We start from the raw sequence: 57,155 nt of genomic DNA, 5'->3' as shown, positions 1-57,155 counted from the left end.
GGTGTCAATGGGTGATTTAAGGATGTCATCAAATGGCGTATGCGACGGCATATGCGATGACATGAATTGACGAACCGGCTTTGGGCGCGCACATCCCCGCGCGGCGCACATGAAGTTCCGCCGGAATGGCAGACAATCAGTCAGAGAATTGAACATGAACGGAGTGACATCGAAGAGCGGCAGCCCCCGTCCGGGGCATGCGCAAAAGATGGCAAATTATTTGCCGCACTATTTGAGCCGTCTGATGAATGTCATGAACCTGCAGCTCATGGAGAGCCTCCGGCCGCGCGGCGTGACGATCCGGCAGTTCCGTATCCTGCAGATGCTCGACGCTCGCGGTGAAGCAACGATCTCCGAAATCTCCGCCGATACTGTGATTGAGCAACCGGTGGTCAGCCGGATCATTGATCAACTCGAGCGCAGCGGCCTCGCGATGAGAAGAAAGCGCGCCAATAATGGCAGGCTTGTCGATGTATCGCTGACAGAGCTCGGCACCGAGACCTATCGCGACCTTTTCAGCCATGCGCAACGGATCGATGCAGATGCAATGAGTGCTCTTTCAGGTCAGGAATATGAGCATCTCGAGGTACTGCTGCAGAGAATCTTCGAGCATGTGACCCGACCGCACGAACCATGGAAGCAGCCAAGCGGTGCGGTCGATCAACCAAGCTGATTAATGGTCGTCAGGGGAACACGAAAGGCCGCGTTCGCCGCCGGCACCACGCGCTATCCATGGTGCGCCGAGCAAATCTATCGCCGTGCATAAAGGGCAACCTGAGGCGGCCACTTCTCTTAGATATTTGCTTTGGCATGGTCGTCGCCAAAAGCTGCCTGCGGGGATTGTCCTAACCCGGTCATCAAGGCGATGCCGCTGCGTCGCCCGAACGAACGGCAGGTTTCGGGCAGGGGAACGCTGGCCGCGAACGATTGAAATTAAGACGGAAGCAGCCTTATCGTTCGGGATCGGACCGAATGACAACTCTCGACCAGTTGCAGACACCCCCAGTCGCCGTTGGCGTAGCTCAGCACCTGTCAACCCGTCTTAGAAAAGCAGGCGGAGGTGTCACCGCCAGTAATTCCCGCTTCAGGTGGAGGCCCATGTATATGAGGCCCATGTATATGATGCCCGGCAGGGCGCACTACTACCGGCGTCACTTGACGACCGATAGGGGCGTCTGCCGCCTTTCTCGACGCTAGCTTGAAGCCATGATCCGATCTAGCCTGTGCTTATGCCATCGATCACCGGTGCCCAGGATCACACGCCGTTCGGCAGCCTAATGGCTGAACTCGTCTACGGACGTCGACCTGACGGCAGCATAGTGTCGATCGCCGATGTACCATCGGGCCGCAAATGCGATTGCGTCTGCCCGGCCTGCGGCGTTCCATTGATCGCGCAGAAAGGGGATGTGAACGTCCACCATTTCCGCCACGACGGCGCGGAGGCGGGCTGCGGCAAAGGTGGCGAGACGAGCGCCCATATTTGGGCGAAGCTCATGTTGGAAAAACATCTGAAGCTGTTGCTTCCCGAGGCCAGCTTCCGGCTCGATGGCGAGACGATCTCGGTGCGGCCAGCACGGCTGATGACCTTTGTGAATGCCGAGCTTGAACAACGCGACGGCGACATCGTGCCCGACGTCGTCGTGACCACCAAGGGCGGCCATAAGCTGATCGTCGAGATCCATGTCACCCACAAATGCGGAGCCGCTAAGAAGGCGATCCTCGCCCGCCAGGGCACCGCCGCGATCGAGGTCAATTTGAGCCCGCTGCGTACCTGCCAGGACCAGGAGGTGGTCGCCGCTTTTCTGATCGGCACCGGTCAGCGCGCCGCTGCCCGCACTTGGCTCTACAGTCCTGCAATCGAGAAAGCCCACGAGGCCGCGATCATCGCTAGGGACAAAGCCGACCGGGAGAAGGCCGCCGCCGATGCGCTCGCCGCCGAAGAGCGCCGGAACGCGACGCGCGTCTTCGTTCGCGATCTCGCCGAGTTGCCGGCCGGCGAGGGGAGCGACCATGATCTGGCCGCGGTCCGCCGGCATGATGCGCTTGATCTGGTCGAGCCCGGCGATGAGGTCCTGCCGGGCTTCACAGTCGCCACCCGGCACTGGCGCGCGGCAATCTTCAACCAGCCTGTGTTGAGGCAGATGGACGTTCAATGGGGCGGTCAGCATGCCTTCACCTTCTACGAGGCGCTGAGGGCTGTCGCGCGCTATATCCACCCCGACCTTCTCAACGTCAGCGAAGCGCGCAAGCGCGAGATTCTTGAGGTAGCGCCGGGCTTCGTCTTTCCCCGCGGCCATGTTTCCAACTTCATCGACCGCTTGCTCGCAATGGACATCCTCGAGCGCACCTACTGGGGCGACAGTTTCCAGCTTTCACCGAGCGGCGTCACAAGGCTCGCCCGGGGCAAGGGACGGATCGATCGGATGGAGCGCGCCGCGCAACTGGTTCGCCGGATCGTCGCCGCGATCCCCGCGGCCGAATGCCGGGACTTCGACGTTGAGACCTGGCTGGCGGCGCCGGTCGCCGGACATGAGGACCGTCTGATGGTCCTTGCCGAGGCCGGCAACCGGGCATGGCTCGATATCGAAGCCACACTGACGGCGATCGAGGCGATGCAGCGTGGCGGCGCGGCTGTGGAGATCGATCTTGGCCTGCCGCTGGCACCGATGATCCAGCGGATACGCGAGCGCGAGACGGCGGAGGCCGCCGAAGCCGCCGCCGCGCAACGTCGCGCAGACAAGGCCGCGGCCGAGCGACGGCATCTGGCGATCTACCGGCTCGCCGATCAGCTTTTGGGTCCCGGTCTATCGCGCGCATGGCTCGAAACTAAGGCCGAGCCCGGCAAGGTGACTCACCTGGTCTGGGCCGGGCAGTCCGACGCGGGCTATCAGGCGGTCGACAGCCGGCTGCGTGCTCACGCCGCCGAGATCGAGGCCCAGCGCCAGCGCGACCGGGAAGCGGCCGACGTTCGCAGGCAACTTGAGACCAGGGCGATGGATGCTTGGGAGCCGGCACAGGCGCGTTGGTGGCTGGATCATATCGAACATCGCCTCGGCGCGATCCCGATGGTTTATTGCGTCGACAAGGCGACGCTGCGGCAGTGTCTCGCCTATGTCCCGGCGGTGAAGACCGCTCGCCGCCGCCGCGGATAGGTGCTGGCGGCAGGGATTGTCACCCGCCAGGCACGCTCGGGCAGGCGGCAAGCGGCCCGAAATGCGACAGGCCGAAGCGAAAAATTACCCTTCGGTTACCCGACCATACGTTCTGATCGCATCGAGGGCAGCAAGACCGGATTAATCTGGCCAGCGGCCTGAGCCTAGAAGAGGGTGGGCGCTGGTTTTGTCAGGCGCTTCGCGCGCGCGTACAACGCTGCGAAGTTCGATGAGGGCCAAGTCGCGCGCGCGCGAAGCGTCTAACAAAACAGGTGCATGTCGTAGTAGCGAGACGAAAATGCACGATGCCTTGGCTAATGGAGTGACCGAGGCGACGAGAGCGGGATCGGCAATAACCCATTCTTGCTTCGTATCACCGACCCAGCCGACCTAGCCGACCCAATTTGGGTCACCGGAAAATTAGGGAACGCCGCGCCTCTCTCGCTCTTCTCGGGACGAGACTTCATATTTTGGGCGGTTAGGTCGGCTAGGTCGGAAAGGTGTAGGAAAACCAGCGAAATTATGGGCGATCGTGTTGACGCACAGTTCAAAAGGGCGGCCCGTCGTCGTCCAGTTCCTGCGACCGCCACTCCCACCTCTCACTGTCGTCCCATTCGCCGGGCCATCGACGTTCTTCCCAGCGCTGCCGCGCCTCAAGAAGAGGCGGCACCAGCCAGCCGCGCCCGCCCTCCTTTCGGACCTTTTCAAAGCCCATGCCGCGGACCCGGATTAGCTGATCGCGGTCTTTACGACCTTCACCCAGAACTGCTTGTATTTCGTTCAGGTTGACCGTGCGTTCTTTCGCAACGTCGTGGCAGTAAGTCCGCAGATTCGCCGAGCCGAACAAGAACATGTCGTCGCCGATCTCTTTCGGTAGGCCCGGTAATATTCCGGTGCGTAGATGATCGTACCACACAGCTTCGAAGCCACGGAGTGTCTCGGCTTTTTGTGCGATCAAGCCTCCACTTTGTGGTACGTTATAGCGAGGATGCCAATCGGCGAGGTCAAGGGCGAGCAAGTCATGCAGGAATGCCTCAAGCCCGCCGCCCTCGATTTCGGCGTTCAGGTCGCGCCAGAACATCATTCGTTCGTCATCGGCACCACTTCCTGGCGGCGCCATGAGATTGGGTGATACGTGGAATACCGCGAAGCGCCGTTCGTCGGCGCTCGCTTCCACTACCCAGGGGTCGTTCGATGCGATGATGACTTTCAGATGATTTTTCGCCGGGAAAGCATCCAACCCCTTGGGTTCAATCATTATGGTCGGCTCTGTTATATAGGATTTTATCAACCCGGCTGCGTTCCGATCGCCAGGCGCGACCGCTTCGTCGGCAAATAACAAACAACAATCATGGAGATGTTTATTGAAATTGTTAGTAATGCTCTTCGATCCAGCGATGGCCAGTCCATGTTGGCCGAATATTCGGCGCATGATGTTGCCATATGTGCTTTTGCCGCTCCCTTTTCCGCCGAGAAGGGTTAGCGCCACCTCGGATGGAATTTCCGGATGCTGAACGGCATGAGCAGACCAGCGGATGATATAGTCAGCTGCTGTATGATTGCCCCCGGCGAGCCCCTCTATGATCAGGTGGCGGATGAGCGGCCAACCTCCCGGTTGGGGCTCTACCGCAAGGCCGCGCCAGATGTTCAGATCTTCTTTATCGTCGTCCTCGACGCCTGGGCGGAACACTACGCTGCGATATTGACGGCGATGGGGATGTGCGAGCCACCACTTGCCTACTGGCATTGTAATCGGTTTACCATCCTTATCCCTACCCACCTCGACCTTCTGGTGCATGTAGCGATTACGGAAGTCTTCGAAGCTCTGATGTACAAGGTCCTGGCGCGTAGGCATTATACTGCTAGGTTGCCACGAGACGATGCGGCATTTTCCACCGTATATCTCGATTACGGCGTGCTTATTGTTCAATTCAAGAAGCCAGGGATCTACGATCTCTTTCCGCGCGCGCTCGATCTGTCGAGCTGCATATTCGCGAGGGCGTGGTTGACTGAGAACATGGGCGGATATCGCATAATCCTTATCGAGAAGAATTGCTGCAACGGTATTATCGTCACAGCCTCCCCGAAGAAGTCCGCAGACCGCCGCCCACACAGCTTCAGATCGTGAACGGTACCGCGTTGGTTCGTCGGGATCGCTACCCTGAACGATGAGCGCTTTGATACGAAGTGAAACCGTTTCCGGTAGGTCGTCGATGAGAACAGTCGGAAGCATGTTATCAATAATGATGCGTGGGGCCGGCTTCGGTGATGGACCAGGCGACTGATCCAGTCGAGGGGCGGGCGTGAATAAGTCGAGCGGATAGCTGACGTCCCGCAACCCGCTGACAATCTGCGCAATGACGGGAACGCGTCCTGCATCACGTTTCTTCTTGTCGGGAAGATTGACCGTTCCCGGAAGCCGCATCACGCGATCGACGTTCCAGCAGTGATCGCCTTTGAGTGCGATCGCCAGCTGACGATTATAGGCTTCCATCTCTTCGGCGCGTTCAACATTGCCGCCGATAAATAGCGTCTCCTTTAGGCGCCAGAAGGCCTGATACCCGCCGCCCGAGTCGATTATACAGCTCGGCGGTGGAGAGAAGTTCTCCAGTCGATTGAGAATGTCGGCCTTTGCTTTCGCTAGGCGTGTAGTGGCGTCGACGATTCCCGGTTCCTTGGGCGCATCCACGTCGACATGAAGGAATTCGAGCGCTTCTATGTCCTTCTTGCTGGCCTTCTTGGCGAGAGGACCCTGCGCCGGGTTAACCATGAAATAGCAGTTGGCGCTGCCGTAATTGGTTTCCAGCCACCTTTCTAGTTCACCGAGCCGGCCCGCATCGAAGGTGCGGGTGTCAATCGTCCCCCGGTCGGGCGTGATCGCGGTGAGTACCCAAGGACCATGCGGACGAAGCCAGCATAAGAAATCGACTGCGGCCTGGTTTTTCTGAATGTGGGTCACAGCCTTGTCCCGAGTTATAGCCAAACACTGCTATGCCGTCACCGAGAGCAGGAGGCGTTCGATAGCGCGCACGCGTCGCTCTCCATCGAGAATATCTTCTCGAATGGTCTCCGGCAGCCAATTGGCTGATTAGTGATGAAATAGGGCTTCTTGGCCTGATCTAAGATTCAGGCAGCGTATCGAGCATCCGCCCGATTGCTGATCCAGATCAGGACTTCCGATTGAAACCATGCAACTTTATTAGGGCCAAGCTGAACCTGTTGAGGAAATCGACCCTCGCGGACCATTTTGTATATCGTCACTTTGCAATAGCCGACGATTTGCTCGACCTCTTTCATAGTGAGGAGCTTGTCATTCGTATCCATTTGACCCTCCCACGGTTTAATCGGGATAATCGGGGTTTAGTCCGACAAGCCAGCTGGAAGGAAATCCAAAAGAAAACGCTATTTGGAAGATTTCTTTCGCGTCGATATCTCGCCATTCTCGGCGAGATTCCGAAGATAGCTATCCGCACGGCGATGGGCCATCGCAACGTCATCGCCAAATTCTTCCGGAAACAGCCGTAGGAGGTGCTCGGCGACAAATTGGCAGGCGGGATGGGAAGGTTTGTTCTCCATGGCGCGGTAAGCCCGATTGCCCACCTCCTGCCTGCCTCCTGCTTCAACATAAGCAGAAAAGAGTTCGCGTACGGCCGCCTTGATTGGCAATATGTGTATCCGCTCTCCTTGCTTGCCCGAAATGGCTTCCCGCGTCGCTCGGGCTACAAGGCCGAGATCGAGATCCGATGGATCAGCATCTTCTGCGCGGTCCGCCAACTTACATTGGATTGCCCACTGTGCCTCCGCAGGGAGCGCATTCCACGCGGCAATCAGCTTGTCGATGCCCTTCACCCAATCCCGAGCAAGATCAATGTACCCAACGTTCGCCTCGGCAATACGAATTGCTTCCAGAACTCGGGCCTCGGCCGTTGAGTCTAGTTCCACAGCTTCCCCCACATCTCCAACGCGGCGCGCTTCTCGTCGAGATATGAATATCGATTGTAGGTGCCGGCGACACCCTGCACGACGTGACCCAGGACGCGCTCGATATGTTCCTGATGCACGCCGAGCCGCGCCATATGGGTAGCAACGGATCTTCGGATATCGTGGACCGTCCACTCACCGATAGCAGGCAGTGTCCGCCGTCAGCGCCAATGGCACAGATTTGAGGTTGTGATGTAAGGAGGATTTGGGCTTCGTCGTAGTGACGAAGGAACGAAGATGAAGCCCAAATCCTCAAGCGTAAAATCGGCCCGCAAACCCAAGGCGTCGGCCGAACAGGTGGTGAAGGATATCCGGCGCGCGACACGCCGGCATTTCTCGGCGGAGGACAAGATCCGCGTGGTTCTGGAGGGCTTGCGCGGCGATGACAGCATCGCGGAGCTGTGCCGCAAGGAGGGCATTGCCCAGGGCTTGTATTATACTTGGTCAAAGGAGTTCATGGAGGCCGGGAAGCGTCGGCTGGCGGGCGACACCGCCCGTGCCGCGACGAGCGGCGAGGTACAGGATCTGCGCCGTGAGGCGCGTGCCCTGAAGGAGGCCGTCGCCGACCTCACGCTCGAAAACCGGCTGCTGAAAAAAAGCATGATCGCGGATGGGGGAGACCCCGAATGAGGTATCCGGGATCCGAGAAGCTGGAGATCATCCGCATCGTCGAGCAGTCGCACCTGCCGGCGAAGCGGACCCTCGACCAGTTGGGCGTCGCGCGGCGGACCTTCTACCGATGGTATGATCGCTATCTCGAAGGCGGCCCCGAGGCGCTGGAGGATCGTCCTTCCGCGCCGAGCCGGGTCTGGAACCGCCTCCCCGGCGCCATTCAGGACCAGATCGTCGAGATGGCACTGGAGCAGTCCGATCTGTCGCCCCGCGAACTGGCGGTGCGCTTCACCGATGAGAAGGACTATTTCGTCTCGGAATCAACGGTCTACCGCCTGCTCAAGGCGCATGACCTGATCACCAGCCCGGCCTTCGTCGTGGTCAAGGCGGCCGACGAGTTCCATCGCAAGACCAGCCGCCCGAACGAGATGTGGCAGACCGATTTCACCTACTTCAAGATCATCGGCTGGGGATGGATGTACCTCTCCACCGTGCTCGACGATTTCTCGCGCTACATCATCGCCTGGAAGCTGTGCACCACGATGCGGGCCGAGGACGTGACCGACACGCTGCAACTCGCGCTCGAAGCCTCAGGCTGCGACCACGCCACCGTCAGGCACAAACCAAAGCTGCTCAGCGACAACGGACCGAGCTACATCGCCGGCGAACTCGCCGACTGGATCAAAGCCCATGACATGAGCCATGTTCGCGGCGCTCCGCTACATCCCCAGACCCAGGGCAAGATCGAGCGCTGGCACCAGACCCTGAAAAACCGCATCCTGCTGGAGCACTACTTCCTGCCTGGCGATCTCGAACGGCAGGTCGAGGCCTTCGTCGAGCATTATAACCATCGCCGCTATCACGAGAGCCTCGACAACGTGACACCGGCCGACGCCTATTTCGGCAGGGCCGCCGCCATTATCGAACGGAGGAAACGCATCAAGCGAAAGACCATCGAACAGCGACGCTTGCTTCACCGCAAGCTCGCCGCCTAAACATCAACCCCAGACGAGGCCCGATCTCCTCTTCTCTGCGCAACCATCTGCGCCAAATGTCCCGACGACGGACAGTCTGTTCTACGGCAATTCCAACGCCGCGCAGCATTCCGACCGCAACTATTCGATGTTCATGAACGTGCCGGGGCTGAAGATCATGGTCCCGTCCAACGCCCATGACATGAAGGGCATGCTCAAGGCGGCGGTCCGCGACGACGATCCGGTGCTCTGCTTCGAGGATTCGACCTGCTGGATGTCGAAGGCGGAACTGCCCGACGATCCCGACTTCCTGATCCCGCTCGGCAAGGGCGACATCAAGCGCGAGGGCAGCGACGTCTCGATCATCGCGATCGGCGGCGCGGTGCCGCTGGCGCTCAAGGCGGCGAGCGACCTCGCCGCGGAGGGCATCTCGGCCGAGGTGGTCGACCCGCGCAGCCTGGTCCCGCTCGACAAGGAGCTGATCCTCCGGTCCGTGCGCAAGACCGGCCGGGCGATCACGGTCGATCCCGCCCACCAGACATGCAGCGCGGGCAGCGAGATCGCCGCGATCATCGCCGAACGCGCCTTCGACGCGCTGCGCGGCCCGGTGCTGCGGATCGCCACCGCCGACACGCACCTGCCCTTCTCCCCGGCGATCGAGAAGGCGCTCTATCCGTCGCCCGAACGCATCGTCGCGGCCGCCCGCAAGCTGGTCGGCATCCGCCAGCCCGAAAACGCCTGAAGGGAGACGCGAGCATGGCCAATATCAAGGTGCTGCTGCCCCAGTTCGGCATGGGCATGCAGGAGGCGGAGATCGTCCGCTGGATCAAGGCGGTCGGCGACCCTGTCGAGGCGGGCGAGCCGCTGCTCGAGATCGAGGCGGCCAAGACCACTGTCGAGGTGCCGTCGCCCGGCGCGGGGACGCTGACCGAAATTCTCGCGCGGGAGGGCGACACCGTCGAGGTGCGCGCCCATATCGCGACGATCGCGGCCTGACATGGCGCGGGGGCGTCGGCTGGGGAGGGCGGCGCTCGCCGTCGTGGCGCTGCTGCTGCTCGCCTATGCGGTCGCGTGGGGTATCCGGCTGCTGCCGCCGCTCGGGCCGCTGCGGATCGCCACCCATTCCCCGGCGGAGACGCCGTGGGACCAGTGGGGCGCGACCGCCGGCGGCACGCGCTTCACCCCGGCCGCCCAGATCACCCCCGGTAATGTCGCGCATCTGAGGGTCGCCTGGCGCTATTCGACCGGCGAGCTCGCGCGCCGGCCGGAGGGCATGCAGGTCAACAGCACCAACGAGACCACGCCGATCCTGGCGGCCGGGTCGCTCGTCACCTGCACGCCGTTCGGTCGGGTGATCGCGCTCGATCCGGCGACGGGGCGCGAGAAATGGACCTATGACGCGAAGGTCGATCCCAGCTTCAAGCTGCCCGACCAATATATCTGCCGGGGCGTCTCGCAATGGCGCGACGCCCGCGCGGCCGATCCGGCGGGGATGTGCGCGACCCGCATCATCCTCGCCACCGTCGACATGCGCGTCATCGCGCTCGACGCCCGGACCGGGCGGCCCTGCGCGGGCTTCGGAGAGGGCGGCACGGTGCGGGTCGATCCCGGCAAGCTCCACCATGTCGGCGAGGTCAAGCTGGCCGCGCCGGCGGCGATCGTGCGCGACAGCATCGTCATCGGCACCTCGGTGCTCGACAATGTCCGCGCCAACGCGCCGCGCGGCATCATCCGCGCCTTCGACGCGCGATCGGGCCGGGAGATCTGGACCTTCGACCCGATCCCGCAGCAGGGCGGGCCCGATCGCGACTGGATGGGCGACAGCCGTCGCACCACCGGCGCCGCCAATGTCTGGTCGGTGATATCGGGCGATCCCGAGCTCGACATGGTCTACCTGCCGACGTCGAGCGCCTCGCCCGATTATTATGGCGGCCTGCGCCCCGGCGACAATCGCCACGCCAACAGCGTCGTCGCGCTCGACGCGACGACCGGCCGGCTGGTCTGGGCCCGGCAGCTCATCCACCATGACATCTGGGACTATGACACCCCGGCCCAGCCGACGCTGGTCGACATCGATCGCGGCGGCCGGCGCATCCCCGCGCTCGTCCAGCCGACCAAGCAGGGCTATGTCTTCGTCTTCGACCGGCGCACCGGCGCGCCGCTCTTCCCGATCGACGAGGTGGCGGTGCCGCAGGGCGGCGTCCCCGGCGAATGGCTGTCGCCGACCCAGCCGCGCCCGCGCCTGCCCAGGCCGATCGTCCCGCAGAAGATCACTCCCGACCAGGCCTGGGGCTTCACCCCCTGGGACAAGGCGAAATGCCGCGACCTGATCGTGCGCTATCGCTCCGAAGGATTGTTCACGCCGATCACCGAGCGCGGCACGATCACCTATCCGGCCGCCTCGGGCGGCGCCAACTGGGGGGCGGGCGCGATCGATCCGGCGCGGCAGGTCTTCTTCATCAACTCCAGCCGGGTCGCGTCGGTGATCAAGCTGCGCAAGCGCAAGCCCGGCGGCAGCGGCACCGTCCAGCTGTCGGCGACCGAGGACGTCTCGCCGATGGCGGGCACGCCCTATGAGGTGAAGCGCGAATGGCTGCTGTCGCCGTTCGGCGCGCCCTGCACCCCGCCGCCCTGGGGCGGGCTGACCGCGATCGACCTGAAGACCGGCGCGACGCTGTGGGATGTGCCGCTCGGCACGATCAACGACAGGCTGCCGATCCCGTTGCCGTTCGACGTTGCGCTCGGCACGCCCAATATCGGCGGGCCGGTCGCGACGGCGGGCGGGGTGCTGTTCATCGCCGCGACGATGGACCGCCATCTGCGCGCGATCGACATGCGGACCGGCAAGGAATTGTGGCGCGACCGGCTGCCCGGCGGCAGCCAGACCACGCCGATGAGCTACATGGCCGGCGGCCGCCAATATGTGGTGGTCGCGTCCGGCCAGCATATGTGGTTCCAGACGCCGCGCTCGGACGAGATCGTCGCCTATGCCTTGCCGATGAAGTGAACCCCGGCGTCGCGCTCGGCCCGGTTGGTCGAGGCGGCGGCGCCGATCGCGCTCATCCCCAGCGCGCGATGCTTCTCGCCGAGCAGTTCGACATAGGCGCGGCGTTCGGGGCCGCCGAGGACGAGGATCGCGCTCTTCAGGAAATTGGCGTGGAGCTCGAGGCAGCAGGTCGGGCCGTCGATCGAGCCGACCGCCCAGCGATGGTAAACGACGAACTCGGTCTCCACCAGTTCCTGCGCGATCCGTTCGAGGTCGAGCCCGTCGCAGCCGTGGCCGGCGCGAATCTCGCGGTCCATCCAGTTGCGGAACCGGTTATAGGCGACCGAGCCCAGCTCGCGGATCGCCGCCGGGCGGGGCAGCGACGAGAAGAAGAAGTCGATGACGGTCCGCGCGTAGAGCGCGTCGCGGTACATTTCGGACACCATCCAGTCGAGCTCGGCGAACACGACGTCGATGGTGTAGTCCTTGTGCATGCGCGCGATATGGGCGCGCACCTCGCGCAGCCGCTCGGCGACGGTCGCGAAGATCACACCCTCCTTGTCGCCATAGAGGCGGTAGAGGGTGCGCGGCGCGACGTCGGCCTCGCGGCTCAGCCGGTCGATGGTCAGCGCATGGACCCCGCCTTCGCCCAATATCTGGTGGGCGGTCTCGATGATCCGCTGGCGACGTTCGGTCATGCCGGGGCTGCTGTACTTCCGCCGGGTGCGCGGCGCCTTCGGCTCGGAATCGTCCAGGATCGTCGTCATCGTCCCGGAAGATTAGTCGCTAAACGCCGCAGCGTCACGGCCGAAGGGAAGGGCCGTGACGCTGCGGCCCGTCAGCAATATTCCCGCGCGCGCATCAGCATGCCGAACAGGTCGCGGGGATCGTCGGGGTCGGCGATCATGTCGAGTTCGACGAAGTGGCGGGTATCGGCCAGCCGGTCGCGCAGGTAGCGGAGCGCCGCGAAATCCTCGATCGCGAAGCCCACCGAGTCGAACAGCGTGATCTGGTCGGGGGAGGTGCGGCCTTCGGCGCGACCGGCGATCACCTCCCACAGCTCGGACACGGGATGGTCGGGGGCGAGCTGCTGGATCTCGCCCTCGATGCGGGTCTGCGGCGTGAACTCCACGAAGATGCTGCTGCGCAGCAGGATGTCGCGGTGCAGCTCGGTCTTGCCGGGGCAATCGCCGCCGATCGCGTTGATGTGGACGCCCGAGCCGATCATGTTGTCGGTCAGGATCGTCGCATATTGCTTGTCGGCGGTGACGGTGGTGACGATCTGCGCGCCCTGGACCGCCTCCTCGGCGCTGTTCGCCACGCGGATGTCGAAGCCGTGGCTGCGCAGGTTGCCGACGCATTTCCGGGTGGCGGCCGGATCGATGTCGTAGAGCGATATCTCGGTGATGCCGAGGATCGCCTTGAAGGCGAGCGCCTGGAACTCGGCCTGCGCGCCATTGCCGATGATCGCCATGCGATGCGCGTCGGCCGGCGCCAGGTGGCGCGCGGCGACCGCCGAGGTCGCGGCGGTGCGCAGCGCGGTCAGCAGGGTCATTTCGGACAGCATCAGCGGATAGCCGCTGTCGACCGCCGCGAGGACGCCGAACGCCGTCACCGTCTGGAGGCCGCGCTGCATGTTGCTCGGATGGCCGTTCACATATTTGAAGCCGTAGACCTCGCCGTCGCTGGTCGGCATCAGCTCGATGACGCCTTCCCGCGAATGCGACGCCACCCGGGGCGTCTTGTCGAAGCAGTCCCAGCGCCGGAAATCATCCTCGACATAGTCGGCCAGCTCGACCAGCACGCGTTCGACGCCGATGTCGAGCACGATCCGCATCATATGATCGACGCTGACGAAGGGGACGGTGTTAAGCGGCATTCTGCAATCCTTTCACGGTGGCGAGCGTCGAGACCTTGTCGAGGACCTGCCGGCCGAACAGGCTGGCGGCGAGATCGGCGAGCAGGCGGGCGCTGCGGCCGCGCTCGTCGAGATATGGGTTGAGCTCGGCGATATCCATCGAGCTGGTCAGGCCGGATTCGCAGAGCATCTCCATGATCAGATGCGCCTCGCGCAGATTGGCGCCGCCGCCGACCGCGGTGCCGACGCCGGGGGCGATCGTGGGATCGAGGAAATCGACGTCGAGGCTGACGTGCAGCATCGCGTCGATCCGCTCGACCTCGGCCAGGATGCGCCGGACGATCGCGGCGACGCCGAACTCGTCGATCGCGCGCATGTCGAACACCCGGACGCCGCGCGCGGCGATCAGCTCGCGCTCGCGCGCATCCACCGATCGGATGCCGACCATGAAGACGTTGCGCGGCGCCACGGTGGGGCGGCCGGCGGGCAGGATGCCTTCGAACCCTGCCTCGCCGCAGTAGAAGGCCACCGGCATCCCGTGCATGTTGCCCGACTCCGACGTCGTCGGCGTGTTGAAGTCGGCATGGGCGTCGAGCCAGAGCACGCAGAGCGGCCGCCCCTGTTCGTGGGCGTGGCGCGCCGCGCCCGAGACGGTGCCCATCGCGAGCGCATGGTCGCCGCCCATGAAGATCGGCAGCCGTCCGTCCTTCAGCAGGCCATAGGCGGCCTCGTCGAGCGCCCGCGCCCAGCCGGCGATATGGGCGGCATGGCGGGCATGGCCTTCGAGCGAGACGTCGTCCGCGCGCATCGGGGCGACATCGCCATGGTCCGACACCTCATGGCCGAGCTCGGCGAGCGCCTCCGCCAGGCCGGCGATGCGCATCGCTTCGGGCCCCATCGCGCAGCCGGGCCGGCTCGCGCCCAGGGCGACCGGCGCGCCCACCAACGCGATCCTTCGCTTCTCCATGTCCTCTCCACCCTTTCGACCCCGCAGCGGCGGGGCCCGTTCGAAACTGGAGGGACGCGCGTTTGGCGTAAAGTCGAAGAAGTGACATTAAGTTTGGATTGTCTGAGCATTTTGATAGGGTATTTTTACCACTCTGTTCAATCCGGGGACGCGCGATGGACGAACTCGACCAGCAACTGCTGCGCTATCTCACGCGCGATTCCCGCCTGCCGGTCGCCAGCCTCGCGAGCGCGACCGGAGTATCGCGCGCGACCGTGAAGAGCCGCATCGACCGGCTGGTCGAAACGGGCATGATCAAGGCCTTCACCATCGAAACCGGCGCCGGTTTCCGCGCCGCGACCGTCCGCGCCTTCGTGCAGGTCGAGGTGACGGGCCGCATGGCGGACCGGGTGACGCAGCAGCTCCTGCGCATCGCCGAGGTCGAGACCGTCCACAGCACCAACGGCCGCTGGGACCTGATCGCCGAACTTGAAGCGTCGGACCTGCGGAGCTTCGATGAGGTGCTGCGCCAGATCAGGCTGATCGACGGCGTCAACCTGACCGAGAGCAATATCCTGCTGTCGAGCCGGCGATCCGCGGTGCTTTAGGAGGAGTGGACCAAGCGGCCCGCACCTCCCGCACCCCGGTCACTCCGAACCGGCGCTGTCCTTGCGATAGTCGAGCGGAGGCTTCCGGTCGCCGACCATCGCCTTGTAGACGAAGTCGTCGCCGCGCGCCTTCTGGAATTCCTGCTTCGCCGCGGCCACCAGATCGCGGTCGACCAGCAAGCGTCCGGCCGTCAGCGCCAGCGTTTCCGCCGCTGTCCGGGCGCCCTTCAGGCCGACCGGCGAGCCGGCGGCGGCGGTCGCCTGCCAGCTATGGCCGGGGGTGCCGGGCACATAGGTCATCGTCGAGAGGCCGACCGTCGGCACCGTCCAGCTCACGTCCGACACGTCGGTCGACCCCTGGCTGAGGCCGCCTGTTCCCCGGAAGGTGGCCGTCTCGATCACGGTGGCGTCCAGCACGGCGGGCTTGCCGGCAAAGCCCTGCGCGATCTTCGTCGCGAACGCCTGCTCGCCGTCGGACCAGGGCGTGATCGGCACCGCGTGGAGGCTCTCGTCCATCGCCTTCATCAGGGTTTCGTTGGGCAGCAGCGAATAGACCCCGCCGGTGATCTCATGGTCGGTGGTCGTTCCGGTCGCGATCGCGGCGCCCTCGGCCGCCTTGAGGACCCGCGCCCAGACGTCCTTGACCACCTGGGGATCGCCATGCCGGACATAGAGGTACAGCTCGGCGAAGTCGGGGACGACGTTCGGTGCCTTGCCGCCATTGGTGATGACATAGTGGATGCGGGTGCCGTCCGGCACATGCTCGCGCAGGAATTCGACGGCGGTGGTCATGACCTGGACGCCGTCGAGCGCCGAGCGGCCGCGATCGGGCGCGGCGGCGGCATGGGCGGCGACGCCGTGGAAGCGGAACTTGCCCGAGATATTGGCGAGCGACGACGTCTGGGAAGCGTCGTTCGTGCTGCCGGGATGCCAGTGCAGGGTGACGTCGACATCCTTGAACAGGCCGTCGCGCACCAGGTAGACCTTGCCCGATCCGCCTTCCTCCGCCGGCGCGCCATAGACGCGGATCTCGCCCTTCACGCCCTGCGCGACCATCCAGTTGCGCACCGCGATCGCCGCGGCGGCCGAGGCCGCCCCGAACAGATTATGGCCACAACCATGGCCCGCCCGCTGGCCGGCGATCGGCGTCCGCACCGGATCGGCGGTCTGCGCCAGGCCGGGCAGGGCGTCGAACTCGGCGAGGATCGCGATCACCGGTCCGTCGCCGTTGCGATAGCTCGCGACGAAGGCCGTCGGCATGCCGGCCACGCCGGGCGTGACGGTGAAGCCGGAGGATTTGAGCTGTGCCTGGAGCAGGGCCGAGCTGCGCTGCTCCTGATAGCCGACCTCGGCGAAGTTCCAGATCGCCAGCGCCGCCTTGTCCATCGCGGGCGCCTGCGCCTGGGCCAGCTTCAGGATCTGGGCGGTCTGCTGCGCGTCGAGCGGCGCGGCCGTGGCGGGCGCGACGGCGACGGTGGCGAGCAGCATCGCGGCGATGCGGCGCGAGACGATGGACGGCATTGTTCTTTTTCTCCTCCCTGTGAGGTTCCCGTGGGGGAGGCCGGATGACGCTATCCGACCCTTATGATGCAGCGGAAGCCGATATGGCTGGTGCTCGTGTCGATCGCCTCGGGATGGCGCGCGGCGGGGCGGTAGCGCTGGCAGTAGCTGGGGGCGCAGAGATGCGATCCCCCTTTCAGCACCCGGCGCGGGATGCGGGCGGGGGACTGGGGATCGAAGCTGTCGTGCCGCCGCGCGCCGCGCGGATTGGCGGGGATGCAACAGCTGCCCTTCGCCTTGCGCTCGATCTTCGGCGGGGCATACCAGTCGCTGGTCCATTCCCAGACATTGCCGATCATGTCGTGGAGGCCGTAGCCGTTGGGCGGGAAGCTGCGGATCGGCGAGGTCCGCTCCCAGCCGTCGTCGAGCGTGTTGGCATAGGGGAACAGGCCCTGCCAGTAGTTCGCCATCATCCGCCCGTCCGGCGCCAGTTCGTCGCCCCAGGCATAGTCGGCATCCTCCAGCCCGCCGCGCGCCGCGCACTCCCATTCGGCCTCGGTCGGCAGCGCCTTGCCGGCCCAGCGCGCATAGGCCTCCGCATCGGCGCAGGCGACATGGACGACCGGATGATCGTCGAGCCCGTCGATCGAGCTGTCCGGGCCGCAGGGATGGCGCCAGTCCGCGCCCAGGACGAAGCGCCACCATTGCGACGGATCGCGGGTGTCGACCGGCCGGTCGGTCCGGGTGAACACCGCCGATCCGGCATGGGCCAGTTCGGGCAGCATGCCGGGATAGTCCTTGGGATCGGGGGCGATCTCGGCGCAGGTGACATGGCCGGTCGCGGCGACGAAGCGGGCGAAGTCGGCGTTGGTGACGGGCGCCTCGTCGATGAAGAAGGGATCGACGCGCACCCGGCGCGCCGGCGCTTCCTCCGGATAGAAGCGGTCCGATCCCATGGTGAAGATGCCGCCCGGCACGAACGCCATGCCGGCGGGCGGACGATCGACGGCGGGGGAGCGGGACGGTTCGGACACAGCCATCCTTTGCCAGCGAACAGGGCGACTCACAACCTCGCTGCTCCATCCGTTTCCGGTCTTGCGCCGCGCGCCAAAAGCCGCAAATTGCGCAGGCCTCCGCGATCGGGAGGCCGGGCGGGGGCCGGTGAGGACATGACGGGCGACAAGGCGGCCGACCGGCACGACGCTGCGCAACTCGCCGCCATGCTGATGATCGTCGCCGTCGCGCTGTTCGACGCGTCCAGCCTGCGGGGCCTCTACGGCGACGGATCGAACTTCCTCTATCATCTGCTCAGGACCAGGGACTTCGTCCACGCCAATCCGTCGCGGCTATGCACCGAATGGCTGACGCAATTCCCGGTGGTGCTCGCGCTGCGCGCCGGCGTCGTCGACCTGCCGGCGCTGCTCGTCCTGCATTCGGCGACGCTGGTGCTGATGCCCGTCGCCTTCTGGATGCTGGCGCTCGCGCGTCTCCATCGCGATCCCGCCTTCTGGCTGGTCTTCCTGTTGTTCTGCATCGTCTATTTCAACGTCGGCTTCTTCGCGATCGGGGAATATAATCTCGCTTATGCGCTGGTCGCGCTGGCACTGGCGATCCTGTCGGGGAGGGCGCGGATCGGCCCCGGCTGGGCCCTCGTCGCGCTGCTCGCCGGCCTCGGCCTGCTGGCCGCCTATGAGGCGATGCTCTACCTCGGCCCGCTGCTCGTCCTCGCCGGCGTCGTGCGCCTGCGGAAAGGAAGCGAGCCGCCCGCCGTCCGCGCCATGCTGCTGCTCGCGATCCTGGCCTATGCGGCGGGGACGGGCGTCGCCGTCCATTTCGTGCTCAACCCGGGCCATCCCGAACAGCTCGCCGCGGCGATGGCCTTCTTCGCCGCGATGCATAACCGGCTGCTCGCCTTGTCGGTCGCCTTCGCGATCGGGTGGATCGCCCTGTCGACGCCGGCCGCCTGGATGCGGCGCGGCGGTCTCTTCCTCGCCGTCGCCTGCCTGGCCGGGCTCGTGCTGCCCGGCAACTGGTCGCTGCCGTACCAGCATTATGAGGCGCGGACGCTGGTCGGCCTCGCCCTGTTCGGGCTGGGCGGCCTGCTCGCGCTCCGCTTCGCCGCGATCGCGCGCTGGCCGGCGCTGGTCCGCGTCCATCCCCGGGCGCCGATCGTCGCGCTGCTGTTCTTCGTCGCGCTCGCGGTGTCGAACCTCGCCTATTCGCTCGACCATCGGGCGCATCTCGCGCTGTTCCGGGACGAGGTCCGCGCGCGCTCGGGGCTGGTCGCGGTCGAGGACACGCGGCTGCTCGACGGCCGTCTCGCCCGCTATGGCTGGATATGGACCTATCCGCTGATGAGCCTGCTGCTGCGCGAGAACGCCGATCAGGCGATCATCCTCAATCCCCGCGCCTATCGCGGCTACCAGTCCTTCGACCCCGAGGCCGAGGTGCCCGATCTTCGCGAATATTACCGGGCGGGGCGATAACGGGCCCACCGGGTTGACCCTTCGCCGCCTTGTTGCGTTAGAAGGCGGCATGATGGCGAAGTCCTTTCCTTCCCGCCTGTTGCGGGCCGTCGCGATCACGGCGCTGGCCGGCGCCACGCTCGCGCCCTTGCCGCTGCGCGCCGCCGATCCGGCGCCGTTCGACCTGCCGGGCCCCGGCCTGCGCATCAGCGTCAGTCGCGGCGAGGCCACGCTGCCGATCGACCAGGTGCCGAGTCTCGCCGAGGGCGACCGGCTGACGATCCGCGCCGATTTCCCGGAGGACCAGCGCGCCCGCTTCCTGCTGGTGTCGACCTTCCTCCAGGGCGCGACCAATCCGCCGCCCAAGGACTGGATCCGGACCGCAGAGCCGTGGCGGAAGAAGGAGAAGGACCGCCAGCTCGACCTGGTCGTGCCCAAGGGCGCGCGCCAGCTCGTGCTGTTCCTCGTCCCCGCCTCGGGCGGTGCGAGCGGGGCGATCGCCGACGCGGTGCGCGGGCGGCCGGGCGAGTTCGTCCGCGCCAGCCAGGACCTCAACCAGGCGTCGCTCGACCGGGCACGCCTCGACGGCTTCATGGCGGCGATCCGGGCGCAGGAGAACAGCCACCCCGAATATCTGCGCAGCGTCGCGCCGACGCTGGCGCGCAGCCTGTCGATGAAGCTCAACGAGGAATGCCTCGGCAAGGTGATCGAGCTGCAGGCCGCCTGCCTGCTCGAACATCGCGACACGCTCGTCCTCGCCGACGTCCACACTTCGTCGCTGACCGAGACGCTGTCGGGCGCGCCGGTCGACCTGGCCATGCAGCTCAGCTCGACCCGCGAGGCGGGGATGGGCTATTACAGCCCCTATATCGGCGTCATCCGCGACATCGCCCGCGTCTTCGGGGCGTTCAGCAACCCGCAGCTCGACTATCTGCCGAGCCTCAGCCTGCGCCACGGCGAGGGCGTTTCGCTGCTGCTCAACGCCGCGCCGTCCTTCGACAAGCCGCGCTCGGTGCTCGTCACCGCGATGCCGGCGATCGAGGCGAACAGCCCGCCGCGCCTGCGGGCGGCGGTCGACGGGCCGCTGTGCGGGGCGCGGCCGGGGCTGGTCCTGCCGGTCGACGGCGCCCCCTTGATCTACGCCACCGACTATCTGCACGGCGCGACGCTGCGGCTGACCGCCGGATCGCGGACGATCGAGCTTCCGCTCGTGCCGCGCGCCGATCGCGGCGGCTATGTCGTCGCCGGTGCGATGCCGGCCGACCTGAAGGGCAAGGTCGACGCCCAGATCCTCGGCCGATGGGGCTTCGACCGGTTCGAAGGGCCGCGCTTCGCGCTGCAATTCCCGGCCGAGGGCGAGTGGGCGGCGGCGGGCGGCGTGTCGAGCCTGGTGACGCGACGCGACAACCCGGTCGCGCTGACGGGCCCGGCGCCGGCCTGCGTGACCAGCGTCGCGATGCGCAGCGGATCGGGCCCGCAGCCGCTCGCCGCGAAGCTGAACGGCGACGGCGACGTCGCCGTCACCGTCCCGCTCAAGGACAGCCGGCCGGGTGAGGTGGTGCTGGAGATCCGCCAGCAGGGCGTCGCCGAGCCCGCGACGGTGACGCTGCGCGCCCGCGCCCAGGCGAGCCGGCTCGACGGGCTGGCGATCCATGCCGGCGACCGGTCGGCGCTGCTGTCCGGCCAGCGGCTCGACCAGGTCGCCCGCGTCGAGCTGTCCGGTCTCGCGCTGCTGCCGGCCGGGCTGACGCGCGACGGCGACGTCGATCGCCTCCAGCTCGACGCCGAAGGCACGGGCGAGGGGATCGCGCCCGGATCGCCGACCGCGCGCATCACCCTTCAGGACGGGCGGGTGCTGAGCCTGCCGGTGACGGTGGCGGAGCCCCGGCCGGGCGTCACCCTGATCGAACGCAGCCTCGCCCCCAAGCAGGCACGGCGCGGCCTGGCGCTCGAAACCAAGGCGAAGGCGCTGCTGCCCGACAGCGCGCGGCTGGTCTTCTCGCTGCGCGCCGCCGAGGGCACCCGCCTGTCGCCCGCCGACAGCATCGAGGTCGCGACCGCCGACGGCGAGGCGCACGCGACCCTGACGAGCGGGCCCGACCTGCGCTTCCAGGGGCGCGACGTGCTGGTGGCGACGCTCGATCCGGCTACGCTCGGTCCCTCGGCCTTCGGCCCGCTCCGTTTCCGCCTCCACCATGGCGACGTGACCAGCGGCTGGCAGCCATTGGCCGTGCTCGCCCGGCTCCCCACCATCACCCGCGTCCAGTGCGACAAGGGCGCCGCCCGCTGCCGGATGGAGGGCGAGGGCCTGTTCCTGATCGACAGCATCGCGCCCGCCTCGGGCAGCGCCCAGCCGGTGCGCGTGCCCGAGGGCTTCACCGGCGCGTCGCTCAAGGTCCCCGCGCCGCAGGGCGGCCGCCTCCAGCTCCGCCTGCGCGACGCGCCCGACGAGCCGGTGGTGCTGGTCATAGGGTAGGCACGCTCTTCGCCATGCCGGCTTCCGCCGGCATGACGCCTATTGGCTCGCCGGCGGCAGCATCGCGCTGGAGATGCCCTGGTCGGCCAGCACGAAGCTGCCGTGCAGCGCGCGGGCGGCGTCGGAGGCGAGGAACAGCGCCAGTTCGGCGATGTCGTCGGGCTCCATCATCGCATTGCCATAGGGGCTGATCGAACGCGCCTCGCGGCGGACCATGCCGGCGCGCTGCTCCTCGGTCAGCTCGTCGCCGGTGAAGCCCAGCATCTGGGTGCGGACCGATCCGGGGCCGATCGCGTTGATCCGGATGTTGGTGCGGCGCAGTTCGGGCGCCAGGGTGCGGGTGAAATGGGCGATCGCGGCCTTGCTGGCGGCATAGACCGCCATCTCGTTGACGCCGAGCACCGCCGCCCCCGACGAGATGTTGACGATTGCGCCGCCGCCCGCGCGCTTCATCGCGGGGAGGGCCGCCTGGATCATCGAGATCGCGCCGATCACATTGACGCCGAAGGTCAGGTCGATCTTGCGCGGCTCCATCGTCTCGATCGGCCCGGCGAAGCACACGCCGGCGCTCTGGATCAGGATGTCGATCCGGCCATGGTCGCGCTCGACGCCCTCGACCAGCGCGGCGATCGCGGCGCGGTCCATGATGTCGCAGCTCATCGCGCTCGCCGATCCGCCGTCCGTCCGGATCGCCTCGACCACCGGGGCCATCGCCTCGGCCGCCAGTTCAGAGGTGATCACGACATGCGCGCCCTTCCGCGCGAACAGCCGGGCGATCGCGGCCCCAATGCCGGTGCCGCCGCCGGTGATGATCGCGACCTTGCCGTCAAGCATCCGCATTCTCCTCGATACGCCCCGCCATATTGCCCTCGCGGATCGCCATCAGCAGGTCCCTCGGCGCATTGGCGTCGCCGATCAGATGCAGTTGATACGGCTTGGGCGTCCGCGATCCGCCGCCCAGCGCGCGCCACAGGTCGGCCTGCGCCTGGTTGTAGCCGACGAATATGACGGTGTCGGCGGGAACCTCCCACTCCTCGTCGCCGTCGAGATAGCCGATCGTGCAGCGATCCTGGCCGATCGCGACGATCCGCCCCGACACCACCAGGTCGAACCTGCCCTTGCGCAGGCGACGCAGCGCCGGGCCGGTGCGCAGGATGATGTCCATCGTCGGCGAGAAGCTCGAATGGCGCGCGACATAGGTGACGGCGACGCCCTGCGCGATCAGATGCTCGGCCGCGGCGATCCCCTCATAATGGCCGATATCGTCGAACACGACCGCGCTTTGGCCGTGGCCGCCGGCCGGGCCGAGCAGCAGGTCCCAGGACGACAGCACGTGCGGCTGGTGGAAGCCGGGAATCGGCCGCTCGGGCCGTTGCGCCTGAAGGCCGTCCATGCGCGGCAGCGATCCGGTGGCGATGATCACCACGTCGGGCCGCTCGGCCAGCACCTCGTCGGCCTCGGCATAGGTCGACAGGCGCACGTCGACGCCGAGGCGGAACACCTCCGCTTCCTGCCACAGGGTGATGTCGTGGATCGCCTGGAGCTTCGGCGCATGCCTGGCGATGTTGACCGCGCCGCCGAGGGTCGGCTGCGCCTCCATCAGCACCACCGCATGGCCGTGCAGCCGGGCGATCCGCGCCGCCTCCATGCCGGCCGGGCCGCCGCCGATCACCACCACCTTGCGCGGGGTCGCGGCGGGCGCGATCAGGCTCTCGTCCATCGTCCGCTCGAAGCCGACCGCCGGGTTGACCGTGCAGGTCATCCGCTGGACGGGGGTGCGGATGCCGCCGACGCAGCCCTGGTTGCAGCCGATGCAGGGGCGGACGCCGATCGCGTTGCCGGCCGCCGACTTGGCGACCAGATCGGCGTCGGCGATGAGCGCGCGGACATAGCTGACCATGTCGGCCAGGCCCGCGCGGATCACCTGCTCGCCCTCGTCGAGCGTGCCGAAGCGGCCCGCGATCATCGTCGGCACGGTCGCGCGCTGGACGATCGGCTCGGCCGAGGGGAGCATATAGCCTGACGGCTGGTCCATGCAGCCGAGCATCGACGCGATGCTGTAGGGGCTGCCCATCGACCCGCTGACATAGTCGACCAGCCCGTCGGCGCAGACACGCGCGACGACCTCGCCGGCCTCCTCGGGACTGAAGCCGCCGGGGACATTATAGTCGGAGATGCGGATGCCGAGCGGGAAGTCGTCGCCGACCCGCTTGCGGATCGCGCCGAGGATGCCGTGCATGAAGCGCATCCGGTTCTCCAGGCTGCCGCCATGATCGTCCTCGCGGCGATTGGTCAGCGGACAGAGGAACTGGTGGACCAGATAGCCATGGCCGCAATGCAGCTCGATCCCGTCGAGCCCGCCCTTGCGGACCCGCTCGGCGGCGTCGGCGAAGGCCTCGGTGATCTCCTCGATCTGGTCGAGCGTCATCGGCTGCGGCGTGTTGGTGACGCCGAGCGGGCAGGGCACGTCGGAGGCCGACAGCGGCGCCTGGCCGTTGGCGGGCGCCCAGCGATGGCCGCCGTGCCAGAGCTGGACGAAGGTCCGCATGCCGTGCCGCGAACAGGCCTCCCCCAGTTTCGCGAAACCGGGGATGATCGAATCGTCGAGCGCGTTGACGGTGTGGTTCGAGGTCGAGGCGTGGACCACCGTCGCCTCGAGGATGTTCAGCCCGACCCCGCCCTTCGCGCGCGCCTCATGATAGGCGATCAGGTCGTCGCTGATCGTGCCGCGGCCATAGCTGGTGCCGTGCGCGGCGCGGGCGACGCGGTTCCTGATCTCGAGCCCGTTGATCAGGATCGGGCTCAGGATGCGGTCGAATGACACGAACCTATGATCCTCTCGTCGGCGCCGGCCCGTTGGCCTGACGCCAGGTTATAGCGACCAGATCGCCTTTTTCGCGGTCAATTCCCGTATCTCGTCGGCGGTGAAGCCGGCTTCGGCCAGGATCGTGTCGGCCGGGCGGCTGCCGCGCGGATTGGGCGCGGTCACCAGATCGGGATGCTCCGACAGGCGCGGGGCCGGCGCGGCGGTGAGGATGCCCGCGGCATCGGCCGTGACGGTGCCGCGCGCCGAATTGTGCGGATCGGCCGCCAGCTCGCCGGCGGCCAGCACCGGCGCGCCGCAGGAGTCGACCGCGCCGAACGCCTCGGTCCACGCCGCCTGCGGCTTCGTCAGGAAGGCCGCCGCGATCCGCTCGCGCAACGCCGGCCAGCGCGCCCGGTCCATCTGCGCCTCAGCCGAGGGATCGACGTCGTCGAGGCCGAGGATCGACAGCATCGCCGCGTAGAATTTCTGCTCGATCGCGCCGACCGAGAACCATTTGCCGTCGGCACAGCGATAGACGCCGTAGAAGGGCGCCTTGCCGCCGAGCATCGCATGGTCGGGATCGCCGTCCCACAGCCCCAGCTCCAGCTCGCCGAACATCGGCCCGAGCATGTAGGAGGCGCCGTCGACGATCGCGGCGTCGACCACCTGGCCCCTGCCGGTGCGCTGCCGCTCGACCAGCGCCATCAGCACGCCGATCATCATCGTGTAGGAACCGTTGGCGAGATCGCCGAGCAGCCCCGGCGGGGCGGTCGGCTTGTCCTCGCCGATCACCGCGAGCGCGCCCGATATGGCGAGGTAGTTGATGTCGTGGCCGGCCCGCTTCGCATAGGGGCCGGTCTGCCCCCAGCCGGTCAGGCGGGCGTAGATCAGCCCCGGATTGTCGGCCATCAGCACCTCGGGGCCGAGGCCGAGCCGCTCCATCACGCCGGGACGGAAGCCCTCGACGAAGATGTCGGCGCTCCTGGCCAGCCGCCGCGCGACCGCCTGGCCCTCGGGCGAGCGCAGGTCGACGCCGATCGCATCCTTGCCGCGCGCCATCGCGGCGGCGGGATCGAAGGGCAGCGGATCGGGACGGCGGACGCTCAGCACCTCGGCGCCGAAGTCCGCCAGCATCATCGTCGCGAAGGGCGCCGGGCCGAGGCCGCTCAGGTCGAGCACGCGCAGGCCGGCGAGCGGCCCCCGGCGGCCCTGTCCGTCGACCGCCATGCTCAGCCGTTCGCCGCGATCGCGGGGCGCGCCGCCGCGGCGTTCAGTTGGGGAACCACATCGCTGCCCAGTCGCTCGACCATCTCGCAATATTCTTCGCGCCCGACGCCGCCCATGTCCATCTTGATCAGGTTGACGTCGGCGCCGACGAGCCGGCTCAGCTCGATCAGGCGGTCGGCGAACTTGTCGGGCCCGCCGACGATCGCCGGTCCCTTGGTCGACAGCAGCTCATAGTCGAACGGCGCGCTGACATAGGGCGGCGGGTTCGGGTTGACGCTCCTGATCACGCCCAGGTTGAAGGCGTGATAGGCCCGGTAGCGCGGCTCGTAGCGTTCGCGGGCGATCGCGTCGGTCTTGTCGACCCAGCCGTGCCAGCAGGCGCCGACCTTCGGTTCGTGCGTGTGCCCGGCCTTGTCGAACGCCTCGCGATAGATGTCGGCGATCGGGATGAACTTGTCGGGGCGCCCGAACGCGCTCGGCAACATCAGGTTGAGGCCGAGCCGGCCCGCCAGCTTGGCGGTGTCGGGCGAGCTGCCGCCGCCGATCCAGAAGGGCGGCCGCTCGCGCTGGACCGGGGTCGGTTCGAGCCGCTGGCCGGTGACCGGCGGGCGGAAGCGCCCCTCCCAATGGACCGGTTCGCCCGGCCATAGCGTGCAGGCCAGCTCCATCGCCTCGGCGAAGCGCTCGGCCGATTCCGCCGACGACTGGCCGAACAGGTCGAAGGTCTTCTCGAAGAAATTGCCGCGCCCGGTGACCAGCTCCAGCCGGCCGCCGGAGATCACGTCGACCGTCGCATAATCCTCCGCCATCCGGAACGGGTCGAGGTTCGCGGCGAGGGCGACCGCGGTGCCGAGGCGGAGTCGCTTGGTCCGCTGGGCGATCGCGGCGAGGACCACGGCGGGCGACGAGAAGGTGTAGCTGATGCCGTGGTGCTCGCCGATATAATAGCCCTGGATGCCGGAACGATCCGCGATCTCGGCAGCGTCCAGGGTCATGGCATAGCGCTCGGACGCGTCGAAGCGACGCCCCGTGATGGGATCGTCCATAATGTCGCCCAGCGACATAAGCGCGATTTGCATAACTCCCTCCCAATGCGTGTTGCCCACTTTCTTACAGTGTATGGTACAAACCGCAATAGGTTTTCTTTCTCCGATAAAATAGCGAGATTTTTAGCGGTTTCAGCGATGGGAATCGGTCGAGAATCGCTGTTTTCGACAAAGCTGTTGCGGCATGTTTCTACCGATGTTAGATTATTTTTGTGAGGATGATCGCGACGGATTCCGCGATCGGGCAGCGAGAGGAAATATCGGGATGGGCGTTCACCATTTTGCGATTGCCACCAAGAATTTCGAGATGGCGCACCACTTCTACACCCAGGTGATGCAGTTCCCGCTCGTGGCCGGCGTGAAGCGCCAGGCGCCGGGCGGCGGCTGGACCAAGCATATGTTCTACGACATCGGCGACGGCGAGACGATGGCGCTGTGGGACCTGCGCGGCATCGAGGGCGTCCAGCTCGATCCCGATTCGTGGCGCAGCCCGATCTCGACCGGCCTCGGCCTGCCGCGCTGGATCAATCACTTCGCCTTCAACTGCAAGGGCGGCGAGGAGGAGCTCCAGCAGCGCAAGCGGAACTGGCTCGACAACGGCTATCATGTGTCGATGACCGACCATGAGTTCATCCGGTCGATCTACACCTTCGATCCCGACGGCAACCTGATCGAGTGGACCTACGACACCCGCCCGATCAACGAGGAGGATACCCGCTACGCGCATGAGATCCTGCTCGACGATTCCCCTGCGACCGAGGGCGACTATGAGGGGCCGTTCGTCCGCTCGACCGTCGAGAAGTACAAGCCCGCGCCCAAGCCGCTGCCCGAACCGGTGAAGTGAGCGTCGCGCAAAGGCGACGGAACGGACGAGGCGGGGAGGGATGACGGATGGCTGAGGCAAGGGGAGCGGCCGCGCGGGGCGCGGCGCACGGACGCAACGCGCGCGCGCCGGAGCTGATCGAGCTCTATCGGCGGATGGTGACGATCCGCGAGGCGGAGAAGAGCTGCGGCGCGCTGTTCGCGTCCGGCGAGATACCCGGCTTCATCCATCTGAGCGACGGACAGGAAGGCGTCAGCGTCGGCGTGATGGCGTCGTTGCGCGCCGACGACACCATCGCCTCGACCCATCGCGGCCATGGCCATGCGCTCGCCAAGGGCCTCGGCCTCGACGGTTTCTTCCGCGAGCTGATGGGCAAGGCCGACGGCGCCTGCAAGGGACGCGGCGGCAGCATGCACGTCGCCGACCTGTCGGTGGGGATGCTCGGCGCCAACGGCATCGTCGGCGGCGGCGTCGCGATCGCGCTGGGCAGCGGCCTCGCCCAGAAGCTGCGCGGCGGCGACGGCCTCGCCATCTGCTTCTTCGGCGACGGCGCGCTGGCCGAGGGCATCGTCCACGAAAGCCTCAACATCGCCCAGCTCAAGCAGATCCCGATCCTGTTCGTCTGCGAGAATAACGGCTGGTCGGAGTTCAGCCCGACCTCGACCCAGGTGACCTTCACGCTGGAGAAGCTCGCCGCCGCCTATGGCATCCCCTATGTCGGCGCCGACGGATCGGACGTCGAGACGGTGGCGGAGCTGGCCGCCGACGTCGTCGATCGCGTCCGCCGCGATCGCGGGCCGGCGGTGCTGGAGTTCGCGACCACCCGCATCCGCGGCCATTATGAGGGCGACGCGCAGCGCTACCGCCAGGACAAGGCGCCGCCGGTCGACCCGCTGCTGGTGGCGCGCGCCCGGCTCGACGAGCGCGGCGTCCCCGCCGCCGAGGTCGAGGCGATCGAGGCGGATATCCGCGCCGAGGTCCAGCGCGCGGTCGAGGCCGCGCGGCTCAGCCCCGATCCGACGCTCGAGTCCGCCGCCGAGGAGGTCTATGCGCCGGTGGAGGCGACGGCATGAGCGAGGCGCGCTTCGCCCATGCGATCAACCGCGCGCTCGACGATGCGCTCGCGGCCGATCCCTCGGTGCTGCTGCTCGGCGAGGACATCGCCAATGCCGGCGGCACCTTCGCGGTCACGCGCGGCCTGCTCGACAAGCATGGGCCCGACCGGGTGATCGACATGCCGATCGCCGAGAATGCGATCGCCGGCATGGCGGTCGGCCTCGCGCTCGGCGGCTTCCGGCCGGTCGTCGAGATCATGTTCATGGACTTCATGACCCTGACCATGGACGCGCTGGTCAACCAGGCGGCCAAGCTCCACTTCATGTTCGGCGGGCAGAGCGCGGTGCCGATGGTGGTGCGCACCCAGCATGGCGGAGGGCTCAACGCCGGGCCGCAGCATTCGCAATGCCTGGAGGCGTGGTTCGCGCATATCCCGGGCCTGAAGGTCGTCGTGCCCGCGACGCTCGACGACGCTTATGCGCTGCTGCGCAGCGCGATCGACGATCCCAACCCGGTCCTGTTCGTCGAGAACAAGGCGCTCTACCCGATGAAGGGCGCGCTGTCCGACGCGCCGCCCGCCGCCCCGATCGGCAAGGCGCGGATCGCGCGGGCCGGCAGCGACGTGACGATCGTCAGCTATGGCGCGATGGTCCATCAGGCGATGGCCGCCGCCGAGCAACTGGCGGGCGAGGGCGTCTCGGCCGAGGTGATCGACCTGCGCACCGTCCAGCCCTGGGACGAGGCGGCGGTGCTGGCGTCGCTGGCGAAGACCCACCGGCTGGTGATCGCCCATGAGGCGGTCGAGGCGTTCGGCGTCGGCGCCGAGATCGCGGCGCGGATGGCGCAGATCGGCTTCGACGAGCTGGACGGGCCGATCATGCGGGTCGGGGCGCCGTTCATGCCCGTGCCGTTCGGGCGCGGGCTGGAGGTCGATTACATGCCCTCGGCGGCGCGGATCGTCGAAGCGGTGCGGGCGACCGATGTCTGACCGCGCGAGCAGCGGCGCCGGCGCGCCGATCGTCATGCCCAAGCTCGGCCTGACCATGGCCGAGGGGCTGATCGCCGAATGGAAGGTCGCGCCCGGCGAGGCGGTCAGCGCCGGCCAGGTCCTGTTCGTCGTCGAGACCGACAAGATCAGCAACGAGATCGAGGCCCCCGCCGACGGCACCATCCTCAGCCTGCTGGCCGAGGAAGGCGCGACGGTCGCGGTCGGCGCGCCGGTCGCGACCTGGACCGGGCCGGGGCAGGGGACCGGCGGGGCCGAGCAGCCTCCCGCGCCCCTATCCGAACCCGTCGTCGCGCCTCCGGCCGCCGCACCGGCGCGGGGCGAGCGCCGGCTGTCCACGCCCTTTGCCCGGCGGCTGGCGCAGCAGGCGGGGATCGACCTTGCCGATGTCGGCGGCAGCGGCGCGCGCGGGCGGATCAAGGCGCGCGACGTGCAGGCGGCGATAGATCGACGGACGACGGCTCCCGCCGTTTCCGCTCCCGCGCCGCGCGGGCGCGACCTGCGCGCGCTGATCGCCGCGCGGGTGACGCGCAGCAAGGCGGAGATCCCGCATTTCTACCTGTCGGCCGATGCGCGCTTCGACGCGCTGGCGGCATTGCGCCGCGAGGTCAACGCCGATCCGTCGAGCCCAGGCAAGCTGAGCGTCACCGCCTTCCTCGGCGCCGCGGTCGGACGCGCGCTGGCGCTTCATCCCGAGGCCAATGGCGTGTGGCGCGGCGATCGCGTCGAGCCGCTCGACGCCATCGCGATCGGCATCGCGGTCGAGGCGCCGGGCGGGGTGATGGCGCCGGTCGTGCCGCTCGGCGGCGGCATCCATGATTTCGCGAGCGCGCTCGACGCGGCGATCGAGCGCGCCCGGCAGGGGCGGCTCGGGGCCGCCGACGTCGGCGCGGCGGCGATCGGCATCTCCAATGTCGGCATGTTCGCCGTCCGCTCGCTCACCCCGATCATCGACCCGGACCAGAGCTTCATGCTCGGCGTCGGCGCGCCGCGCGCCGCCTTCCGCGCCGACGAGAATGGCGCGCCGGTCGCGGTGCGGGAGGTGACGCTCACCCTCGCCTGCGACCATCGCGCGATCGACGGGGCGGCGGCGGCGCGTTTCCTGGCGACGATCGTCGAACTGATCGAGCATCCGGTGCGGCTGCTCCTTCCCATCCGGTCATGAGGGGCGGCCATGCGTGATTGCGATGTCCTGGTGGTCGGCGGCGGCGGCGCGGGCATGGCGGCGGCGATCGAGGCGGCCGATGCGGGCGCGTCGGTGGTGGTGCTCGAGGCGGGGCCGCGCCCCGGCGGCTCGACCGCGCTGTCGGGCGGCGTCTTCTACGCGGCGGGCACCAGCATCCAGCGGGCCGCCGGCGTCGAGGACGATGTCGAGCGCATGTACCGCTATTATATGACGATCAACCGCTGGAACCTCGAACCCTGGCTGATCCGCCGCTTCTGCGAACAGTCGGCGCCGACGCTCGAATGGCTGATCGGGCTGGGCGTCGACATCCCGGTCGAGGGGCTCTACGTCTCGGGCGTCGACGATGCCCCGCGCGGGCATCACAGCCATGGTTCGGGGATCGCGCTGTTCGAGCATCTGCTCGGCGCCGCTTCGGCGCGCGGCGTGGCGATCCATCCCAATGTCCGGGTCGAGGGCCTGCTGGTCGAGGACGGCCGGATCGCCGGCATCACCGCGCAAGGGGCGGAGATGCGCGCCGGCGCGGTGGTGCTCGCGACCGGCGGCTATGGCGCGAACCGCGCGATGCTGGCCGAGCTCAACCCCGAGATCGCGGCGCAGGACGAGCGCTGGTCCTTCTATTTCGGATCGCAGACCAGCCGCGGCGACGGCATCCGCATGGCGCGCGAGGCCGGCGCGGCGGTGGTCGGCAAGGGGCGGCTGCTGGTCAACGCATCGCCGGGCTTCTCGCGCGACGTGGCCGATTTCCACCCGCCCTGGCTGGTGTTCGTCAACCGCGACGGGCAGCGCTTCATGGACGAGACCTGGCCCTATTGCATCGCCGGCCACCGCATCGAGGAACAGCCCGGCCGGCTCTGCTTCGCGATCTTCGACGAGCCGACCCGCGCCGCCTCGCCCTCGAGCCATCCCTTCGCCGACAAGCTCGGTGTCGGCGACTTCGCCTATTCGGGCGAGAGGCTGGCAGAGGAGGCGGCCAAGGGCCGGGTGCTGACCGCCGACACGCTCGAGGAGCTGGCGGCGAAGGCGGGGATCGACCCGGTCGGGCTCGCCGGATCGGTCGCGGCCTATAATGCGGACGTCCGCTCGGGGTGCGACCGGCAATATTTCAAGGCGGGGGCGCTGACGACGATCGAGACCCCGCCCTTCTACGCCGCCGAGGTCCATGCCGCGAGCTTCGGCGCGACCTCCGCGGGCGTGCGGATCGATCCCGACGCGCGCGTGCTGGGCCTCGACGCGCACCCGATCGCCGGCCTCTACGCGGCGGGCGAGACGGCGGGCGGGGTGCTCGGCGAGCGCTATGTCGGCGGCGGCAACTATATCAGCAACGCGCTGATCTTCGGCCGGATCGCGGGGCAAGGCGCGGCGGCGTTCGCGGTCCAGCGCATCTGAAACCCCCCGTCATGCCTGCGGAGGCAGGCATCCATGTCTGTACTCTCCTCAGATGCCATCTGGCTGATGAGAGACATGGGCCCCAGCCTTCGCTGGGGCGACGATTGTGATAGGCAAGCCCTTGAAACCAGCATGACGGTTTCGGGCGACCGTTCACCCCACGTAGCGCACGACATTCCCCAGGCTCTCGCGCGTCGTGCGGAAGCCGTTGGCCGGGTGCGCGGGGTCGGCAAAGCCGAAGGAGATCGCGCAGACGATCTTGCGGTGCGCCGGGATGGCGAACCAGTCGCGGACGAAGTCGGCGACGCCGGCCAGCGCCGCCTGGGCGATGGTGGCGAGGCCGAGGCTCTGCGCGGCGAGCAGGACATGGGCGACATAGCCGCCGCAGTCGATCGCGCCATAGGTGCCGAGGTCCTCCTCGGTGGTGACGATCATCACGTGCGGCGCGCCGAACAGGCGGAAATTCTCCAGCATCTGGCGGCCCGATCCCTCCCGGTCGCCATAGGCGACGCCGACCGCCTCGTAGAGCGCCCAGCCGGTGGCGCGCTGCCGGTCCTTGTAGATGCCGACATAGCGGGCGGGGAAGGGGAAGTCGGGCCGCTCGGGGCGGTTGGCCTGGTCGGCCCAGTTCTGGCTGGCGGCGAAGGCGTAGAGCTGCTCGCGGAAGCGGTCGGTCGCCTCGCCCTCGGTGACGATGACCTCCCAGGGCTGCGAGTTGCACCAGGAGGCCGACCCCTGCGCGATCGCCAGCATCCTGTCGATCGTCGCGCGCGGCACCGGCGTCGGCAGGAAACCCCGGCAGCTATGCCGCTCCGCGACCAGCCGCGCGAGCGCGCGGGCGTCGTCGGGAAGGTCGTCGTCTATCGCCAGTGCGGGCATCGGCATCTCCCTCGCTTATCGGTGGGCAGATATATCTAACGACGGATGATTTTCAATGGCCGGCAAAACCATCCGATCGGTCCACCATGGCCTTATGGACAGAGTCGCGGAAAATAGCCAGTCTTGCCAAAATGTATAGACATTGGAGATTGGACGGGACCGGCGACGAGGATGGTTTACATATCCAATCACTGAGTGGTAAGCCTGCGCAAAAGCGAAAGGGCGAGGCTGCTTGACTACCGTCACCAACGAACTCCACGAGCAGGCGCGGCAGGACCGGATCGCCATGCTGCGCCGGCTGATCGACCGCATGGGCCGGATCGCGCCCGCCGAGGGCGACGGCGACCGCTTCCTGATCGAGCCGGCGATCGGCGCCTTCGACCGGGTCTATGGCGGCCAGAGCCTCGCCGAGGCGCTGATCGCGGCGGCGCGCACGGTCGACCAGGGGCGGCGGCTCAACTCCGCGCATTGCTATTTCCTGCGGCTCGGCGATCCGCGCAAGCCGGTCGTCTATGTCGTCGACCGGCTGCGCGACACGCGCTCCTTCTCGGTCCGCCAGGTCCGCGCCGAGCAGGACGGGCAGGCGATCATCACCGCCACCTTCTCCTTCGCGGCGTCGTTCGGCGGGATCGAGCATCAGGGGCCGGCGGCCGCCGCGCCGCCGCCCGAGGAGGTGCTGCCGCGCGACGTGGCGCTGCTGGCGCGCAACGGCGGCGAGCTGCCGAAGAATGCGGGGGTGCCCTGGCCGATCGACCTGCGCCATGTCGACCAGCCGCCGTGGGATCAGCGGATCGGCGACGGCCGCCACCGCGTCTGGATGCGCGCCGACGAGGAGCTGCCCGACGATCCGTTGCTCCACGCCTGCCTGCTGCTCTACGCCAGCGACCTGACCATGGCCGACGCGGTCACCAACCAGCACCCGATCGTCTGGGAGGACCTGATCGCCGCGCGCGGCCTGTTCGGCGCGTCGCTCGACCACGCCTTCTGGCTGCACGTGCCGGCGCGGATCGACCAATGGCTGCTCCACGTCCAGGAATCGACCCGCGCCGCCGACGGGCGGGGCTTCACCACCGGCCGCTTCTACGATCGGTCGGGCGTGCTGGTCGCGTCGGTGGCGCAGGAGATCTTCATCAAGGACATGAGCGGAGGAACGGCATGAAGCCCTGGGCGAAGGATTGGGTGGCCTATCACGGCGCGCTCCGGCCGGAGGCGCCCGCGGTCACCTGCGTCGAGCGGGGCGTCACCCTGCGCTGGGGCGAACTCGACGAGCGGGTCGGGCGGCTCGCCTATCAGCTCCGCCACCATTTCGGCCTGCAGCCGGGCGACCGCGTCGCGCTGATCGCCGAGAACGACACCCGCATCTTCGAGGCGCAGTTCGCCTGCATGCGCGCCGGGCTGATCTGGGTGCCGCTGAGCTGGCGGCTGGCGGTCGGCGAATTGGTGACGCTGGTGCGCGACGCCGGCCCCGCGATGCTGATCCAGGACGACATCTGGCGCGAGGTGGGCGACGCCGTCGCCGACGCGACCGGGATCGAGCGGCGGCTCCTCTGGTCGGACGACCTTGCCCGCAGCGACTATGACCGGCTGATCGCCGACGCCCCCGCCGCGATGCCGGGCGGCGTCCATGACGAGGACCAGCTCACCCATATCCTCTACACCTCGGGCACCACCGGCCTGCCCAAGGGGGCGCTGTGCAGCTGGGGCACGCTCAAGCACCATGCGATCAACGCCGCGCAGACCTCGCGCGCGGCGGAGCGCGGCAACCATCATCTCAACATCGTGCCGCTGTTCCACGCGGGCGGGCTCAACACCTTCTCCAACCCGACGCTCTACTGGGGCGGGCACGTCACGACCACGCGGCGCTTCGACCCCGCCGTCGCGCTGCGGCTGCTGACCGATCCGGCGGTGGGGATCACCCATCTGTGCGGCGTGTTGCAGATGTACGAGCTGATCACCGCGCTGCCGGCCTTCGCCGAGGCGCGCTTCCCGACGCTGCGCAACGGCCTGTTCGGCGGCTGGGGCCCCAAGACGGTGTGGGTCCACCAGACCTGGCAGGATCGCGGCTTCTTCCTCCAGCTCTCCTATGGATCGACCGAGCAGGGGCCGCTGGTGACGGTGCTCGACGACGGCCGCGACCTGGCGCTCGCCAATTGCTCGGGCTTCGTCGTGCCGGGGACCGAGCTGCGCCTCGTCGACGGTGACGGCGAGGACGTGGCGCAGGGCGAGGTCGGCGAGATCTGGACGCGCGGCCCCGCGATCACGCCCGGCTACTGGAATCGGCCGCGCGGCGACTATTTCGAGGGCGACTGGTTCCGCACCGGCGATTGCGGCCGGTTCGACGAGGCGGGCCGCCTCTATGTCGTCGACCGGCTGCGCGAGGTCTATCGCTCGGGCGGGGAGAATATCTATCCGGCCGAGGTCGAACTGGCGCTGGCCGATGCGCCGGGGGTGAAGGAGGTTGCGATCATCGCCGTGCCGGACGAGCGCTGGGGCGAGGTCGGCCTGGCGATCGTCGAGCCGATGCCGGGGGCCGAGGTGAGCCTGGACTCGCTGCTGGCCCATGCCGACGGCCGGCTGGCGCGGTTCAAGCTGCCCCGCCATTTCGCGACGATCGCCGAGATGCCGCGCAGCGCGACGCTCAAGATCGACCGGGCGCTGCTCAAGAAGACCTACGGCGCCGCGCCGGCGGTCTGATTTCTCTTCCGTCACCCCAGCGAAGGCTGGGGTCCATGTCTCTCGTCACCCAAGATGGTCATCGGGGAGAGTACAGACATGGACCCCAGCCTTCGCTGGGGTGACGTTAGGAGGGGAGCGCCAACCGCCGTCGCAGGAACCCGGCGATCGCGTCGCTGAAGGCGTCGTTGCGGTCGCCCGCGACCATGTGGCCGGCGCGGTCGACGGCGACGATCTCGGCATGCGGCGCCTGGGCGCGGAAGCCGGCGACGGCCTGCGGGTCGACCACGTCGCTCTGCGCGCCCGAGATCAGCATCAGCGGCAGGCTGGCGGGCAGCGCGGCGAGCCGCTCGCTCAGCATGTCGGCCAGCGCCTCGGTCGGCGCGTCGCCGACCACCGCCGGGTCCCAGTGCCAGCGCAGCCGCCCGTCGGCGCCCTCGCGCAGCGATCGCATCAGCCCGGACGGGTTCTTCGATCGCGCGCGGTTGGGGTTGTAGGCGTGGACCGCCGCCGCCGCGTCCTCGATGGTGGCGAAACCGTCGGGATGCGCCTGCATGAAGTTGCGGACCCGCGCGACGCCCTCGGGCGCGAAGCGCGGCACGATGTCGACCAGCACCAGCGCGCGGACCAGTTCGGGCGCCTCGGCGGCGGCGAACAGCGCGCTGATCCCGCCCATCGATGCGCCGACCAGCGCCGCCGGCCGCCCGGCCGCGCGCAGGAAGGCGACGAGGTCGCGGCCATGGGCGGGCAGCGAATAGTCCCGGTCGGCCGCCCAGTCGCTGTCGCCATGGCCGCGCGCGTCATAGCTGCCGACGTCGAAGCCGGCGCCGAGCAGATGGTCGGCGGTGCCCGTCCAGGCGTGGCGGGTCTGGCCGCCGCCGTGCAGCAGCAGGACGAGCGGCGCGTCGCCCCGGCCGCGCAGCTCGCCGACGATCGCCAGGCCCTCGACGCTGGTCGCGCGGACCGGCCGGGCGGTCACGCGGGCGGGCCCTTGCGCGCCGCGAAGGCGGCGAAGGCGGCGGCGGCCTCGGGGGTCTGGAGCTGCGCCGCGAACGCCTTCTTGTCGGCGTCGAGCGCGGCGGCGATCGCCTCCGCGTTGCGCATCAGTGCCTTGGTGGCGACCAGCGCCGACAAGGGCTTGGCTGCCAGCGCGCGCGCCGCCACCTCGGCCGCCCGCGCCACCTCGTCGGCGGGCAGCGCGCGGTTGGCGATGCCGATCGCCGCCGCCTCGGCGCCGCGCAGCGCCTCGCCCAGCGCGAACAATGCGAAGGAACGGACATGGCCGATCCGCTCGGGCAGGGTCAGCGCCGACGCCGCCTCGGGGACCAGGCCGAGGTCGATGAAGGGTGTCCGCAGCTCGGCATCCTCGGCGACATAGACGAGGTCGCAATGAAGCAGCATCGTCACGCCGATGCCGATCGCCCGGCCGGTGACGGCGGCGACCAGCGGCTTGGGGAAGGTGCTGATCGCATCGAGGAAGAGGCCGGTGTTCGAGGCGAGGATGTCCTGCTCGCCCGCGGCGGCGGCGGCGAACATCGATATGTCGTTGCCCGCGCAGAAATCGGGCCCCTCGCCGCGGATCAGGACCGCGCCGATCCCGGAATCGCCGGCGGCCCGGGCCAGCGCGGCGGCGATGTCGCCGTACATCGCGTCGGTGATCGCGTTCTTCTTGGCCGGCCGATCGAGGATGATCGACAGCACGCGGTTGGCGTTCTCGGTCCTGATGTCGCTCATGATCCTCATCCCTGTGCCGGCTGGAGCCCCCGGCCCAGCGACGACCCGCCGTCGCAGTCCAGGATCGCTCCGGTGATGTATTTCGCCGAATCGCTCGCCAGATAGATAGCGAGATCGGCGATGTCCTGCTTGGTGCCATAGTCGCGCAAGGGGATGATCGCCTTCAGCGCGGCCTCGGACTCCGGGGTGGGCGTCAGCCGCGCCATCCCCTCGGTGTCGGCGATCGGGCCCGGCGCGATCGCGTTGACCCTTATGCCGTCGGGGCCCCATTCCATCGCCAGCACCCGGGTCAGCATGTTGATCCCCGCCTTGGCGGCGCAGGCGTGGCTCTGGAACAGGGTGGCGTTGATCGCCTGGCCGGCGGTGATCGAGATCAGCGAGGCGCCCGGCTTGCGCAGGAAGGCATGGCTGGCGCGCAGCACGTGGAAGGTACCGAGCAGGTCGATGTCGATCACCGTCTTGAAGGCGTTAGCCGACATGCCGAGCACCGGCGCCAGGAAATTGCCCGCCGCGCCCGAGACGACGATGTCGATCGGCCCCCAGGCGGCATGGGTGTCGGCCAGGCTCTTCTCGACCGCCGCATAGTCGCGCACGTCGACGGCCCAGCCGAGCGCCTCGGCGCCGCCGGCCTTCAGCCCGGCGACCGCCGCCTCGACCTTCTCGATCTTGCGGCTGATGATCGCGATGCGCGCGCCGGCCGCCGCCAGGCCCTGGGCGATGCCCAGGTTGATGCCGCTCGATCCGCCCGCGATGAAGGCGGTCTTGCCGTTCAGCAGGCCGGGTGTGAATGTCGTCATGATATCTTCTTCTCCTGGCTGTGGGCGCGCGCGGCTTCGGCGCGGGCGATGATCGACTGGGCGTGCGCGGCCGAGCTGTCGGCGGCGCGGACCGGGCCCGTGGCGGGTAGGGCGGCGAGCCCGCGGGCGACCGAATCGATGCTGGGCGCGAAGTCCCAGAAGCCGTCGAGGTCGCCGATGATCGTGCGGCTGAACCAGCCCGACATCGCCTGGATCAGCGCGCCGTTCTCGGCGCAGGCGGGATGGCAGAGCCAGGCGACCGCCGGGGCGACGAGATCGGCCGGCAGGTTGCGCTTCAACGCCTCGGTGAAGGCGGCCGGCCGTTCCCCGGCGTCGACCATGCGGGTGAAGGCGCCGGGGCTGATCGCGTTGATCCGGACGTCGCTCCCGCGATGCTCGGCCGCGAGCGAGGCGGTGAGCCCCTGGACCGCCGCCTTGGCGCTGGCATAGGCGGCGGTGCCCACCCCGCCGTAGAGGCCCTGGGTCGAGATGGTGTTGACGATCCGGCCGAAGCCCTGTCCCGTCATGTGCGGCAGCGCCGCGCGACAGAGATTGTAGGTCCCGCCGAGATGGATGCGCCAGGTCCGCTCGAAATCGGCCAGCGCGGTTTCGGCGAAGGGCGCGGGCGGCAGGAAATTGCCGGCATTGTTGATCAGCGCGTCGATCCGGCCATGGACCTCGACGATCCGCTCGACCAGCGCCTCGGCCTCGCGCGGGTCGGCGATGTCGGACATGTCGTCGCTCGCCCGTCCGCCCGCAGCCCGGATCGCCTCGGCCACCCGGCGGGCGGGCAGGGGGGAGCCCTCGCCGTCGGCCATGCCGGCGCCGAGATCGTTGACGATCACCTGCGCGCCGAGATCGGCCAGGTGGCGCGCATAGCTTTCGCCCAGGCCGCGCCCGGCGCCGGTGATCAGGATGACCCGCCCGTCCAGCCGATATGTCTCCGCCGCCATCCGCCTCTCCTGGTTGACCATAAACAATATATCGTTAGGTTTACATTGTTGCAGGAGAATCGCGCCGATGACAACCACTCCCGTCACCTATGCCGACGTCCGCGCCGTGATCGATCATCCGGTCGAGCGGGTCTGGCCGCTGATCGCCGATTTCGGCGGGCTTGCTGCCTGGGCGGCCGGTGTCACCGGCTGTACGCTGGAGGGCGAGGGGCCGGGCGCGGTGCGAACGGTGACGCTGGGCGACCGCGTCGCGCACGAGCGGCTGGAGGCGATCGATCCGGCGCGGCACTGGCTGCGCTACCACATCCTCCCGCCGCACGCGATGCCGGCAGACGATGTTTACAGCGATATTCGTCTAACACCGATAGGAAAACATCGCACCGAGATCCGCTGGTCCTCCGAGGCGAGCGGCTTCGCCGTTCCGCCCGAGCAGATCGGCGCGCGGATCGAGGGGTTCTACAGCACGTCGATCGAGGGGCTGCGACGGCTGCTCGATCGGGGGTGAGCGGGGCCGATCCCGCTCCCAGCGCCGTCATGCTGAACTTGTTTCAGCATCCACCGGGCGCCTTGGTCGCAGCGTCGAGATTCCTGCCGTGAACGCCCGTGCCACCTCCCGACCAGCCTGAGTGGCCTGGTGGATGCTGAAACAAGTTCAGCATGACGAACGGGCTATGGTTGTTCTTCGCTAGAGCGATTTCCAGGCAGATGGAAACATCTGCCGACTCGGAAATCGCGGTAAAACAATAAGCTGGAGCGGACGATCCGATGCAATCGGATCGTGAACCGCTCTAGAAATCCCTGATCCGGAATCCCCCGTCGACGTTCAGCACCGCCCCGGTGACGAAGCCCGCTTCGTCCGACGCCAGGAAGACGGCGGCGTCGCCGATCTCGCGCGGGGTGCCGAGCCGGCCGACGATCCCCATCGCCGTCATCCGCTCGATCACCGCGCCGGGATCGCCCGGCGCCTCGCTCGCGGCATGCTGGCGCATCAGCGGGGTGTCGATCACGCCGGGGCAGATCGCGTTGCAGCGGATCGGCAGGTCCTGCTCGCCGCAATGGAGCGCGACGCTCTCGGTCAGGCTGAGCACCGCCGCCTTCGACGCCGAATAGGCGCATTGCGCGGCGCCGGTGCGCTGGCCGCGCGCCGAGGCGATGTTGATGATCGCGCCGCCGGTCGCGCGCATCGCCCTCACCGCCGCCTGGCAGCCGAGGAAGACGCTGAGCGCGTTGGTGTCCATCACGAAGCGCCAGTCGGCCTCGCTTGCATCCTCGATCGATCCGCTGCGGCTCGTCCCCGCATTGTTGACGAGGATGTCGACGCGCCCGCAGCGATCGCGCAGCGCGTCGAGGGCGGCGGTCCAGTCGTTGGAGCGGGTGACGTCGAGGCGGCGATAGAGCGCGCGCTCGCCCAGTTCCGCGGCGATCGGCGCGTCGTCCGCGTCGAGGTCGGCGACCATCACCGTCGCGCCTTCCGCCAGGAAGCGCTCGACGATGCCGCGCCCGATCCCGCGCGCGCCGCCGGTGACGAGCGCGACCCGCCCGGCGAGCCGGCTCATGCCGCGCGCGGCGTGAAGCGGACGCGCAACTCCTTGTAGCCGTAGAAGATGTAGCTCGGCACCATCTCGAAATCCTGCTGGAGGATCTCGACGTCGAAGCGGCGCAGCGCGCGGGTGAAGAACTCGGTCAGCTCGGTGCGGGCGAGCATGTGGCCGACGCAGAAATGCAGCCCCGGCCCGAACGCCATGGAGTCGCGCAGATTGTGCCGGTCGATGTCGGTGCCGAACGGATCGTCCCAATGGCGCGTGTCGACATTGGCGCCGGCATGCATGATCCACAGCAGGTCGCCCTTGGCGATCGTCTGCCCGTGCAGCTCGATATCCTCGCCGGCGAAGCGGGTCATGCACTTCACCGTGCCGGGATAGCGGAGCAGCTCCGTCACCAGGTCGAAGGCGCGCTCGGGCGCCTCGCGCAGCGTGGCGAGCAGCTTCTCCTGCCGGACGATCTGGACGAGCTGGGTGGCGAGCGTGTGGGCGGTGGTCTCCGCGCCCGCCACGACCATGCCGTGGAGCTGGGCCAGCATCTCGTCGTTGCTGAGCTTGTTGAGACCGTCGCGGGCGTTGACCATCATCGAGATCAGGTCGTCGCCGGGGTTCTTCTCGCGCTCGGGGATGATGGCGTTGAACACGTCGTTCATCGTCCGGATCGTCGCGTCGAGCTTGAGCAGCAGCTCGGGCGTGACGTTGGCGGCCGAGCTTGCCGAGGTGAAGTCCGACGCCAGCTTGAACAGCAGCGGGCGATATTCGTCGGGCAGGTCGAACAGCTTCTGCATCACCCGTGTCGGCAGGGTGGCGCTGACCGCCTGCATGAAGTCGAACTCGCCGAGCCGCTCGCACTCGTCGAGGATCTCGTCGATCACGTCGCCGATGAAGCCCTGCACGGTGCGGACCACGGCGGCGTCGAACGCCTTGAGCATCAGCACGCGGATGCGGGTATGGTCGCGGCCGTCGAGCCGGTTGACGATCAGGCCGGTGTAGAGGCGGACCGCCTCGAGCTGCTTCTGCAATTCCTCGGGCATGCCGCGGAACAGCTGGTCGACGCGCGAGGCCGACAGCCGGCGGTCGGCGAAGGCGGCGCGGACGTCGTCATAGCGCGAGATGATCCAGCCGCCCTGGTTGCGGCTGTAGAAGACCGGAGCCTCCTCCTGGAGCCGGATCAGCGGCGTCCAGGGATCGGCGAGGAAGGCCGGATCGGCGAAGCGGACGTCCTCGATCCCGCCGGTCCGCTCGTCCATCGCTTCCTGTGCGCCCATGTGCCTCTCCTGACGGCTGATAAGTCTTACACTGATAGATAATGGCTGGAGGCCGATATTGGCAAGCATTGATTTAGGGCGCGCGTGCTGACCTATGGAGGCGGGAAAAGTCATAATCATACAGCGATTGATCGATGCGTCGCGCTGCGATAGGCTCGCTGCAAAAGGAGAGGAGAGCGCCATGCCCGAGACCTTGTTGAGCCGCGTGCCGGTCGAGCAACTGCCCGAGGATTTCCAGCGGCTGCGCGAGTCGAGCATCGCGGTGGCCGGCGACGGCGACCGGCTGGAGGTGTTCGGCCACCATCCGGCGCTCTATCGCTGGTATCAGTCGAACTTCTACGGCGCGGTGTTCGACAATGGCTCGCCCGACATGCGGGTCGACCGCAAGTGGAAGGAGCTGATCCGCCTCAAGCTGTCGCTGACCAATGGCTGTTTCGTCTGCAACGCCCATAATGTCCCCGCGGCGGCGGCCGCCGGTTACAGCCAGGCGCAGATCGACGCGATGGACGACGAGGACAGCCCGCTGTTCACGCCGCAGGAACAGGCGGTGCTCGCGCTCGGCCGGCTGTTCGCGATCGCCGATCCCGATCCGTCGCTGACGCCCGATCTCTACGCGCGGCTGTCGGCCCATTTCTCCGACGCCGAGATATTGGAGCTGGGCTTCGTCGCGACGATCCTGAGCGGCTGGACCAAGCTGGTCTTCGCCTATGGCTTGATCACCCGCGAATGCCCGATCGGCAGCCCCGAACGGACGATGACGCCGAGCCAGACGCATCTGTCTTGAATGCCGTCATGCCAGCCCCTCGACTGCCTGCAAGGCAGGCGCTCGGGATAAACTTCAGCCAAAGGCTGAAGGCTGGCATCCATGTCTGTCCTCTCCTCGGTGGTCATCTGGCCGAGGAGAGACATGGACCCCTGCCTTCGCAGGGGTGACGTGGGGGGGGCGGTGGCTTCCTCCCCCAAAACCGTCATGCTGAACGTGTTTCAGCATCCACCGGCCGTTCAGGCTGGCCAGGCGGTGGCGCGGGCCGCCGCTACAGGAACCACGGAGGCAGGACCCGGCCTCCCGGTGGATGCTGAAACGAGTTCAGCATGACGGCGGCGGCGTATGCCTCACACCCGCGTCCCCCAGGGGTGGAGCCGGTACAGCGGGTCGTCGGGCTTCGCGGCGCCGCGGTTGGGGAGGTTGGCGTAGCGGCCGCTGTCCCACACCGAATTGCCGGGACGTTCATGATACCAGTCGATCACCAGCGTCCGTTCGATGATCCGCCATTCCGGCCCGCGCTTCTCGTGCCGGTCGAGATAGCGGCCGCCGACGATCCGCTCGAGCCGTCCGCCGTCCTCCGCCGGGAAATCGTGGAAGCCCGAGAAATAGCATTCGGAGAAGGCCTCGGCCGGGCCGGTCAGGTCGACCCAGATGTTGGTGATGCGGTGCTGGCTGACCACGCCCTCCATGAAGGGGAAGCTGTAGGCGATGAACTGCTCGACGTCGCCGCGGAACACGGCGTGGTCGTCGATCGCCTCGGGCCAGTAGACCCGCCGCATCAGCTCCGCGTCGCGGCGGTCGATCGCGCGGCAATAGCCGAGCAGCACCTCGCTCACCGCCTGCTTGTCGAGGAGCGCCTGGAGGGCTTCGGCGGCGGGCTGGTCGGTCACACACTCTCCCTTTCGATTTTGCGCTTGACCGCGCGAAGGTCTTCGTCGGATAGACAGTACCAATCACTGTTAGAAAAACAAGCGCGCCGATGCGGCGCGGGCCAGGCGGGAGAGCAGCATGAGCCCGGAGGAAACGGTGCTTGCCTTCATCGAGGCGTGGAACCGGCTCGACGAGGATCGCATCTACGGCCTGATGGCCGAGGACATCGTCTATCACAACATGCCGATGAAGCCGGTGACGGGGATCGCGGCGGTGCGGAAGGGTTTCGCCGCCTGGCCGGTCGACACCTGCGAATGGGTCGTCCTCAACATCGCCAGCCGCGGCAACGTCGTGCTGACCGAACGGGTCGACCGCTTCACCCGCGGCGAGGACCGCATCACCATCCCGGTGATGGGGACGTTCGAGGTCGTCGACGGCCGGATCACCCATTGGCGGGACTATTTCGATATGGGCGCGATGAAGCCGGAGGCCCGCTAGGATGGACATGTCGACCGGCCGGCCGCCGGGCGCTGTTCAGATCGGGCAGGGGGAGGGCGGCTATAAATGGTATGTCGCGGCGGTGCTGGGCCTCGCCCATACCGTCGCGATCATCGACCGCTTCGTGATGGTGCTGGTGACCGAGCCGATCCGCGCGGCGATGCACCTGACCGACACCCAGCTCGGCATGCTCCAGGGCACCGGCTTCGCGCTGCTCTATTGCGGCTTCGCGATCCCGCTGGGCGCGATGGCCGACGCCACCAGCCGCCGCAACCTGATCGCGATCGGGCTGGTGATGTGGAGTCTCGCGACGATGGCGGCGGCGTTCACCACCTCGTTCGGGACGCTGTTCGCGACCCGCGTGCTGGTCGGCATGGGGGAGGCGTGCCTGATCCCCGCCGGCATGTCGCTGCTGACCGCCTATTTCGCGCCGTCCAACCTGGCGCGCGGCACGGCGATCTTCGGGCTCGGCGCCAATTTCGGCTATGGCCTCGCCTTCCTCGGCGGCGGGGCGCTGCTCGCGGCGCTGGTGGCGGCGGGCGGGCTGGCGCTGCCCGGCGTCACGCTGATGCCCTGGCAGGCGATCTTCCTGCTCGCCGGGGGACTCGCGCTGCCGGTGCTGCTGATGCTCGCCTTCGTGCGCGAGCCGCACCGTCCACCGGTCGCGGGGCGCGGCCTCGGCCCCTCCGTCGCGGCGATGCGCGAGGGGCTCGGCTATCTCTTCGCCCATCTGCGCGGCTATGCGCCCTTCCTGCTGATCGGCGCGCTGACCGCCGTCACCGGCTATGCGGTGACGAGCTGGTCCTCCAGCCTGTTCGTGCGGATTCACGGCATGGCGCCGGCCGACGCGGGCAAGCTGATCGGGCTGATCGGCGTGATCGCCGGTCCGCTCGGCACGATCGTCGGCGGCTGGCTGCTCGATCGGCTGCGGACGCGCGGCGTCGTCGGCGCGCCGATGCTGATCATGGGCGGCGGCTGCCTGATCGCGCTCGCCACCTCGGCGGCGGTCGGCCATGCCGCGAGCCTGCCGCTGGCGACCCTGTTCTTCTGCGTCTTCATGTTCGGATCGACCTTCACCCTGCCGGCGCTCTATGTCGGGATGCAGTTGCTGACCCCCGATCGCTATCGCGGCATCGCGGCGTCGTTCAACATGATGATCTACACCCTCGCCGGCCTCGGTTTGGGGCCGACCACGGTCGGCGCGATCAGCGACGCGCTGGGCGGCGAGGCCGGGCTCGCCCATGCGGTGGTGATCGTCGAGGCGGCGATGGCGCTGGTCATCGTCCCCACCGCCCTGCTGGCGCGCCGCGCCTATCACGCCCGCTCGCTCGCGGTCGCCGCCGGCTGAGCTGCCAGACAGTGATATTTCCCATGTTCTGGCCAGTTTCCGCAAATTTACCTAATGCTGATTGACTTATAATAAATCATCGATAGGTTATTTCCCAAGGCGCTCAACTGAGGCGCCGGGAGAAGGCGGCCCCTGCGGGAGCCCGGCCGCCGCTTTCGAGGGTAGGGGAGACCTGACGATGATCACCAAGACCATGCTTTCGCTGTCGGTCGCCGCGGGCGCGTTGTTCGCCGCCGCGCCGGCCTTCGCCCAGGCCGATGTGCCGCAAGCCGCGGCCGAGACCGCCGACCAGGGCGGCTTCGGCGACATCATCGTCACCGCGCAGCGCCGCGAGCAGCGGCTGCAGGACGTGCCCGTCTCGGTCACCGCGCTGACCGGCGAGCAGCTCACCGGGCAGGGCGTCACCTCGACCCACGACATCGCCCAGTCGATCACCGGCATGACGATCACCGAGAGCGGCGGCTATGTGCAGCCCTTCATCCGCGGCGTCGGATCGACCGTCACCAACCTCGGCGAGCCGGGATCGGCGGCCTTCTACATCGACGGCGTCTACATGCCGACCGTCAACGGCCAGCTCTACCAGCTCGCCAACGTCGAATCGATCCAGGTGCTGAAGGGGCCGCAGGGCACGCTGTTCGGCCGCAACGCCAACACCGGCGCGATCATCATCACCACCAAGCAGCCGCAGTTCACGCCCGCGGGCTCGTTCAGCGCCAGCTACGGCAATTACAACTCGTTCATCGGCAGCGGCTTCGTCACCGGCCCGGTCTCCGACACGATCGCGGTGTCGCTGGCCGGCAATTACGACCGCCACGACGGCTGGTTCAAGAACAGGAACCCCGCCAACGGCCTCGGCAAGCGCGTCGGCGATTCCAAACGCTGGACGATTCGCGGCAATGTCCTGATCAAGGCGAGCGACAATCTCGACATCACCCTGTCGGGCGACGCGATGGACATCAACGACGCCAGCCCGATCATCATCCAGCCGATCGACCGCTATCAGGGCTATGTCCCCGGCGCGCTGCTGCCGACCGGGCCCTATGACTATATCGGCAACGAGAAGGTCGGCTACAAGGTCGAGCAGCAGGGCGCGTCGGGCAAGCTCGACTGGGATCTCGGCGGCGTGAAGCTGGTCTCGACGACCGCGTGGCGCCACTATGAGAACCACTCGCTCGACTATGACTCGGACACGACGCCGTTCCGCTACTCGCAGATCAACAACAACGACGTCGGCAACAACTTCACCCAGGAAATCCTGCTCAACTCGGACAACAAGAGCAATTTCTCCTGGGTGCTCGGCGGCTTCTACCTGCGCCAGAACGGCAAGCTCGACCCGCTCTACGTGCTGTCGGGGACGACGCTGACGACGATCGCGGTCAAGCAGATCACCGACGCCTATGCGGTCTTCGCCGACGGGACGCTGACGCTCGGCCGGTTCGACCTGACCGGCGGCATCCGCTACAGCTATGAGAAGAAGGTGATCACCGGATCGCTCAACGGCATCCAGCGGCTCGACCATGTCAAGGCGAGCTGGGATTCGTTCACGCCGCGCGCGGTGCTGGCCTATCATCCGACCGACGACATGATGTTCTACGGAAGCTTCTCCAAGGGCTTCAAGAGCGGCGCGTTCAACGCCAACGCGCTGTCGCCGGTGCCGATCGATCCCGAGAAGGTCGACGCCTATGAGATTGGCGGCAAGCTGACCCTGGGCCGCGGCTTCACCGTCAACGTCGCGGGCTTCCACTACAAGACCAAGGATCTGCAGGTGCAGGCGCTCAACCCGATCACCAACCTGATCGAGCTGCGCAACGCCGCGTCGGTCAAGTCGGACGGCGTCGACCTCGACGTCGTGTTCGCGCCGACCCGCAAATGGTCGATCAAGTTCGGCGCCTCCTATCTGAAGGCGAAATTCTCGAAGTTCACCAATGCGCAGGTGTTCCTGCCGGTGCCGGGCGGCGATGGACGCAACGCGTCGGCGATCGTCGACGTGACGGGCAAGCGCAACGTACGGTCGCCCGACTGGACGCTCAACTGGGCGGTCGACTATACGATCGACCTGCCGGGCGGCGGGACGCTCGTTCCCTCGGGCAACGTCTATTATTCGTCCAAATTCTACTGGACGGTCGACAACCGCATCTCCGAGCCGCAGCATGTCGTGATCAACGCCAGCCTGACCTGGAACCTGCCGGGCGACCGCTTCTCGGTCACGGCGTTCGGCCGGAACATCACCGACGAGCTGCGCTTCCGCAACGTCTCCGCCTCGGCCCAGGCCGACCGGCGCGCGGCGGACGAGCCGGCGCTCTACGGCGTCCGCGCCTCGTACAAGTTCTGATCGTCACCGGGCGGGGATCGCAAGGCCCCCGCCCATGTCTTCGAGGGTGTCGGCGCGGTGAGCGGTTCCAGGGATATCGATCACCATGCCGCCGCCTTCGCGCGCGACCATCTCGCCATCTATCGCGACGCGCGGGCGCATTGTCCGGTGCTCCGTTCGGACGCGCATGGCGGCTTCGCGATCCTGACCCACTATGCCGACAACCGCGCCGCGCTGCGCAACCATGACACCTTCGCCTCGGGCCGCATCCGCGCGGGCGACCGGCTCGGCGGCGGCGTCGCCATCCCGCCCAACGGCCTGCGCATCGGCATGATCGAGATGGACGGGGCCGAGGCGCGGGCGCTCCGCGCGCTGCTCCAGCCCTGGTTCACCATCGCGGCGGTCGAGGCGGCGGCCCCGCGCATGGCGCAGCTCTCCGCCTGGCTGGTCGACCGGATCATCGCGCGCGGCGCGTGCGACGTGGTCGAGGACCTCGCCAAGCCGATGCCGTCGCTGCTGATTCTCGACATCCTCGGCCTGCCGCTCGACCGCTGGCGCGATTATGGCCGGGTGCTGCACGAGGCGGTCGCCAAGAGCAGCGGGTCGATCGACGGGCTGCGCTGGCTGGCGAGCGACTTGCGCGCCAGCGTCGAACGGCGCGAGGTCCACCCCGAGGGGCTGATCGCCGCCATGATCGCGGCCGAGGTCGCTGGCCGGCCGCTCGGCGACGCGCTGGTCTGCGAGTTCGCGATGATGCTGCTGTTCGGCGGCACCGACACGACGATCGCCGCGATCGGCCATGCGCTGCGCCACCTGACCGAGCATCCGGCGGACCGGGCGGCGCTGGTCGCGCGGCCCGCGCTGATCCCGGCGGCGGTCGAGGAGATATTGCGCCTCTATTCGCCGAGCACCGGCGTCGCCCGCACCGTCACCGCGCCGGTCGAGATCGGCGGCGAGCGCTTCGAACCCGGACAGCGTGTGCTCTGCGCGATCAACTCGGCCAACCGCGACGAGGAGATGTTCGCCGACGCCGAGAGGTTCGACCTCGATCGCCCGAAGCGGCCGCACCTCGCCTTCGGCTGGGGCGTCCATGGCTGCCTCGGCCAGAATCTCGCGCGCGCCGACCTGCGCATCCTGCTCGGCGAGTTGCTTGCGCGGATGCCCGACTTCGCCGTCGACGTCGCGGCGAGCGAGCGCTACGCCAGCATCCCGCTGGTCAACGGCCATGCCCGGATGCCGATGCGCTTCACGCCGGGAACGCCAGCGGGGACGGGAGGCGGCGAACTGCCGATCCTGACGGAAGCGAGGCTGCGACCGCTACCCTGACCATCCGTCATGCTGAACTTGTTTCAGCATCCACAGGGAGGCTGGGCCTTGTCTCGGTGGTTCCTGCAACGACGTTTTCGCATCATCTCCTGGTCAGCCTGAGCGACCCAGTGGATGCTGAAACGAGTTCAGCATGACGATGGGGCCCGCTTCAATCGAACCGGAACATCGCCAGCATCGACCGGCCATGGTCGATGAACGCCATCTCGTCGCGGGTCGCGTCGCGGGCGATTGCGGGGGCGGCGCGGGCGCTCGTCATATGGGCGAGGTCGCGGAAGAAGACGAGGCCGGCGCCGTCGAAGCCGTCCGGCCCCGGCGGCCGTGCGGGATGGAGCTGGCGATAGCCGCTCGCCGAGGTCCTGAGCCCGAACGGCGCATGGCCGTACAGCCAGCGGTCGCGGAAGGCGTCGTGGGTCAGCTCCGCGCGGCGGCGGACCAGCATCAGCACGAGCAGGTCGCCCTCGCCCGGCTTCACGACATGCTGCTCCCCGGCGAGGACGAGGCCATCGACCGGGGGCGGGGCATCGCTCGTCTCGCCGAACAGCAGCGCCGCATAGGGGCAGGCGAGCAGCGGCAGTGCTTTGCCCGTCGCCGGATCGGCCTTGGCCAGCGCGGCGTCGACCCGCCGGCCCGGTCGCAGCCCCGGCGACGCGTCGGTCGGATGCTTCGTGAAGATCGCGACGGCGGGCCGGGTGGGCCAGGCGGTCATGGCCATTTTCCTTCATCGTCCCTGATGGGACTTGAATAGCAAACAATGTTTGGTTTATTCAAGCGGCAACAGGAGAGGCCGTCATGTACGAGCGCGCTTTGAGTCCGATCCGCATCGGCGGGCTCGAGATCAGGAACCGGATCGCCCGCACCGCCCATGCGACGATGATGGCGCGCGACGGCAAGATCACCGACGAGCTGATCGCCTATCATCTGGCGCGCGCGCAGGGCGGGGTGGGGCTGACGATCCTCGAAGCGGCGGGCGTCCACCCGTCGGCGGTGCTGTCGCTTGCCAACCTGGATGACACGATCATCGACGGCTATCGCCGCCTGGCGACCGCGATCGCGCCCACCGGCATGCGGCTGTTCCAGCAGCTCTGGCATGGCGGCCATATCTACATGCAGCCCGACGGCTCGCCGCCGCTCGCGCCCTCGACCGTTCCGAGCCCGATCGCCGGCGTCGCGCCGCGCCCCTTCACCCTGCGGCAGATCGACGAACTGGTCGCGGCCTATGGCGCGGCGGCCCGGCGGGTGGAGAAGGGCGGGCTCGACGGTGTCGAGGTCCATGCCGGCCATGGCTATCTGCTCGCCCAGTTCCTCTCGCCCGTGCTCAACCGGCGCGAAGACGATTATGGCGGCAGCTTCGACAACCGGATGCGGCTGCTGCGCCGGGTGCTGGCGGCGGTGCGCGACGCGGTGTCGCCGGGCTTCGCCGTCGGCGTGCGGCTCAGCGACAGCGCCGATCCGCGCATCCTGGCCATGGACGACGTCGGCGAAGTCGCCCGCCGGCTGCGCGACGAGGGGCTGATCGACTATGTGAACATGTCCTATGGCGACTATTATGCGCCCCATCGCCAGGTCGGCGGCATGGATGCGCCGACCGGATTCCAGATCCCCCACACCGCGCCGCCGGTCGCTGATTTCGGCCTGCCGCGCCTGCTCAACGGCCGCTTCCGCACGCTGGAGGAGGTCGAGCAGGTGCTGCGCGCGGGGGAGGCGGACCTGATCTCGATGGTGCGCGCGCACATCGCCGATCCCGACATCGTCGCCAAGTCGGCCGCCGGCCATCCCGATCGGGTGCGGCCGTGCATCGCCTGCAACCAGGGCTGCATCGGCCGGGTCGCCACCTTCGGCCGGCTCGGCTGCGTGGTGAACACGGCAGCGGGCGACGAGACCACCCTGGCCGAACGGCTGATCCGCCCGGTGGCGAGCCCGCTGCGCGTGCTGATCGTCGGCGGCGGACCGGGGGGCATGGAGGCGGCGCGCATCGCCGCGCTCGCCGGGCACCGGGTGATGCTGGCCGAGGCGATGCCGTCGCTCGGTGGGCTGACCAACCTCTACCGCACCGCGCCGCGCATGGGCACGATCGCCGACATCGCCGGCTGGCTGGAGGAGGAGGTCTATCGCCTCGGCGTCGACGTGCGGCTGTCGACCTATATGAGCGCCGACGACATCGCGGCGGAAGGCGCCGACAGCGTCATCCTCGCGGTCGGCGCGGCGTTCGAGGCGCCGTTCCGCCAGATCCAGTTCCCGGCCGAGGAGATCGCGGTCGCGCCCGGCGCCCGGGTGATCGGATCGGTCGAGCTGTTCGAGGACCGCCGCGCCGATCGCGGGCACAGCGCGCTGATCCTCGACGATGTCGGCCATTATGAGGCGATCGCCTGCGCCGAGGAACTGCTGGAGCGTGGCCTGGCCGTCACCTTCGTCACCCGGCACAAGATGTTCGCGCCGCAGATCGACATCACCTTGCGCACCCAATCGGCGCTCGAACGGCTCCACGCCAAGGGCGACTTCACCCTGCGCGTCGGCAGCCGGCTGGTCGCCGCTCGGCCGGGCGAGGCCGACATCGCCCCCAATTTCGGGACGAAGGTCGAGACGGTCGCCGCCGACAGCATCGTCTGGGTCGGCATCCGCCCCGGCCAGACCGAACTGGCCGCGGAACTGGAGGCGCGGGGCATCGAGCCAGTCTGCGTCGGCGACATGCTCGCCGCGCGGAATTTGCAATGCGCGATCCGCGAGGGGCATCTTGCCGCGCGGTCGTTGCCGAGCGGCGCGGTCGCGGCGCGGCCGATCCGCGCGATCGCCTGATATGAAACTGAACGATGTTAGATAATCATTCTGTCCAAGCCGAGGGGAAGACGGTGTTCAACGAGCATTTCCACGACGACGGCACCCTGGAGCTGGTCGTCGACAAACCGCCGGTCAACGCCTTCAGCATCGGCCTGCTGCACGATCTCGCCGCCCGAATCGAAGGGGTGAAGGACCGGCCCGAGGTGCGGGCCGTGGTGCTGCGCGCCGACGGGCGCGGCTTCTGCGGCGGCGGCGACGTCAAGGAGGTCGAGGCGCTGCCGGGGTTCGAGGGCATTCTCGGCCAGTCGTCGGGATCGATGCGGCTCAGCCTCGCGGTGCTGCACTGCGCGGTGCCGGTGGTGTGCGGCGTCCATGCCTATTGCGTCGGCGCGGGGGTGCTGATCGCCGGGTCGGCGGACGTGCTGGTCGCGTCGCGCGACACCCGTTTCGTGCTGGCGGAGATCGACAATGGCGCGACCGCCGGCGCGGTCCAGGCGCTGCGGCTGATGCCCGAGAAGCGGGTGCGCGCGGCGATGATGACCGCCGATCCGGTGCTGGCGCAGGAACTGCACGAGCTGGGCTCGATCTACACGCTGGTCGACATGCATGACGAGGTCGCCGCGGCCGCGCGCGCCATCGCCGCGAAGATCGCCGCCAAGAGTCCGGAGGCGATGCGCCGGCTGAAGCTGTCGCTCAACAACAGCACCAAGGCGCATGAGCTGATGGCGGCCTATCGCGCGGAGATGAGCTACACCTATGAGCTCAACATCATGGGCGAGGCGAGCGCGGGCCGCACCGCCTTCATCGAGGGGCGGCGAGAAAGCTACAACCGGTAGGGAATCCCGTAGCCCGTCATTCCAGCGAAAGCTGGAATGTGGAGTCACGTTTGAAGTGCACCGGTTGAGATTTTGAGGAATGCCTCGGCGGGGGTTAGGAAGCCAAGGCATTTTCTGGGTGTGTTGTTGAGCTGGTCGACGTGCGCGCGCAGCTGTTTGGCGGTGAGCGTTTCGAGGTTGGTTTTGCGTGGCAGGGGGCGGCGGAGCCTGCCGATGGTGTTTTCGACGCCGCCCTTTTGCCAAGGGCTTCGGACATCGCAAAAGAAGGTGGTGACACCGAGTGATTGGTGCAGCCGATAATGCTCGGCGAACTCGGTGCCGTTGTCGAAGCTGATAGTTTTTCGCAGATGCTGGGGGATATGCCGGAGGTTTCCGGCGATCCGGCATGCGGTCAGCCTGGCCCGGCGATGGGGCAATTTTTCGACGATGGTGAAGCGGGTCTGCCGTTCATGAAGGACGAGCAGGTTGTGGCCATATTTGGCGAAGAGCATGTAGTCGGCTTCCCAATGGCCTGGCTGGGTCCGTGTGTCGGCTTCGGTCGGCCTCTCCTGGATCGGCCGGCGCTGCTTGATGAAGCTGGCGGAGCTGCCGCCGCGCTTGCCGAAATGTCCGCGCCGACTCTTTCGGCGAGGCAGGAGCCGGTGCCAATAATCCTTCTGCGCCGAGCGGTGGTAGATGAACCGATAGATTGACTCATGGCTGACGGTGGGACCATTTAAGAGGGTCAGTCGGCCTGCGATCTGTTCGGGAGAGCTTCCCATCGCAAGGCCGTTTTCCACGATCTTTCGCAGGTCCGGCTGGCGCTCCAGCTTGAAGCGGCAATCCCATTCCCGCCGCCTGGCGGCCAGTTCATGGGCGCGACGCGGGTTGTAGCCACCCAGCCAGATCTTGGTCTGCCGGCTATTACGCTTGAGTTCACGGCCAACCGTCGTGTGATGCCGGCCAATCGCGTCCCCGATCTCACGCGAAGATTTACCGTCTGCATGCAGACGGTAAATCTCGATACGCTCGTCAAGGCCGAGCTGCCTGTAGCTTCTTCCCATCGCGCTTCCACCTTACCAGGTGGTGCACTTCATCTGTGAGTCCGCCGAATCTCCCTTCTTTCTTCGAGGTTCGTCCCTGGCAAGGGCAGAGAGATTCCAGCTTTCGCTGGAATGACGGCCTTCTCTGTCGTCATGCCGGCGGAGGGGGGATTCAGGCCGAGCCGGCTTCCTTGCGGTCCTCGGCCTTGCCGTTCTCGGCCTTGTAGGTCTCCAGGATCGCGCCGACCGCCGCCTTGGCCATCGCCTCGAACGCGCCGAGCTTCGACACCTCGGCGCTGCGGCTGACGTGGAACAGGAAGGGGTTTGCCTCCTGCCAGTTGTCGGTGCCGGTGTCGGCCTCGACCGCCGACTGGTAGGCGGCGCAGCCGAGCGCGACCGATTCCAGCCCGTCCATCAACGGCATGATCGCGCCGATCGGCACGTTCTGCACCGCGAGCAGCCCCGCCGTCGAATTATGCTCGGCCAGGCCGATGCGCAGCGGATGGCGGCGCATCAGGATCGGGATCAGGTTCGGGTGGGCGCGCAACGCCAGATAATATTTGCGGGCATTGTCGACCAGCCATTCGCGCCAATCGGTGTTCGACGTATGCGGCGTCCGCACGTCCGCCAGCGCCAGCTCGCAGGCGCCGGCCAGGATGTGCTCCTTGCTGCGGAAATGGTGATAGAGCGAGATTCCGCGGACGTTCAGCTCGTCGCCCAGACGACGGATGCTGAGCGCGTCCAGGCCTTCCTCGTCGATGATCCGCAACGCGACTTCGAGCGTCCTGCGACGCGAAATGAGAGCCTGTTTGGGCCGACCCATCGGCTATGCTTCCCCACTGACTATACCCGTTCTCAAGCCTCTGTAGCGATCCTGGCGGCCTCTATCGATCATTTTCTGCAACCGCGCGGGATGAGCGATTGCGTTCATAATCTACCAGTGTTAGGCAAAACTTCTGAACAGGCGGATCGAACCGGGTCCGCCGATCGAGCCTGGAGGGGTATGGGATGAGATATGCCGCTGCGGATTGGGTGGCCAACTACGCCCGCACGCAGCCCGATGCGGTTGCCTTGCACAATCTCGATACCGGCGAGACGCGGAGCTGGGCCGATCTCGAAAGCCGGGTCGGCCAGATCGCGCATGCGCTGCGCGGGCGGCTGGGGCTCGTTCCCGGCGATCGCATCGTCAACATCTCGGACGGCGACCTGCGCCATTTCGAGCTGCAATTCGCCTGCGCGCGCGCCGGGCTGGTCTGGGTCCCGCTCAACTTCCGCCACACCGCGGTCGAGCTCGCCCGCGCCTGCCGCGAGATGGCGCCGAAGCTGATGCTGACCGACGCGACCTGGGGCGAGACCGCCCGGCAGGTCGCGCGCGAGACCGGCGTCGCGCATGTCCATGACTGGGATGCCGGCGGCGATTTCGACGCGCTGCTCGATCCGTCGCGGGCGATGGGGGAGAGCGAGATCGACCCTGACGCGCCGCTCCAGATCCTCTACACCTCGGGCACCACCGGCACCCCCAAGGCGGCGATCGTCACGCTGGGCGGGATGGTGATCCACGCGCTCCAGCAGGTCGAGTTCTGCGCGACGGCCGAGCCGGGCGGGCATCTGTTCCAGCCGATGCCGCTGTTCCATTTCGGCGGGCTCAACACCGCCAGCAACCCGATCCTGTTCTTCGGCGGCCGGGTGACGATCACCCGCCGCTTCGACGCCGCCGCGACCACCGCCTATTGCGGCGATCCGGCCAATGCGGTGACGCATCTCTGCCTGCCGCCGGTGATGTACCAGATGATGGCCGACAGCGAGCCCTTCGCGCAGGCCGACTTCTCGACCCTGCGCCGCTTCATCTGCGGCGGCGGCCGGGTGTCGGAACGGCTGCGCGCCGCCTATGAGCCGAAGGGCGCGCGCTTCGTGCCGCAATATGGCGGGACCGAGATGGGGCCCGTCACCTCGATGAATCCCGGCCGGCTCGACAAGATCATGGCCGGGTCCTGCGGGCAGAAGTCGCTGCACATCGACATGCGCATCGTCGACGAGCGGGGCGAGGACGTGCCGCGCGGGCAGCCCGGCGAGGTCTGGGTGCGCGGCCCCGGCGTCACCATCGGCTATCTCGACGCCAATGCCGCGATCGTCCGCAACGACGGCTGGCACCGCACCGGCGACGTCCTGTGGCAGGACGAGGACGGCTTCTGCTTCGTCGTCGACCGGGTGAAGGACATGTACAAGTCCGGCGGCGAGAACGTCTTCTCGGCCGAGGTCGAGGGCGTGCTGATGACCAACCCCGCCGTCGCCGAATGCGCGGTGATCGGGGTGCCCGACGACCGCTGGGGCGAGGTCGGCCTCGCCATCGTCGTCGCCAGCAACGGCCATCGGGTCACGCTCGAGGCGCTCCAGGCGACCTGCGAGGGCAGGCTCGCCCGCTACAAGCATCCCAAGCATCTCCGGATCGTCGAATCCTTTCCCCGCAACGTCACCGGCAAGATCGCCAAGCCGGCGCTCCGCGCCGAGTTCGGCGGCAGCCGCAGCGTCTGACGCCAGCACGAGGACCCATCATGGCAGAACCCGTTCGTTACAGCCGCACGCCCTTCCTGATCGTCCACCGCGAGAAGCAGGTGCGCAAGGACGTCTATGGCGCGATCGACGATGCGATCGTGCTGCAGGGCCAGCATATCCGGGGCGAGAATCCGTCCGACACCGCGCTGATCGTGATGCATCCGGTCGGCGCGCCCGCCTGGCTGCCGGTGTTCGCGCAGCTCGCCCGCGCCGGCCACCACATCGTCGCCTGCGGGACCCGTTACTGGTCGGGCGACGCGCCGCTGGAGATGGAGAACGCCGTCCTCGACCTTGGCGCCTGCGTCCGCGACGCCAAGGAACGGCTCGGCTACAAGAATGTCGTGCTGCTCGGCTGGAGCGGCGGCGGATCGCTGATGGCCGGCTACCAGGCCGAGGCCGAGAAGCCGGTGATCCAGCTCAGCGCCTCGGGCGAGGAGACGCCGCTGGCGGGGGCGAAGCTGATCCCCGGCGACGCGATCATGCTGGTCGCCTCGCACCGCAGCCGCCACCAGCTGCTGACCGGACAGCTCGATCCCTCGGTGCTCGACGAGATCGACCCCGAGAAGCGCGACCCCGCGCTCGACATCTACGATCCGGCGAATCCGGCGCAGCCGCCCTTCGCGGCCGACTATCTCGCCCGCTATCGCGCGGCGCAGATCGCCCGCAACCGCAAGATCAGCGAATGGGCGCGCGACAGGCTGGCCGCCCTCAAGGCCAGGGGGCGCGAGCATGACGAATATTGCTTCGTCGTCCACCGCACCATGGCCGACCCGCGCTGGATCGACCCGACCGTCGACCCCAACCAGCGCAAGCCCAACTGGACCTATCTGGGCGATCCGCGCGTGGTGAACGACAGCGCCTCGGCGCTCGCCCGGTTCAACTCGCTGCGCGGCTGGCTGTCGCAGTGG

General features: G+C 67.8%; 50 protein-coding genes (1 of these 50 cut by a window edge). 26 read left to right on the top strand and 24 right to left on the bottom strand.

Annotation, left to right across the window (positions count from 1 at the left end; translation table 11 throughout):
* The first annotated feature begins 154 nt into the window (after positions 1-154).
* A complete protein-coding gene (locus tag HRJ34_RS07960; protein ID WP_157783615.1) occupies positions 155-673 on the top strand; it encodes a MarR family winged helix-turn-helix transcriptional regulator in 519 nt (172 codons plus the stop codon).
* 556 nt (positions 674-1,229) lie between these two features.
* Positions 1,230-3,152, top strand: a complete 1,923-nt coding sequence (locus HRJ34_RS07955; RefSeq protein ID WP_208633798.1) for a competence protein CoiA family protein — start codon at positions 1,230-1,232, stop codon at positions 3,150-3,152.
* A 547-nt stretch (positions 3,153-3,699) separates the two neighbouring features.
* Here the strand turns inward: HRJ34_RS07955 and HRJ34_RS07950 are convergent.
* The 4 genes from HRJ34_RS07950 to HRJ34_RS07935 form a co-directional block, all read right to left on the bottom strand.
* Complete coding sequence (locus HRJ34_RS07950; protein WP_208633797.1) at positions 3,700-6,111, bottom strand: DUF5906 domain-containing protein; 2,412 nt, start codon at positions 6,109-6,111, stop codon at positions 3,700-3,702.
* A gap of 167 nt (positions 6,112-6,278) precedes the next feature.
* A complete protein-coding gene (locus HRJ34_RS07945; RefSeq protein ID WP_208633796.1) occupies positions 6,279-6,476 on the bottom strand; it encodes a helix-turn-helix transcriptional regulator in 198 nt (65 codons plus the stop codon).
* A 78-nt stretch (positions 6,477-6,554) separates the two neighbouring features.
* Positions 6,555-7,001, bottom strand: coding sequence for a hypothetical protein (locus HRJ34_RS07940; protein WP_208633795.1), 447 nt, complete (start codon positions 6,999-7,001; stop codon positions 6,555-6,557).
* Between the two features lie 83 nt (positions 7,002-7,084).
* A complete protein-coding gene (locus HRJ34_RS07935; RefSeq protein WP_404947169.1) occupies positions 7,085-7,276 on the bottom strand; it encodes a site-specific integrase in 192 nt (63 codons plus the stop codon).
* A gap of 94 nt (positions 7,277-7,370) precedes the next feature.
* Between HRJ34_RS07935 and HRJ34_RS07930 the strand changes: the two genes are divergently transcribed.
* From HRJ34_RS07930 to HRJ34_RS07915, 4 genes are all read left to right on the top strand, one after another.
* Positions 7,371-8,740 (top strand): IS3 family transposase gene (locus tag HRJ34_RS07930; protein ID WP_150289884.1). Its coding sequence is split into 2 segments (ribosomal slippage): positions 7,371-7,725 and positions 7,725-8,740, totalling 1,371 coding nucleotides; the frame shifts between segments, so codons are not numbered across the junction.
* A complete protein-coding gene (locus tag HRJ34_RS07925) occupies positions 8,643-9,461 on the top strand; it encodes an alpha-ketoacid dehydrogenase subunit beta (protein ID WP_226949193.1) in 819 nt (272 codons plus the stop codon). Before HRJ34_RS07930 ends, HRJ34_RS07925 begins: the two co-directional genes overlap by 98 nt.
* Before the next feature lie 14 nt (positions 9,462-9,475).
* Positions 9,476-9,715 carry a lipoyl domain-containing protein gene (locus tag HRJ34_RS07920; protein ID WP_208633793.1) on the top strand — a complete coding sequence of 80 codons (240 nt, stop codon included), beginning with the start codon at positions 9,476-9,478 and terminating at the stop codon, positions 9,713-9,715.
* A 1-nt stretch (position 9,716) separates the two neighbouring features.
* On the top strand, positions 9,717-11,726 hold the full coding sequence (locus tag HRJ34_RS07915; RefSeq protein WP_208633792.1) for a pyrroloquinoline quinone-dependent dehydrogenase: 2,010 nt from the start codon (positions 9,717-9,719) through the stop codon (positions 11,724-11,726).
* Here HRJ34_RS07915 and HRJ34_RS07910 read toward each other — a convergent pair.
* The 3 genes from HRJ34_RS07910 to rocF form a co-directional block, all read right to left on the bottom strand.
* Positions 11,705-12,472 carry a TetR/AcrR family transcriptional regulator gene (locus HRJ34_RS07910; RefSeq protein WP_208633791.1) on the bottom strand — a complete coding sequence of 256 codons (768 nt, stop codon included), beginning with the start codon at positions 12,470-12,472 and terminating at the stop codon, positions 11,705-11,707. The two genes, HRJ34_RS07915 and HRJ34_RS07910, sit on opposite strands and share 22 nt — an antisense overlap.
* Before the next feature lie 71 nt (positions 12,473-12,543).
* Positions 12,544-13,584 (bottom strand): ornithine cyclodeaminase, encoded by a 1,041-nt coding sequence (locus HRJ34_RS07905; protein WP_011951896.1) that lies wholly within the window; start codon positions 13,582-13,584, stop codon positions 12,544-12,546.
* A complete protein-coding gene (gene rocF, locus HRJ34_RS07900) occupies positions 13,574-14,530 on the bottom strand; it encodes an arginase (protein ID WP_208633790.1) in 957 nt (318 codons plus the stop codon). The genes HRJ34_RS07905 and rocF overlap by 11 nt, the downstream gene beginning before the upstream one ends.
* Positions 14,531-14,685: 155 nt before the next feature.
* Between rocF and HRJ34_RS07895 the strand changes: the two genes are divergently transcribed.
* Positions 14,686-15,117, top strand: coding sequence for an Lrp/AsnC family transcriptional regulator (locus HRJ34_RS07895; protein ID WP_011951894.1), 432 nt, complete (start codon positions 14,686-14,688; stop codon positions 15,115-15,117).
* A 39-nt stretch (positions 15,118-15,156) separates the two neighbouring features.
* Here HRJ34_RS07895 and HRJ34_RS07890 read toward each other — a convergent pair whose 3' ends face one another.
* Positions 15,157-16,638 carry an amidohydrolase gene (locus HRJ34_RS07890; protein WP_011951893.1) on the bottom strand — a complete coding sequence of 494 codons (1,482 nt, stop codon included), beginning with the start codon at positions 16,636-16,638 and terminating at the stop codon, positions 15,157-15,159.
* Between the two features lie 50 nt (positions 16,639-16,688).
* Positions 16,689-17,603, bottom strand: a complete 915-nt coding sequence (locus HRJ34_RS07885) for a formylglycine-generating enzyme family protein (RefSeq protein WP_208634336.1) — start codon at positions 17,601-17,603, stop codon at positions 16,689-16,691.
* 183 nt (positions 17,604-17,786) lie between these two features.
* On the opposite strand from HRJ34_RS07885, the gene HRJ34_RS07880 reads away from it, so the two are divergent.
* Positions 17,787-19,103 (top strand): hypothetical protein, encoded by a 1,317-nt coding sequence (locus HRJ34_RS07880; RefSeq protein ID WP_208633789.1) that lies wholly within the window; start codon positions 17,787-17,789, stop codon positions 19,101-19,103.
* Positions 19,104-19,152: 49 nt separating this feature from the next.
* The gene (locus HRJ34_RS07875) at positions 19,153-21,558 is read left to right on the top strand and encodes a hypothetical protein (RefSeq protein ID WP_208633788.1); all 2,406 of its coding nucleotides are present in this window, start codon (positions 19,153-19,155) and stop codon (positions 21,556-21,558) included.
* 39 nt (positions 21,559-21,597) lie between these two features.
* Here HRJ34_RS07875 and HRJ34_RS07870 read toward each other — a convergent pair whose 3' ends face one another.
* The 4 genes from HRJ34_RS07870 to HRJ34_RS07855 are packed head-to-tail and all read right to left on the bottom strand — an operon-like array spanning position 21,598 to position 26,670.
* Complete coding sequence (locus HRJ34_RS07870; protein ID WP_226949104.1) at positions 21,598-22,392, bottom strand: SDR family NAD(P)-dependent oxidoreductase; 795 nt, start codon at positions 22,390-22,392, stop codon at positions 21,598-21,600.
* Complete coding sequence (locus tag HRJ34_RS07865) at positions 22,385-24,382, bottom strand: oxidoreductase (protein ID WP_208633786.1); 1,998 nt, start codon at positions 24,380-24,382, stop codon at positions 22,385-22,387. Before HRJ34_RS07865 ends, HRJ34_RS07870 begins: the two co-directional genes overlap by 8 nt.
* 48 nt (positions 24,383-24,430) lie before the next feature.
* Positions 24,431-25,591 carry a CaiB/BaiF CoA transferase family protein gene (locus HRJ34_RS07860; protein ID WP_208633785.1) on the bottom strand — a complete coding sequence of 387 codons (1,161 nt, stop codon included), beginning with the start codon at positions 25,589-25,591 and terminating at the stop codon, positions 24,431-24,433.
* Between the two features lie 2 nt (positions 25,592-25,593).
* The gene (locus HRJ34_RS07855; protein ID WP_011951886.1) at positions 25,594-26,670 is read right to left on the bottom strand and encodes an LLM class flavin-dependent oxidoreductase; all 1,077 of its coding nucleotides are present in this window, start codon (positions 26,668-26,670) and stop codon (positions 25,594-25,596) included.
* A 232-nt stretch (positions 26,671-26,902) separates the two neighbouring features.
* Between HRJ34_RS07855 and HRJ34_RS07850 the strand changes: the two genes are divergently transcribed.
* From HRJ34_RS07850 to HRJ34_RS07830, 5 genes are read left to right on the top strand one after another with little or no spacing between them, the layout of a single operon-like run.
* On the top strand, positions 26,903-27,481 hold the full coding sequence (locus HRJ34_RS07850; RefSeq protein WP_016746250.1) for a VOC family protein: 579 nt from the start codon (positions 26,903-26,905) through the stop codon (positions 27,479-27,481).
* Positions 27,482-27,528: 47 nt separating this feature from the next.
* Entirely contained in the window at positions 27,529-28,533 is a 1,005-nt protein-coding gene (locus HRJ34_RS07845; protein WP_208633784.1) for a thiamine pyrophosphate-dependent dehydrogenase E1 component subunit alpha, read from the top strand.
* On the top strand, positions 28,530-29,504 hold the full coding sequence (locus HRJ34_RS07840) for an alpha-ketoacid dehydrogenase subunit beta (protein WP_011951883.1): 975 nt from the start codon (positions 28,530-28,532) through the stop codon (positions 29,502-29,504). The genes HRJ34_RS07845 and HRJ34_RS07840 overlap by 4 nt, the downstream gene beginning before the upstream one ends.
* Positions 29,497-30,687, top strand: coding sequence for a dihydrolipoamide acetyltransferase family protein (locus HRJ34_RS07835; protein WP_208633783.1), 1,191 nt, complete (start codon positions 29,497-29,499; stop codon positions 30,685-30,687). Before HRJ34_RS07840 ends, HRJ34_RS07835 begins: the two co-directional genes overlap by 8 nt.
* A 9-nt stretch (positions 30,688-30,696) precedes the next feature.
* Positions 30,697-32,094, top strand: a complete 1,398-nt coding sequence (locus HRJ34_RS07830; protein ID WP_208633782.1) for an FAD-dependent oxidoreductase — start codon at positions 30,697-30,699, stop codon at positions 32,092-32,094.
* A gap of 153 nt (positions 32,095-32,247) precedes the next feature.
* Here HRJ34_RS07830 and HRJ34_RS07825 read toward each other — a convergent pair whose 3' ends face one another.
* Entirely contained in the window at positions 32,248-32,973 is a 726-nt protein-coding gene (locus HRJ34_RS07825) for a nitroreductase (RefSeq protein WP_011951880.1), read from the bottom strand.
* 232 nt (positions 32,974-33,205) lie between these two features.
* On the opposite strand from HRJ34_RS07825, the gene HRJ34_RS07820 reads away from it, so the two are divergent.
* Together HRJ34_RS07820 and HRJ34_RS07815 are read left to right on the top strand one after the other, a co-directional pair.
* Positions 33,206-34,132, top strand: a complete 927-nt coding sequence (locus HRJ34_RS07820; protein WP_226949103.1) for an acyl-CoA thioesterase — start codon at positions 33,206-33,208, stop codon at positions 34,130-34,132.
* Positions 34,129-35,667, top strand: a complete 1,539-nt coding sequence (locus HRJ34_RS07815) for a class I adenylate-forming enzyme family protein (protein WP_208633781.1) — start codon at positions 34,129-34,131, stop codon at positions 35,665-35,667. The genes HRJ34_RS07820 and HRJ34_RS07815 overlap by 4 nt, the downstream gene beginning before the upstream one ends.
* A gap of 106 nt (positions 35,668-35,773) precedes the next feature.
* On the opposite strand, the gene HRJ34_RS07810 is transcribed toward HRJ34_RS07815, so the two are convergent.
* Genes HRJ34_RS07810 through HRJ34_RS07795 form a run of 4 tightly spaced genes read right to left on the bottom strand, consistent with a single transcriptional unit; the run spans position 35,774 to position 39,130 of the window.
* A complete protein-coding gene (locus HRJ34_RS07810) occupies positions 35,774-36,625 on the bottom strand; it encodes an alpha/beta fold hydrolase (RefSeq protein ID WP_208633780.1) in 852 nt (283 codons plus the stop codon).
* On the bottom strand, positions 36,622-37,380 hold the full coding sequence (locus HRJ34_RS07805) for an enoyl-CoA hydratase-related protein (RefSeq protein ID WP_208633779.1): 759 nt from the start codon (positions 37,378-37,380) through the stop codon (positions 36,622-36,624). Before HRJ34_RS07805 ends, HRJ34_RS07810 begins: the two co-directional genes overlap by 4 nt.
* A 5-nt stretch (positions 37,381-37,385) precedes the next feature.
* Positions 37,386-38,177 (bottom strand): SDR family oxidoreductase, encoded by a 792-nt coding sequence (locus HRJ34_RS07800; protein ID WP_208633778.1) that lies wholly within the window; start codon positions 38,175-38,177, stop codon positions 37,386-37,388.
* Positions 38,174-39,130: an SDR family NAD(P)-dependent oxidoreductase gene (locus tag HRJ34_RS07795; RefSeq protein ID WP_226949102.1), complete on the bottom strand. Its 957-nt coding sequence runs from the start codon at positions 39,128-39,130 to the stop codon at positions 38,174-38,176. Before HRJ34_RS07795 ends, HRJ34_RS07800 begins: the two co-directional genes overlap by 4 nt.
* A gap of 67 nt (positions 39,131-39,197) precedes the next feature.
* Between HRJ34_RS07795 and HRJ34_RS07790 the strand changes: the two genes are divergently transcribed.
* Positions 39,198-39,635: an SRPBCC family protein gene (locus HRJ34_RS07790; protein WP_208633776.1), complete on the top strand. Its 438-nt coding sequence runs from the start codon at positions 39,198-39,200 to the stop codon at positions 39,633-39,635.
* A gap of 283 nt (positions 39,636-39,918) precedes the next feature.
* Here the strand turns inward: HRJ34_RS07790 and HRJ34_RS07785 are convergent, their stop codons facing one another.
* Both HRJ34_RS07785 and HRJ34_RS07780 read right to left on the bottom strand, forming a co-directional pair.
* Positions 39,919-40,686, bottom strand: coding sequence for an SDR family NAD(P)-dependent oxidoreductase (locus HRJ34_RS07785; protein ID WP_208633775.1), 768 nt, complete (start codon positions 40,684-40,686; stop codon positions 39,919-39,921).
* On the bottom strand, positions 40,683-41,939 hold the full coding sequence (locus HRJ34_RS07780; RefSeq protein WP_208633774.1) for a cytochrome P450: 1,257 nt from the start codon (positions 41,937-41,939) through the stop codon (positions 40,683-40,685). Before HRJ34_RS07780 ends, HRJ34_RS07785 begins: the two co-directional genes overlap by 4 nt.
* Before the next feature lie 181 nt (positions 41,940-42,120).
* Between HRJ34_RS07780 and HRJ34_RS07775 the strand changes: the two genes are divergently transcribed.
* Positions 42,121-42,723, top strand: a complete 603-nt coding sequence (locus HRJ34_RS07775) for a carboxymuconolactone decarboxylase family protein (protein ID WP_208633773.1) — start codon at positions 42,121-42,123, stop codon at positions 42,721-42,723.
* Positions 42,724-43,052: 329 nt separating this feature from the next.
* On the opposite strand, the gene HRJ34_RS07770 is transcribed toward HRJ34_RS07775, so the two are convergent.
* A complete protein-coding gene (locus tag HRJ34_RS07770) occupies positions 43,053-43,595 on the bottom strand; it encodes a nuclear transport factor 2 family protein (RefSeq protein WP_011951870.1) in 543 nt (180 codons plus the stop codon).
* 118 nt (positions 43,596-43,713) lie between these two features.
* On the opposite strand from HRJ34_RS07770, the gene HRJ34_RS07765 reads away from it, so the two are divergent.
* The 4 genes from HRJ34_RS07765 (at position 43,714) to HRJ34_RS07750 (ending at position 49,058) form a co-directional block, all read left to right on the top strand.
* Complete coding sequence (locus HRJ34_RS07765; RefSeq protein WP_208633772.1) at positions 43,714-44,073, top strand: limonene-1,2-epoxide hydrolase family protein; 360 nt, start codon at positions 43,714-43,716, stop codon at positions 44,071-44,073.
* A gap of 1 nt (position 44,074) precedes the next feature.
* The gene (locus HRJ34_RS07760) at positions 44,075-45,421 is read left to right on the top strand and encodes an MFS transporter (RefSeq protein ID WP_208633771.1); all 1,347 of its coding nucleotides are present in this window, start codon (positions 44,075-44,077) and stop codon (positions 45,419-45,421) included.
* Positions 45,422-45,599: 178 nt separating this feature from the next.
* Positions 45,600-47,753: a TonB-dependent receptor gene (locus tag HRJ34_RS07755; RefSeq protein ID WP_208633770.1), complete on the top strand. Its 2,154-nt coding sequence runs from the start codon at positions 45,600-45,602 to the stop codon at positions 47,751-47,753.
* Positions 47,754-47,810: 57 nt separating this feature from the next.
* On the top strand, positions 47,811-49,058 hold the full coding sequence (locus HRJ34_RS07750) for a cytochrome P450 (protein ID WP_208633769.1): 1,248 nt from the start codon (positions 47,811-47,813) through the stop codon (positions 49,056-49,058).
* Between the two features lie 151 nt (positions 49,059-49,209).
* On the opposite strand, the gene HRJ34_RS07745 is transcribed toward HRJ34_RS07750, so the two are convergent.
* Entirely contained in the window at positions 49,210-49,767 is a 558-nt protein-coding gene (locus HRJ34_RS07745; RefSeq protein ID WP_226949101.1) for an EthD domain-containing protein, read from the bottom strand.
* Positions 49,768-49,850: 83 nt separating this feature from the next.
* On the opposite strand from HRJ34_RS07745, the gene HRJ34_RS07740 reads away from it, so the two are divergent.
* Positions 49,851-51,854 carry an oxidoreductase gene (locus tag HRJ34_RS07740; RefSeq protein ID WP_208633767.1) on the top strand — a complete coding sequence of 668 codons (2,004 nt, stop codon included), beginning with the start codon at positions 49,851-49,853 and terminating at the stop codon, positions 51,852-51,854.
* A 53-nt stretch (positions 51,855-51,907) separates the two neighbouring features.
* Positions 51,908-52,672, top strand: coding sequence for an enoyl-CoA hydratase-related protein (locus tag HRJ34_RS07735; protein ID WP_226949100.1), 765 nt, complete (start codon positions 51,908-51,910; stop codon positions 52,670-52,672).
* 44 nt (positions 52,673-52,716) lie between these two features.
* Here HRJ34_RS07735 and HRJ34_RS07730 read toward each other — a convergent pair whose 3' ends face one another.
* Together HRJ34_RS07730 and HRJ34_RS07725 are read right to left on the bottom strand one after the other, a co-directional pair.
* Positions 52,717-53,715, bottom strand: a complete 999-nt coding sequence (locus HRJ34_RS07730; RefSeq protein ID WP_208632066.1) for an IS30 family transposase — start codon at positions 53,713-53,715, stop codon at positions 52,717-52,719.
* A gap of 151 nt (positions 53,716-53,866) precedes the next feature.
* Positions 53,867-54,517, bottom strand: a complete 651-nt coding sequence (locus tag HRJ34_RS07725; RefSeq protein WP_011951862.1) for a TetR/AcrR family transcriptional regulator — start codon at positions 54,515-54,517, stop codon at positions 53,867-53,869.
* 185 nt (positions 54,518-54,702) lie between these two features.
* Here HRJ34_RS07725 and HRJ34_RS07720 point away from each other — a divergent pair, with 185 nt between their 5' ends.
* Positions 54,703-56,226: an AMP-binding protein gene (locus HRJ34_RS07720; protein ID WP_208633765.1), complete on the top strand. Its 1,524-nt coding sequence runs from the start codon at positions 54,703-54,705 to the stop codon at positions 56,224-56,226.
* A 20-nt stretch (positions 56,227-56,246) separates the two neighbouring features.
* Positions 56,247-57,155 carry the 5' portion of an alpha/beta fold hydrolase gene (locus HRJ34_RS07715; protein ID WP_208633764.1) on the top strand. 297 nt of this gene lie beyond the right edge of the window, so the window shows 909 of its 1,206 coding nt (coding positions 1-909); its start codon is at positions 56,247-56,249; its stop codon lies beyond the right edge, outside the window.

It is taken from the genome of Rhizorhabdus wittichii, from assembly GCF_017607425.1.
Lineage (GTDB): Bacteria > Pseudomonadota > Alphaproteobacteria > Sphingomonadales > Sphingomonadaceae > Rhizorhabdus > Rhizorhabdus wittichii.
Note: the sequence above shows the minus strand (reverse complement) of the source record. Positions and strands in the feature narration are given on the sequence as shown.

Coding starts and splice junctions, on each gene's coding strand:
- HRJ34_RS07960 (WP_157783615.1), top strand. CDS start 155: ATGAACGGAGTGACATCGAAGAGCGGCAGCCCCCGTCCGGGGCATGCG.
- HRJ34_RS07955 (WP_208633798.1), top strand. CDS start 1,230: ATGCCATCGATCACCGGTGCCCAGGATCACACGCCGTTCGGCAGCCTA.
- HRJ34_RS07945 (WP_208633796.1), bottom strand. CDS start 6,476: ATGGATACGAATGACAAGCTCCTCACTATGAAAGAGGTCGAGCAAATC.
- HRJ34_RS07920 (WP_208633793.1), top strand. CDS start 9,476: ATGGCCAATATCAAGGTGCTGCTGCCCCAGTTCGGCATGGGCATGCAG.
- HRJ34_RS07915 (WP_208633792.1), top strand. CDS start 9,717: ATGGCGCGGGGGCGTCGGCTGGGGAGGGCGGCGCTCGCCGTCGTGGCG.
- HRJ34_RS07910 (WP_208633791.1), bottom strand. CDS start 12,472: ATGACGACGATCCTGGACGATTCCGAGCCGAAGGCGCCGCGCACCCGG.
- HRJ34_RS07905 (WP_011951896.1), bottom strand. CDS start 13,584: ATGCCGCTTAACACCGTCCCCTTCGTCAGCGTCGATCATATGATGCGG.
- rocF (WP_208633790.1), bottom strand. CDS start 14,530: ATGGAGAAGCGAAGGATCGCGTTGGTGGGCGCGCCGGTCGCCCTGGGC.
- HRJ34_RS07895 (WP_011951894.1), top strand. CDS start 14,686: ATGGACGAACTCGACCAGCAACTGCTGCGCTATCTCACGCGCGATTCC.
- HRJ34_RS07890 (WP_011951893.1), bottom strand. CDS start 16,638: ATGCCGTCCATCGTCTCGCGCCGCATCGCCGCGATGCTGCTCGCCACC.
- HRJ34_RS07885 (WP_208634336.1), bottom strand. CDS start 17,603: ATGGCGTTCGTGCCGGGCGGCATCTTCACCATGGGATCGGACCGCTTC.
- HRJ34_RS07880 (WP_208633789.1), top strand. CDS start 17,787: ATGACGGGCGACAAGGCGGCCGACCGGCACGACGCTGCGCAACTCGCC.
- HRJ34_RS07875 (WP_208633788.1), top strand. CDS start 19,153: ATGATGGCGAAGTCCTTTCCTTCCCGCCTGTTGCGGGCCGTCGCGATC.
- HRJ34_RS07870 (WP_226949104.1), bottom strand. CDS start 22,392: ATGCTTGACGGCAAGGTCGCGATCATCACCGGCGGCGGCACCGGCATT.
- HRJ34_RS07860 (WP_208633785.1), bottom strand. CDS start 25,591: ATGGCGGTCGACGGACAGGGCCGCCGGGGGCCGCTCGCCGGCCTGCGC.
- HRJ34_RS07855 (WP_011951886.1), bottom strand. CDS start 26,670: ATGCAAATCGCGCTTATGTCGCTGGGCGACATTATGGACGATCCCATC.
- HRJ34_RS07850 (WP_016746250.1), top strand. CDS start 26,903: ATGGGCGTTCACCATTTTGCGATTGCCACCAAGAATTTCGAGATGGCG.
- HRJ34_RS07845 (WP_208633784.1), top strand. CDS start 27,529: ATGGCTGAGGCAAGGGGAGCGGCCGCGCGGGGCGCGGCGCACGGACGC.
- HRJ34_RS07840 (WP_011951883.1), top strand. CDS start 28,530: ATGAGCGAGGCGCGCTTCGCCCATGCGATCAACCGCGCGCTCGACGAT.
- HRJ34_RS07835 (WP_208633783.1), top strand. CDS start 29,497: ATGTCTGACCGCGCGAGCAGCGGCGCCGGCGCGCCGATCGTCATGCCC.
- HRJ34_RS07830 (WP_208633782.1), top strand. CDS start 30,697: ATGCGTGATTGCGATGTCCTGGTGGTCGGCGGCGGCGGCGCGGGCATG.
- HRJ34_RS07825 (WP_011951880.1), bottom strand. CDS start 32,973: ATGCCCGCACTGGCGATAGACGACGACCTTCCCGACGACGCCCGCGCG.
- HRJ34_RS07815 (WP_208633781.1), top strand. CDS start 34,129: ATGAAGCCCTGGGCGAAGGATTGGGTGGCCTATCACGGCGCGCTCCGG.
- HRJ34_RS07805 (WP_208633779.1), bottom strand. CDS start 37,380: ATGAGCGACATCAGGACCGAGAACGCCAACCGCGTGCTGTCGATCATC.
- HRJ34_RS07800 (WP_208633778.1), bottom strand. CDS start 38,177: ATGACGACATTCACACCCGGCCTGCTGAACGGCAAGACCGCCTTCATC.
- HRJ34_RS07795 (WP_226949102.1), bottom strand. CDS start 39,130: ATGGCGGCGGAGACATATCGGCTGGACGGGCGGGTCATCCTGATCACC.
- HRJ34_RS07790 (WP_208633776.1), top strand. CDS start 39,198: ATGACAACCACTCCCGTCACCTATGCCGACGTCCGCGCCGTGATCGAT.
- HRJ34_RS07785 (WP_208633775.1), bottom strand. CDS start 40,686: ATGAGCCGGCTCGCCGGGCGGGTCGCGCTCGTCACCGGCGGCGCGCGC.
- HRJ34_RS07780 (WP_208633774.1), bottom strand. CDS start 41,939: ATGGGCGCACAGGAAGCGATGGACGAGCGGACCGGCGGGATCGAGGAC.
- HRJ34_RS07775 (WP_208633773.1), top strand. CDS start 42,121: ATGCCCGAGACCTTGTTGAGCCGCGTGCCGGTCGAGCAACTGCCCGAG.
- HRJ34_RS07765 (WP_208633772.1), top strand. CDS start 43,714: ATGAGCCCGGAGGAAACGGTGCTTGCCTTCATCGAGGCGTGGAACCGG.
- HRJ34_RS07760 (WP_208633771.1), top strand. CDS start 44,075: ATGGACATGTCGACCGGCCGGCCGCCGGGCGCTGTTCAGATCGGGCAG.
- HRJ34_RS07755 (WP_208633770.1), top strand. CDS start 45,600: ATGATCACCAAGACCATGCTTTCGCTGTCGGTCGCCGCGGGCGCGTTG.
- HRJ34_RS07745 (WP_226949101.1), bottom strand. CDS start 49,767: ATGACCGCCTGGCCCACCCGGCCCGCCGTCGCGATCTTCACGAAGCAT.
- HRJ34_RS07740 (WP_208633767.1), top strand. CDS start 49,851: ATGTACGAGCGCGCTTTGAGTCCGATCCGCATCGGCGGGCTCGAGATC.
- HRJ34_RS07730 (WP_208632066.1), bottom strand. CDS start 53,715: ATGGGAAGAAGCTACAGGCAGCTCGGCCTTGACGAGCGTATCGAGATT.
- HRJ34_RS07725 (WP_011951862.1), bottom strand. CDS start 54,517: ATGGGTCGGCCCAAACAGGCTCTCATTTCGCGTCGCAGGACGCTCGAA.
- HRJ34_RS07720 (WP_208633765.1), top strand. CDS start 54,703: ATGAGATATGCCGCTGCGGATTGGGTGGCCAACTACGCCCGCACGCAG.